Here is a 55,373-nt window from a genome sequence, read left to right as displayed (position 1 = left end):
CGGCGGCAGCGCCGGAGGGGCCCTGACCATCGGCACCACCGACAAGATCACGACGCTCGACCCCGCGGGCTCCTACGACAACGGCTCGTTCGCCGTGATGAACCAGGTGTTCCCGTTCCTGATGAACACCCCCTACGGCAGCCCGGACGTCGAGCCCGACATCGCCGAGTCGGCGGAGTTCACCGCTCCCACGGAGTACACCGTGAAGCTGAAGGAGGGACTGAAGTGGGCCAACGGCCACGACCTCACCTCCTCCGACGTGAAGTTCTCCTTCGACCGCCAGGTCGGCATCGCGGCCGAGAACGGCCCGTCCTCGCTCCTGGCGAACCTCGACAGCGTCGCGGCTCCGGACGACACGACCGTGGTCTTCACGCTGAAGTCCGAGAACGACCAGACCTTCCCGCAGATCCTCTCGAGCCCCGCCGGCCCGATCGTGGACGAGGAGGTCTTCTCGGCCGACGAGCTGACCGCGGACGCCGACATCGTCTCGGGCGACGCCTTCGCCGGCCAGTACACGATCGCGAACTACGACGTGAACAACCTCATCCAGTACAAGGCCTACCCGGACTACCAGGGCGTTCTCGGCGAGGCGAAGACGGACACCGTCAACGTCAAGTACTACGCGGACTCGTCCAACCTCAAGCTGGACATCCAGGAGGGGAACATCGACGTCGCGTTCCGCAGCCTCTCGGCGACGGACATCGACGACCTCCGCGGCAACGACACGGTCAAGGTCGTGGACGGCCCCGGCGGCGAGATCCGCTACATCGTCTTCAACTTCGACACCCAGCCCTTCGGCGCGACCACCGGCGAGGCCGACAGCGCCAAGGCCCTCGCCGTGCGCCAGGCCGTCGCCGACCTGATCGACCGCGACGAGATCGCCGACCAGGTCTACAAGGGCACCTACACCCCCCTCTACTCCTACGTCCCCGCCGGCCTGACCGGCGCGGTCGAGCCGCTCAAGTCGCTCTACGGCGACGGCAACGGCGCGCCCGACGCGGACAAGGCGAAGGCGACCCTCGAGGCCGCCGGCGTCACCGCTCCGGTCACCCTGAACCTGCAGTACTCGAACGACCACTACGGTCCGTCCTCGGGCGACGAGTACGCGCTGATCAAGGACCAGCTGGAGTCGACCGGCCTCTTCACCGTGAACCTGCAGACCACGGAGTGGGTGCAGTACTCGAAGGACCGCTCGAGCGACGTCTACCCGGCGTACCAGCTCGGCTGGTTCCCCGACTACTCCGATGCCGACAACTACCTCTCGCCGTTCTTCATCAAGGAGAACTTCCTCGCGAACCACTTCGACGACGCCGAGGTGCAGAGCCTGATCGCGCAGCAGGTCTCGACCACCGACGCCGACGCGCGCACCGCGCTGATCGAGCAGATCCAGGAGAAGGTCGCGGCGCAGCTCTCGACCGTCCCCTACCTGCAGGGCTCGCAGGTCGCGGTCGTCGGCAGCACCGTGAGCGGAGCCGAGGACACCCTCGACGCCTCGTTCAAGTTCCGCTACGCGGCACTCAGCAAGGGCTGATCCACCCCCCCTCGCGGCCGGCGCCTCCCCGATAGGAGGCGCCGGCCGTTCTCCACGAAAGGCATCACGTGACGACAGCCACGACGGCTGCGGCGACGGCGCCCACCCGGCGACCGCGCGGCTCCGGGGGCGGACTCGGGCGCTACCTGCTCGTCCGCTTCCTGCTCATCATCCCCACCGTCTTCATCCTCGTGACGCTGGTGTTCCTCCTCATGCGCTCCACGGGCGACCCGATCACGGCGGCCCTCGGCGGCCGCCTGACCGCGGACCAGCTCGCCGAGCGCGTAGCCGCCGCCGGCTACGACCGGCCGCTGATCGTGCAGTACCTCGAGTACCTCGGCAAGCTGCTGACCGGCGACTTCGGCACCACCCTGAGCGACAACCGCCCCGTCACCGAGGTGCTCCTCACCTACGGCGCCGCGACGGTCGAGCTCGCCTTCTACGCCCTGATCGTGGCGTTCCTGGTCGGCATCCCGCTCGGGATGCTCGCCGCCTACCACCGCGACCGCACGCCCGACGCGGTGCTGCGCATCTTCGCGATCCTCTGCTACGCGACCCCGGTGTTCTTCGCGGGCCTGCTGCTGAAGCTGGTGTTCTCCGTCTGGCTGAAGTGGTTCCCCGTCGCTGGGCGCGCCTCGACGAGCACCGAGCTCTCGCTCCAGTTCCTCGAGAACAAGACCGGCATCTACCTGATCGACGCGATCCAGACCGGCGACCCGGCCGCGATCTCGGACGTGCTCTCTCACGCGGTGCTCCCCGCCGTCGCACTGGGCCTGCTCACCGCGGGCATCTTCCTGCGCCTGGTGCGCACGAACGTGATCGGCACGCTCGGAACCGATTACGTGGACGCGGCGCGCTCGCGCGGCGTCAGCGAGTTCCGGCTCGTCCGCACCCACGCCTACCGGCCGGCGCTCATCCCGATCATCACTGTGATCGGCCTGCAGATCGCCCTGCTGCTCGGCGGCGCCGTCCTCACCGAGACCACCTTCGAGTGGAAGGGCCTCGGCTTCCAGCTCGCCGAGTACCTCCAGGCCCGCGACTTCGTGGCCGTGCAGGGCATCGTCGCCCTGCTCGCCGTCATCGTGGCGCTGACCAACTTCATCGTCGACGTCATCGCGGCGCTCATCGACCCGCGAGTGAGGTACTGAGCATGAGCACCACCTCCCCGGCGCGTCCGCGCCGCCGTCTCGTCGACCGTCTGCCGGTCGTCCACCAGCTCCGGCAGAGTGTCGGCCTCCAGCGGGGGATGCTCGTCACCGGCCTGATCATCACCGGCGCGTTCCTGCTGGTGGCCCTGTTCGCGCCCCTCATCGCGCCCTACGGCTACTCGCAGCTGCGCTCGGGCGGCGAGTCGTTCGGCGCGCAGGAGCCGCCGAGCGCGGAGCATCTGCTCGGCACCACCGTGGGCGGCTACGACGTCCTCTCGCGAGTGATCTGGGGAGCGCAGACCGCGTTCCTCGTGATCGTCGTCGCCGTGGTCCTGTCGATCTTCCTCGGCGTCTTCCTCGGCCTCGTCTCCGGCTACCTCGGCGGCTGGCTCGACCGCGTGCTCGTCGTGATCTGCGACGCGATCTACGCGTTCCCGACCCTGCTGCTGGCGATCGTGATGTCGATCGTCATCTCCGGCGGGCAGTCGAACCTCTGGGCCGGCATCTTCGCCGCGGCGGTCTCGATCACCGTGGTCTACATCCCGCAGTACTTCCGCGTGATCCGGGCCGAGACAGTGCGGATCAAGGGCGACGCCTTCGTCGAGTCGGCGAAGGTCATCGGAGCGTCGACGCCGCGGATCATGTTCCGCCACGTCCTGCGGAACGCGACGCGCACGCTGCCGCTGATCTTCACGCTGAACTCCTCCGAGGCGATCCTGACCCTCGCGGGCCTGGGCTTCCTCGGCTTCGGCATCGAGCCGACGTCGGCCGCGGAGTGGGGCTACGACCTCAACAAGGCGCTGTCGGACGTCACGAGCGGCATCTGGTGGACCTCGGTCTTCCCGGGCCTGGCGATCGTGCTCGTGGTGCTGGGCATCACCCTCGTGGGCGAGAGCCTGAACGACCTCGCCGACCCGCGCCTGCGCGGTCGGCGCGCGGTGGCCGCCGGTGCCGGCGACGTCGCCGCGACGTCCGTCGTGCCGGGCGGCGTCCTCGCCGCCGACGGCCTGGAGACGCCGGGGCACGACCCCGTCGCCGGAGTGGAGGAGACGCGATGAGCGACCAGCGCATCGTCCGGGACGCCTCAGCGCGTCCGATCGTGGACATCACCGACCTCGAGGTCGCCTTCGCGAGCGACCGCGGCGCCGTCCGCGCCGTCGCCGGGGTGAGCCTGCGCGTCGAGCGCGGCGAGGTCCTGGCGATCGTCGGAGAGTCCGGCAGCGGCAAGACCGTGACCGCGAAGACCATCCTCGGCCTCCTGCCCGAGACGGCCACCGCCTCCGGAGTGGTCCTGCTCTCGAAGAAGGACGGCAGCGCGGCGACCGACGTCGTCTCCGTGCCGAAGGCCCGCCTCCGGGAGCTGCGCGGCACCGACGTCGCCATGGTCTTCCAGGAGCCGGGAACCGCCCTCAACCCGGTCTTCACGGTGGGCTGGCAGATCGCGGAGGGACTGCGCGCCCACGGCTCCGTCTCGAAGAAGGAGGCGCGCAAGCGCGCGATCGACGTCCTCCGCACCGTCGGCATCCCGGAGCCGGAGAAGCGGGTCGACTACTACCCGCACCAGTTCTCGGGCGGCCAGAAGCAGCGCGTCGTCATCGCGATGGCCCTGGTCCTGGATCCCGGCCTGATCGTCGCGGACGAGCCGACCACGGCTCTCGACGTGACCGTGCAGGCCGAGATCCTCGACCTGCTCCGCCGGTGCCGCGACGAGTTCGGCACCTCGATCGTGCTGATCACCCACAACATGGGCGTCGTCGCCGATCTGGCCGACCGCGTCGCCGTGATGTACCAGGGCGAGCTGCTCGAGGAGGCGACGGTCTCCGAGCTGTTCTCGGCGCCGAAGGCCGAGTACACGAGGAAGCTGCTCGCCGCCGTCCCGCACGTGGGCCAGGGCGTCGAGCGCGCCCGCGTCCGCGCCGTCGAGCGCGCCGAGGCCCCCGAGGCCGAGACGCTCGTCGCCGCCGAGGGCCTGCGGATCCAGTACCCCGGCCGGCTCGGCCGTCCCGGCTTCGTCGCGGTCGACGGCGTCTCGCTGCGCATCCGCGCGGGCGAGGTGCTCGGCCTCGTCGGCGAGAGCGGCTCGGGCAAGACCACCATCGGGCGCGCCATCGCGGGCCTGACGCCGGTGACCGGCGGGTCGCTGAAGGTCCTCGGCAAGGAGATGCGCGGCATCCGCGAGCGCGCCTTCCGGCCGGTTCGCGGCGACATCGGCTTCGTGTTCCAGGACCCGGCGTCGAGCTTCAACCCGCTGCTCACCATCGCGGAGTGCGTGGCCGAGCCGCTGATCGTGCACGGGCGGGCCGGCGCCGCCGCCGGGGCGCGCTCGCGCGTCGACGAGCTCCTGGAGGCGGTGCAGCTGCCGCGCTCCTACGGCGACCGCTACCCGCACGAGCTCTCCGGCGGCCAGCGCCAGCGCGCCAGCCTCGCCCGGGCCCTCGCCCTCGAGCCGAAGCTGCTGATCGCCGACGAGCCCACCTCGGCGCTCGACGTGTCGGTGCAGGCCCGCGTGCTCGAGCTGTTCGCCGAGCTGCAGCGCGAGTTCGGCTTCGCCTCCCTGTTCATCAGCCACGACCTCGCCGTGGTCGACCTGCTCGCCGACCGCATCGCGGTGCTCTACCGCGGCGAGCTGGTCGAGGAGGGGACGGGGGCCGAGGTGCTCGCCGCGCCGAAGCACCCCTACACGCAGCGCCTGCTCGCCTCCCTGCCCGTGCCGGACCCGGTCGAGCAGGCCTCGAGGCGCGAGCTCCTGCGCAGCATCGTCGAGGCGGAGCGCCGGGCGTGAGCCGGACCGCCGAGGATCCGGCCCCCATCGTCGTCGACGACCTCAGCGTCGAGTACCCGCCGCGCGGCATCAGCCGCCGGTGGACGGCGCTGCGGGGAGTGAGCCTCCGCGTGGAGCCGGGGGAGGTGCTCGGGATCCTCGGCGGCAGCGGCTCGGGCAAGTCCACGCTCGCGCGCGTGCTCGGCGGCGACGGCCTGGGGCACGACGGCGGCCGCACGCGTCCGGTGATCATCGGAGGGGACGCGACGGTCGCGGGGCACCGCCTCCGCTCGCTCCCCGCCCGCGACCTCAAGCGCTTCACCGTCGACGTCGCGCATCTCGCGCAGGACGCGGGAGCGACCCTCCGCCCCGAGCTGACCGTCTCGGAGCTGATCGCCGAGCCGATCTTCCTCCGCGACCGCCACTACGACCCGAAGGCCGCGGCGGTGCGGGTGGCGACGCTGCTCGACTCCGTGCACCTGCCGCTGTTCCTGCTCGACCGCTACCCCTACGAGCTCTCCAGCGGCCAGCGCCAGCGCGTGGCCGTGGCCCGCTCGCTCGTGCTCGGGCCGAAGGTGCTGATCGCCGACGAGCCGACCTCGGGCATCGACGCGACGGTGCGCGAGTCGATCGTCGACCTCCTCGCCGACCTGCGGCGCCGGGAGGGATTCGCGGCCGTCGTGGTCAGCCACGACATCGACGTGCTGAGCCGGGCGACCGACCGGATCGCCGTGCTCGTCGGCGGCGAGGTCGTCGCGTACGGGCCGCTGCTGGACGTGCTGATCGAGGCCCGGCACCCCTACGTGCGCGAGCTCGGAGCGGCCTTCGCCGAGTACGAGCGCTTCGACGCCTCCCGAGCGCAGCGCGTCGAGGCGGCCGACCAGTGACCGTCCCGCGCGTCGCGGTGCTCCCGCGGCCGAAGCCGGTGTTCGCCGAGGCGGTCGAGTCGGGCGGGGGAGTGGTCGTCGGACTCGACGGGAGTCCGGATGCGCTGCTCTGGCTGTCCTACGGCCGCACGGACGAGCTGGCCGCTGTGCTGAAGGAGCACCCGTCGATCCGCTGGGTGCAGCTGCCCTGGGCCGGCGTCGACGTCTTCGCGCCCGTGCTCGCCGCGTCTCGCGCGGACGTGGTCTGGACCAGCGCCAAGGGCGCCTACGCGGAGCCGGTGGCGGAGCACGCGCTCGCGCTGGTGCTCGCCCTCCTGCGCTCGCTGCCGGAGCGGGCGCGCGCCGCGTCGTGGGGGCCGAAGAAGGCGGTCACGCTGCACCGCGCCTCCGTGGTGATCGTCGGAGCAGGAGGGATCGCTCGCGAGCTCCTGCGGCTGCTCGCCGTCTTCGACTGCCGGGTGACGATCGTCCGCCGCGGAGACGAGCCGGTGGAGGGCGCGGCCCGCACCCTGCCGGCGTCGCGGCTCGCCGAGGCCGCGGCGGACGCCGACGTGCTGGTCCTGGCCGCCGCCGCCACCGCGGGCACGGAGCGGATGGTCGACGCGGGTCTGCTCGCGCGGCTGCCCGCCCACGCCGTGCTCGTCAACGTCGCCCGGGGGAGCCTCGTCGACACGGACGCGCTCGTCGCGGCCCTCTCCCAAGGCCGTCTCGCGGGCGCCGCGCTCGACGTGACGGACCCCGAGCCGCTGCCGGACGGGCATCCGCTCTGGAGCGAGCCCCGGTGCCTGATCACGCCCCACAGCGCGGACACCCCCGAGATCACCGCGCCGCTCCTGGCCGAGCGCGTGCGCGCCAACGTGGCCGCCTGTGCCGCCGGCGGGCCGTTCGTCGGCCGCGTCGACCCGGGCTCCGGCTACTGAGTGCGCGCCCGATTTTGCGTTCGCGGAGAGTTTGCTAAAGTAGTACCGCGCTGATCGCCTCCGGGTGATCGGATGATCCTCGATAGCTCAATTGGCAGAGCAATCGGCTGTTAACCGGTAGGTTCTTGGTTCGAGTCCAAGTCGGGGAGCGAAGGGTCCGGGACTCCACTCTCGGGCCCTTTTTTCGTGCCCGCGAGCGGTCGCCCTCGAGGGCCCACCCGCTCGGACCGACGATCGGAGGCGCGATGCGCGAGGACGTGCTCGCTCTCCTGCGCCGCCGCCCCGACGTCGAGGCGCCGGATCTCGTCGCCGTCGACGCCAGCGACCGCCTGCTGCTCGACCTCGCCGCCGATCGCGGCCGCCTCGCCGTGATCGGGGACGCCTACGGGGCGCTGAGCCTCGGCCTCGCCGCCGACGGACGTGCCGTGCGCGTCGTGCAGGACTCGATCACCGCCGAGCGCGCTCTCGCGCAGAACCTCGAGACGGTGCGGGGGTCGGGCGTCGATCTCGCGCCGATCGAGATCGTCGACTCCGTCGCGGAGGCCGTCCGCGACGCCGACGCGGTGCTCCTGCGCCTGCCGCGCTCACTCGACGCCCTGGCCGCCGTCGCGGCCGGGACTGCACTCGCGAACCCGGCGGCGACCCTGATCGGCGCCGGCCGCATCAAGCACATGACCCGCACGATGAACGACGTGCTCGCCGTGCGCTACGAGCGGATCGACGTCTCCCTCGCCCGGCAGAAGTCGCGCGCCCTGCTCGCGAGCGGCGCGCTCCCCGACCAGCCGCCCGCGCCCGGGCCCGAGCGGCGCCGTCTGGACGAGCTCGACCTCGAGGTCGTCGCACTGCCGGGAGCCTTCGCCGGGGCGCGACTGGACCTCGGCACCCGCGCCCTCCTCGCCGCCCTCGATGTCGACTCCCTTCCCGCGGGCACCGCACTCGATCTCGGCTGCGGAACCGGCGTCCTCGCCGCCGTGGTGGCCCGGGCCCGCCCCGACCTCGCCGTGACCGCGACGGACACCTCGCGTGCCGCGGTCGAGTCCGCCCGGGCGACCGCGGCGGCCAATGGGCTCGCCGTCCGCGTCCTCCGCGACGACAACGCCTCGACGCTGGAGGCGTCCTCCGTCGACGTCGTGCTCTGCAATCCGCCGTTCCACTCCGACGGAGCCGTCACCGACCTCGTCGCCCGGCGCATGCTGCGCGCGGCCGGCCGCGTGCTGCGCCCCGGAGGCGTGCTGTGGACGGTCTTCAACTCCCACCTCGCGCATCCGGCCGAGCTGCGCCGTGCGGTCGGGCCGACCACGGTGGTGGCGCGCGACCGCCGCTTCACCGTCACCCGCTCCGTGCGCTCCGACGGCTGAGTACGGCTCCGCAACCCCCTCCGCGGCCTCAGGTCCGCTGTCCGCGGCGCGGGTACGATCTCTCTCCGGCGCTCCTGTGCCGAACCCGTCCCGTCCCCCCGGAGGCCGTCGTGCTCGAAGTCGTCCTCGTCCTCGCCCTGATCGCCCTGGTCGCGGTCGTCGTGCTGTGGCGCCGCGCCGTCGGCGCCGAGCGCCGTGCCGCCGAGAGCCGTGCGGAGGAGGCGGCGCGCGTCGTCCGCCTCGAGCTGGCGGTCGGCGAGCAGGAGGCGAGGCTCCGCATCGTCGGCGAGCTCGAGCAGCTCGCGGTCCGCAGCGCCGCGCACGTCGTCGAGGAGGCCGAGAGCGTCCGTCTCACGATCGACCGCGACCCCGCCGCAGCCGCGCGGTCGGCGCAGCGTGCCGTGCGGGCGGCCGAGGCCTCGCTGGCGCAGCTGCGCCGCATCGCGACCGTCGCCTCCGTCGATCCGGGGGAGCTGCCGCGCACCGGCGGCTCCGTCCCCCTGATCGAGGGCGCCCGCGAGCGAGGCCTGAGCGTCCGCGAGGAGTCGTTCGGCGAGCCGTTCCCGCTGCAGGACGGCGCCGAGGTGGCTGTGCTCCGGGTGCTCGAGTACGCCTTCGACTCGGCGCTGGAGACCGGCGGCGCGGGGACCGAGGTCCGCATCAGCTCCCGATGGACGACCACGGGCCTCCGGGTGGAGGTCGACGACGACCGCGAGCAGCACGGCGCGGCGGAGCAGGAAGCCAGCGCTCTCGAGGCGGATCTGCGCTCGCTCACCGAGCGCATCGACAGCCCCGCGCTCGCCGAGCTGCGCGAGCGGGCCGCCCTCTTCGGCGGCGACGTGACCGAGAAGCGAACGCCCGGCGTCGGCCGGAGCGTCACCGCCTCGTTCCCCGCGATCCGCCACCACAAAGGCGTGCACGGGGTCGACCTGGCCTGAGTCAGTCCTCGAGGTGCTCCACGCCGGGCAGCCACGAGACGCCGGGGCCGCCCCAGCCGCGCTTGCGGGTGATCTTCGCGACCGGCTTGTGGTAGTCGTGCTCGAGGCGGTCGATGTAGAGCACGCCGTCGAGGTGGTCGAACTCGTGCTGGAACACGCGGGCGAACCAGCCGTCCGCGACGATCTCGAACGGCTCCTGCTCGAGGTCGACCGCACGGAGGATCGCGCGCTCGGAGCGGCGGAGCGGGAAGCGCTCGCCGGGGAAGGAGAGGCACCCCTCCGACTCCGTGTCCTCGTCCGCCTCGCCGAGCGGGGTCGGCGTGACGAACAGCTCGGGGTTGATCGCGACGCCGCGGCGGGGGGTGCCGTCGTCGTCGGCGTAGTCGTAGACGAACAGTCGCAGCGGGACGCCGACCTGCGGGCCGGCGAGGCCGACTCCGGGGGCTATGTCCATCGTCTCGAACATGTCGGCGACGAGGGTGCGCAGCGCATCGTCGAACTCGGTGACGGGGGCGGCGGGGGAGTGGAGGACGGGGTCGCCGGCGATGCGGATGGGGAGGACGGCCATGGGGGACAGGGTACCGCGGGGCCGCCGACCGGGTCCGCGAGGATCATCCGCTGGGCTCAGCCCCTCACCCGTGCGTCGGAGGACTCGCGGAGGCGTTCTGGGTAGGGTCGACCCCATGCCCGCCGATCTCGCCGAACTCCTCAACGACCCGGCGAAGTTCATCGGCATCCCGATCGCTCTCGTGGGCGCGGTGTTCCTCTCCCTCGGCGCGCAGTTCCAGCACCGGGGAGTGGCGAAGGTGGAGCGGTTCTCGAAGCGCTCCGGCTCCTCCGGGCTCAGCGGCGGCCAGCTGGTCGCGCTGCTCTCGCGCCCCTCGTGGGTGATCGGCACCCTGCTCCTGGGTCTCGCGATCGTCTTCCAGCTGACGAGCCTCGGCTTCTCCCCGCTCATCGTGGTGCAGCCGCTCGGAGCGGTGGCGCTCGTGATCACCGCGGTCGTCAACGCGCGGGTCAGCCGGGTGCGCTTGAACGCGGCGTCGATCCGGGCGATCGTGCTCTGCGTCGGAGGCGTCGGCACGTTCGTCCTCGTGGCGGCGTTCAACGCGGTCGACAAGTCCATCCAGACGCCCGAGCTCATCACGATCCTCGTGATCCTCGCCGTGGTGCTCACGGTCTTCGTCGTCGCCTTCCGCGTCTTCCGCCGCGGAGCGAAGGCGATCTTCTACATCGTGGGCGCCGGAGTGGTCTACGGCTTCGTCGCGACTCTCGCGAAGGTCGTGCTCAACCGCATCAAGTACGGCGAGTTCGACCCGCTGACGGTGGTCTGCATCGTGGCGCTCCTGGCCGCGACCGCGCTCGGCGGGTACTTCGTGCAGAACGCCTACTCCTCCGGCCCGCCGGACCTCGTCGTCGCGGGCCTCACCGTCATCGACCCGCTGGTCGCCGTCGCGATCGGCATCGTCGTGCTCGGGGAGGCGCAGTACGCGGCCCCGTGGGCGATCCCGCTCTTCATCGCGGCCGGTGCCGTCGCCATCTACGGCGTCTTCCTCCTCGCCAAGCACCACCCGCAGGCGCGCTGACGGCGCGGGATCCCGAGTGGTGAGGACTCCTCTGCCTACAATGGGTCCGCGCCGAGAGCCACGAAACCGACCGACCTCCGCCGATCGCTCCCTTCTCTCCCCGAGCGGCACGACACCGATAGGACCTCCCGTGTCAGATCCCCGCGACGCGTCCCGACCGGGATCGCCCGACTCCCGACCGCTGACGGTCGTGATCGGCTGCGACACCTTCGCTCCCGACGTGAACGGAGCCGCGAAGTTCGCCGAGCGCCTCGCCGCCGGTCTCGCGCAGCGCGGCCACGAGGTCCACGTCGTCGCCCCCTCGGCCGACGGCTGGAGCGGCACCCGGGTCGAGACGCACGAGGGCCAGCGGATCATCGTGCACCGGCTCTACAGCTGGCGCTGGTATCCGCACGACTGGCTGCGCTTCGCGATGCCGTGGCGCATCCGGCAGAACAGCGCGCGCATCCTCGACGAGGTGAAGCCCGACGTCGTGCACTTCCAGTCGCACATCATCGTCGGCCGCGGCCTCGGGATCGAGGCGGCCAAGCGCGGCATCCGCATCGTCGGCACGAACCACTTCATGCCCGAGAACATGCTCGAGTTCACCCTCCTGCCGAAGGCCGTGCAGGCCAAGGCCGTGGCGATGGCGTGGCGGGCCGCGCGCCGCACCTTCGGCCGGGCGGAGGCGGTCACCACGCCGACCCGCAAGGCCGCGCAGTTCCTCGAGAAGTACACGGGCCTCCGGGGCGTCCACGCCATCTCCTGCGGCATCGACGCCGACAACTACACGCCCGACTTCGCGGCGCGCGCCGGCGACTCGATCCTCTTCGTCGGCCGCGTGACCGGCGAGAAGCACATCGACGTCCTGCTCCGCGCCGTCGCCCTGCTCGATCCGGCGCTCGACGCGAAGCTCGAGATCGTCGGCGGCGGCGACCAGATGCGCAACCTCCAGCAGCTCGCCGCGACCCTCGGCATCGCCGACCGCGTCCGCTTCACCGGCTACGTCTCGGACGCCGAGCTCAAGGAGGCGTACACCCGCGCCACCGTGTTCGCCATGCCGTCCATCGCCGAGCTGCAGAGCATCGCGACGATGGAGGCGATGGCCTCGGCCCTCCCCGTCGTCGCCGCCGACGCGATGGCCCTCCCGCATCTCGTCCACGACGGCGAGAACGGCTACCTCTTCGCGCCGGGCAGCGCCGAGGCCCTCGCCGACCGCCTCACCGCCGTGCTCACGGCCGACCAGGAGGACCTCGAGGCGATGAAGCGCGCCTCCCTCCAAATCGTCGCCGCGCACGACATCAACCGCACGATCAGCACCTTCGAGAGCCTGTATCGTGGGGAGCCGGTGGCCGATCCGGCCTCCGACGCAGCGTCCGCACCCGCCGCCACCTGACGGCCGCTCGGACGGGCGCCGCGGGGCGTTAGCTCAGCCGGTCAGAGCAGCGGACTCATAATCCGTCGGTCACGGGTTCAAGTCCCGTACGCCCTACTCCGCTCCACCCGCGGTGGTTCCTCCTCTCCAGCGCCGGGTCGGGCCTCCACCTGATGTCGTTCTCGTCGGAGCGGACGGTCCGGCCCCTTCAGGCCGACGGGCCGTGCCTCAGGACGCCGCCGACGCGGTCCTCGCCGGCACGCCGACCGCGGACGAGTCGGAGGCGACGTCGCGGACGACGACGGCGCCGGCTCCGACCCGCACACGGTCGCCGACGGTCACGTCCCCGACGATCGTCGCGCGGGCGCCGATGTAGACGTCGTCGCCGATCACGGGCGTCCGACCCTTCGACTCGCCGATGGTGACGCCGTGGTAGATGAACGCGTTCCTCCCGATGACCGTGCGCGGGTGCAGGATCACGCCGCGGCCCCAGTGGGGGAGCCGCAGGCCTGGCCCGACCTGAGCGGTCGGCGGCAGCTCGGCTCCGACGATCATGCGGGTCCAGACGAGATCGACGAGGCGGTAGACGAGGTGGAGGGGGAGCCGGGTCCTCCGAGAGCTCGAGTACTGCCCGAGTCGGAGGACGAGGACGGTGAGCCGGTCGGAGGCGTGGCCCTTGGCGGCCAGGTCCGCGCGGACGACGGCGCGGAGGTCAGCGAGATCCATGCTCCCAGTCTGAGTGGGAGCCTCGCGGGTGAGTCCGGGCCGTCGGAGATCGTCCGGGGCGTGGCGAGCATCCGCGAGCGGACGACACGGTGGCTCGATGCGCTAGCACGTCCCGACGCGCCGCGCCCGTACTGGCCGGTCTCCGCTCGACGTGATTGCCTGAACCCGTGCCTGATCTTCCGATGTTCCCGCTCGGCTCCGTGCTCCTGCCGCACATGCCGCTCCCGCTCCGGCTGTTCGAGCCGCGGTACCTGCGGATGCTCGGCGACGTCCTCGAGGACGAGACCCTCGCGTTCGGCGTCGTGCTCATCGAGCGCGGCCAGGAGGTGGGCGGCGGCGACCAGCGGTTCGCGGTCGGCGCCCGCGCGCGCATCCTGAACATCGACGGGGCGGAGTCGTTCGTCACGCTCGACTCCGTGGGCGAGGAGCGCTTCGAGGTCGTCCGCTGGTACGAGGACGACCCGTACCCGCGCGCCGAGGTCCGCCTGCTGCCCGATCTGGAGTGGGACGAGAAGCACGCCCCCGCGCTGGCTGCGGCGGAGTCGGCGGTCCGCACGGCACTGGCGGTCGCGAGCGAGTTCGTCGAGCAGCGCTACGGCGCGGTCGTCGAGCTCGCCGAGGATCCGGCCGCGCACGCCTGGCAGCTCGCCGGCGTCGCACCGGTCACCGAGCTCGACCGCCTCGCGTTCCTCCGCAGCTCCACCATGGAGGAGCTGCTGGAGTCGGTCCGGGAGCGCTCCGCCGAGGCGACCGAGTCGTTCCGCGCCGGCTGGGCCTGAGCCCGGTCCCGGCGTCCCCCGACGAGCCCGTCAGTCCTCGAGACTGACGCCGCGCTCCTCCGCCAGCTTGACCAGGTCGTCGACGACCACGAGCGCCATCCGCACCGAGCGGTCGCGGCGGTACTCCTCGTCGTCCGGGTCGATCCGCGAGGTGCGGTCGAGGGTCTCCTCGATCGACTGCGCGAGCTCGCGCCACGCGTCCTGACGGGCGTCGTCGACGAGCGTCGCGAGGTACTCCTCGTCCTGCGCCCGCCTGTGGAGGGAGTCGGCGACCAGGAGCGAGAGCCGCTCGCGGTGGTCGAGGTTGTCGACGTCGGCCGAGCGGTAGTCGTGCACGTGGTCGGAGCGGCCGCCCACCGAGGTCACGTCGGCGGCGATGCCGCGCAGGCGCTCAGCGGCTGCCTCGGACTCGCGCGCCAGCTTCTCGAGCTCCTCCGCGGCGACGACGGAGTAGCGGCCCGAGTCGAAGGGGACGTCAGCACCGAGGCCGTCCATCAGCACACGGTTCTTCACGGCCATCCGGCTCGCGTACTGCGCGAGCATCAGGCCCTCCTCGGCGGCCTCCTCGACGGAGGCGGGCTCGCGCGACGGGTTCTCATCGGGGTCGTACGGCTCCATCTTGAACCTGCGTCGACGCCGGAACCACACGTGCGTCACCTACATCCCGGAGCAGGCGCCCCGCCCGCCGGAGCACCTCTTCGAGAGTACCCGGCGGGCGGGCGCCGTGGTCGGCGGCTCAGGCCTCGCGCCAGTCGTCCTGCCGGAGGTGGGAGCCGGCCTGCGGCCCCATCTGCAGCATCCCGCCGTCCACGACGTACGAGGATCCGGTGATGGAGGAGGCGGCGGGAGAGGCCAGGAAGGCGACCACCGCCGCGATCTCGCGGGCGTCGCCGGGGCGGCCGAGGGGGATGCCGGGGCGGTCGATCGTGACGGGGTCCACGTTTTCGGCGTCGTTCATCGGCGTGGCGATCTCTCCGGGGGCGACGGCGTTGACGGTGATGCCGAGGGAGCCGAGCTCGAGTGCGGCGACCTTCAGCAGGCCGCCCAGCCCGTGCTTGGCGGCGGTGTAGGCGACGGAGCCGACCCGCGGCTGGTGCTCGTGGACGCTGGTGACCGCGATGATCCTGCCGCCCGTGCCCTGGGCCGCCATGCGCCGCGCGGCGCGCTGGAGGCAGACGAACGCTCCGTCGAAGTTCAGGGCGACGGTCGAGCGCCAGCTGTCGAGGCTCTGCTCGAGGAAGGGCTCGCCTCCGCCTCCGCCCGCATTGCTGACGGCGACGTCGAGCCCGCCCAGTCGATCCGCGAGGTCGTCGATCACGTCGCCCGCGCCCTCCAGATCCGTCGTGTCGAGGCGCGCGATCTCGGCGCGCCGACCGAGGGAGTGCACCTCCTCCGCCGTGCCCTGCGCGCCCTCCTCGTCGCTGTGCCAGGTGATGCCGACGTCCATGCCCGCCTCGGCCAGTGCCACCGCGGTCGCCCGGCCGATGCCGGAGTCCGAGGCGGTCACCAGTGCACGGGTGGGCCGGAAGTCTCGAGGTCCCTGGGTCATGTCGTCTCCTGTCTCGATCGGGCCGCCGATCCGGCGGACACGGGTCGATCCCATCAGCGGATCCGGCGCGCTCGGGAGCCGGTTGACAGGTCCGGGCTCGCGCGAGCCGCGTGGCGGTGTCCCCGCTGAGCGCCCCGATCGCGTTGACTGGGCGGATGGATCACCGGCGCATCTCGGTCGTCGTCCCCGTGAAGGACGACGCCCGCCACCTCGAGCAGCTGCTCGAGCTCCTCCGCGAGCAGACGCTCGCTCCGTTCGAGATCGTCGTCGTCGACGACGGGAGCACCGACGACAGCGCCGCCGTCGCGCGAGCGGCGGGCGCGCGGGTGGTGCGGCACGACGGAGCCGGGATCCCGGCGAGCACGGCGCACGGCTTCGACGAGGCGCACGGCGACGTCCTCGCACGGCTCGACGCCGACTCCCGCCCGGGACCCGACTGGCTGGCGCGCCTGGCCAGCCACTTCGCCGACCCCGAGGTCGGAGCGGTGACCGGTCCCGGACGCTTCGACGAGCTCGGCCCGATCGCCCGGGTGATCGCGCGGGTCGCCTACATGGACGCCTACTTCGTGCTGATGGGGTCGGCGCTGGCCAACTGGCCGCTCTTCGGCTCCAACTGCGCCGTCCGCCGGTCGGCGTGGGAGGAGATCGCGGAGGAGATGCACCGGCACGACGCCTACGTGCACGACGACGTCGAGATCAGCGTGCACCTGGGACTCCGGCACCGGATCGTGCTCGACCGCCACCTCGAGGTCGGCATCTCGGCCCGCCCCTTCGGCGCCTTCGCGGACATGCTCCGCCGGTTCGACCGCGCTCTCCACACGCTGGCGCGGCACCCCGGGATGGGGTCGTCCCTGCAGCGCTGGACGCACCGGGTGCGCCGCACCCACCGCGACCGACTGCGAGCGACGGCCGCGGCGCGCCGCTCCGGCTGACGACGAGAACCGGCGGCGCCGCCTGACGGCTAGGGCTGGGCCGCGTCCGGCCGGGCCGCGTCGGGCTCGGCCTCCGCCGCCCGATCCTCTCCGGGCGCGGTGCGCCCCTCCTTCGGCATCGCCCAGACCGCGGCGAGCATGCCCACGGCGAGGACCGTGAGCGCGATGCAGACGAAGCGGGTGCCCTCGGCGAGGTCCGCCGGTGCGGGGACGCCGCCGCCCGCCTTCGCGTTCACGATCGCGCCGAACACGGCCACGGCGACGGCGCTGCCGATGTTGCGGGCGAAGAAGTTGGTCGAGGAGACCACTCCGCGCTCGTTCCAGTCGACGCTCGACTGCGCCCGGATCAGCGTCGGAGTCGCCACGAGCCCCATGCCGGCGCCGATCAGCACGCAGAAGCCGGCGATCTCCCACAGCGTCGAGGAGGAGCCGAGCAGGACGGTCAGCGCCGTGCCGATCACGACGAGCCCCGCTCCGAGGAAGCCCGTGTTGCGGAAGCCGATGCGCAGGTAGAGCCGGCCCGACAGGCTCGCCGCGACCGGCCAGCCGAGCGTCATCGCCGCGACGGCGAAGCCCGCGCCGAGGGCGGAGCTGCCGAGCACGCCCTGCGCGAAGGTCGGGAAGTACGAGGTGACGCCGAGCGTGATCGCGCCGACGGTCACCGAGACCAGGCTGGTCGAGATCAGCACGCGCCGCGTGAGGACCCAGAGGGGGAGCACCGGGGCGGCCGCGCGCCGCTCGATCGCGACGAAGCCGGCGAACGCGAGGGCCGAGACGACGAACACGCCGACTCCGGCGGGGGAGAGCCACGGCCAGGCGCTGCCGCCCTCGAGCAGCCCGAGGATGAGCAGCGCGGTGCCCACGGCGAGCACGGAGGCGCCCGCCACGTCGATCCGCTGCTTCTCGCGCCGCGTGGTCTCGCGGAAGCTGCGGATCAGGAGGAACGCCGCCAGGAGGCACAGGGGGATGTTGACGAGGAAGATGCCGCGCCAGGCGCCCAGGTCCGAGAGCACGCCGCCGAGGATCGGCCCGACGACCGAGGAGATGCCCCAGACGCTCGCGAGGTAGCCCTGGGTCTTCGCACGCTCGGCGACCGTGTAGATGTCGCCGGCGATGGTGATGCCCATCGGCTGGATCGCTCCGGCCCCCAGGCCCTGCAGGGCTCGGAACGCGATCAGCGCGGGCATGCTCCAGGCGAGGCCGCACAGGAGCGAGCCGACCAGGAACAGGGCGATGCCGATCAGCATGATGGGCTTGCGCCCGATCACGTCGGCGAGCTTGCCGTAGAGGGGGACCGAGACGGCCTGGGCCAGCAGGTAGATCGAGAACAGCCAGGGGAACTGCTCGAAGCCCCCCAGGTCGGCGACGATGGACGGCACGGCCGTCGAGAGGATCGTGGCGTCGAGGGCGACCAGAGCGGTCGAGATCATCAGGGACAGCAGGATCGGGCCGCGCTCCGAGCGCAGTCCGACACTCGCGCGGGTGGGGGCGTCGGTCACTCTGCCCAGGCTATTCCATAGCCGGGGGATGGAAGCGGGGAGGAGAGGATCCGCTCCGGGGCTCGATAGACTGGTGGCATGGAACTCGTTCTCTGGCTCGTCGTGTCCGCCATCGCCGGTGTCGGCCTCGTCTCCGGAGTCGCGGCTCTCATCGCCATGACGCGGGCGCCCTGGTCGGCCGACAAGTAGCCGCCCGACCGGCCTCGCGCCGGCACTACTCGTAGATCCGCACCACGCTCCACTGCGGCTCCGTCGACGCGACCACGTCGAGCACGAACGCTCCGCCGGTCGCGACGTCTGTCGCCTGGAAGCGCCAGCCGCCGATGCTCACCGGTGTGCGCCCGAACGTCGGCGGGAACCCCTCGAGGGGCGCCCACCACTCGCTCGTGCAGGTCCACACCGTCGGCCGGTCGGTCACCCGGTAGCTCCCGCCCCGCCACTCGAGCGCGATCGGCACTCCCTCGCCGTCGGTCGAGACCAGCGCCGTCTCGTCGATCACCGCCATCGTCGTGCTCCCGTTCACTCGCCGGACCCGGTTGGCCGTTCGAACATGTGTTCGATAGTCTGCGAGTGTACGCCGCGGCGCTCGTGCTCGCCACGGCCGCGGATCGACCGGTGGGAGGCGCGATGATCGAGTGGAGTCCGCTCCAGATGCTGCGCAGCAGCGGGCAGGACGAGTGGGTGATGGTCGACGCCCTGCGCACCGGCCGGATCGGCCTGGTGCGCCGCATCGAGACCGGCCCGTACCGCGAGACCTGGTTCCGCGCGGTGACCTGGGCGGCGGAGCCGGAGAGGCGGACGCTCGTGGGCTACTCCCGCTCGATGGACACCATCGCGGCCGCCCTGTGGGCCCATCAGCCGCCGACGGCGCAGGAGAAGCCCTTCCCCGGCTACCCGCCCTCGCGGCCGTCGCCGTGACTCCTTCAGCGAGAGGGGGCCCGGCCGTCCCCGCGACGGCGGCCTCCGTGTCCGCCACGGGGGAGAATGGCCCGATGCTCCTCGCACTCGTCGGCGGCCCCACGGGGGCGTGGCGGGCGGTCGACCCCGTCGGCGGCGCCGAGGCCGGGAGCGGCAGGGGCCCGGCCGAGCTGGCGGCGTTCGTCCGGGAGCGGGAGCCGGAGCGCCCGCGCTGGGTCTGGGACGACACCGCGCGCTGGTACCCCGCACTGCTGTCGGCCGGCGTGGTCGTCGCCCGGTGCCACGACCTCCGGCTGGCCCGCGCGATCCTCCGCCGCTCGGTCTCCGCCGCCGCATCGGCTCTCGCGCGCTCGCCCCTCGACCCGTGGGACGCGGGAGCCGCGGCCCCCGCCGCGCAGGACACGCTGATCGGGTTCGAGGAGGCGGCGGGCGGCTCCGACGAGCTCGACCCCGTCCTCGAGCTGGCCCGGCAGGAGGAGGCGCTCTCCGGCGTCGCCGAGGCCGGCCGGCTCCGCCTGCTGCTCGCCGCCGAGTCCGTCGGCGCCCTGATCGCTCGCGAGATCGCCCACGCGGGGCTGCCGTGGCGCGCCGATGTGCACGACCGGGTGCTCACCGGGATGCTCGGCCCCCGCCCGCTCTTCGGCGGCCGCCCGGCCCTGCTGGAGGCGCTGGCCGTCCGTCTGCGCGACGAGCTCGGCGCGCCCGAGCTCAATCCCGACTCGCCGGCCGAGCTCCTCAAGGCGCTGCGGCGCGCGGGGCTGCCGGTCGAGTCGACGCGCTCCTGGGAGCTGCAGTCCCTCGAGCACCCCGCGGTGCCGCCCCTCCTGGAGTACAAGAAGCTCTCCCGGCTGCTCACCGCCAACGGCTGGGCGTGGCTCGACGCGTGGGTGCGCGACGGCCGGTTCCGGCCGGAGTACGTGGTGGGCGGCGTCGTCACCGGCCGCTGGGCGACCTCGGGCGGAGGGGCGCTGCAGCTGCCGCGGCAGATCCGCGCCGCGGTCACCGCGGATCCGGGCTGGAGCCTCGTGGTCGCGGATGCCGCGCAGCTCGAGCCGCGCATCCTCGCCGCGCTGTCGGGCGACTCGGCCATGGCCGCCGCCGGGCGGGGCCGCGACCTCTACCAGGGCATCGTCGACGCCGGCGTGGTCCCCGACCGGCCGAGGGCGAAGGTCGCGATGCTGGGGGCGATGTACGGGGCGACGAGCGGCGAGGCCGGGCGGCTGCTCCCGAGGCTCGCCCGTGCCTACCCGCGCTCGGTCGCGCACGTCGAGGCGGCGGCTCGAGCGGGCGAGCGCGGCGAGAGCGTCTCGACGTGGCTCGGGCGCAGCTCGCCTCCGGGCCCCGAGGGGCTCTCGGCCGATGCGGCCCGGGCACGCGAGTGGGGACGCTTCACCCGCAACTTCGTGGTGCAGGGGACCGCGGCCGAGTGGGCGCTCTGCTGGATGGGCGAGCTGCGGGCGCGACTGCGCGCCGAGGGCGGCGCGGTCGGCCGGGCGCACCTCGTCTACTTCCTGCACGACGAGGTGATCCTGCACGCTCCCGCCGACGTCGGCGAGCGGGTCGCCGCGATCGTCCGCGAGGCGGCGGTGCGCGCCGGACGCTCGCTCTTCGGAGAGGGCGAGGTCGACTTCCCGGTCACCGTCGCCGTCGTCGACTCCTACGACCAGGCGAAGTGAGACGCGGGATCAGTACCAGTGCGGCGAGCGGTTGTTCCAGCTCGACCACGCGTTGCAGGGCGAGCCGTAGGCGCTCTTGATGTACGAGAGCCCCCAGTCGACCTGCGTCGCCGCGTTCGTCTGGTAGTCGGCTCCCGAGTTGGCCATCTTGCTCGCCGGGAGGGCCTGCGGGATGCCGTAGGCGCCGGAGGAGCGGTTCAGCGCGTTCCAGCGCCACCCCGACTCGCCGTTCCACAGCGGGATGAGGCACCGGTCGACCTGGTCGGCGCCCCAGCCGAAGCGGCCGACGGCGGTCCGGGCATAGGCCTGGGCCTGCGCGGGGGAGAGGCCGTCCGTGCGTCCGGCGTAGGTGCCGAGGGCGGCGATGGTCTTGGCGGAGCTGTTGCGCGCGCCGGTCGGGTCGTCGTCGCCGAGTTCGACCGGGCCGCCTCCGCCACCTCCGCTGTTGGAGGGCGCTGCCGGAGCAGCGGCCGCGGCGGGAGCCGACGCGGCGCGCTGGCGGGCGGCCTCGGCCTCGGCGGCGAGGCGGGAGAGGCGCTGCTGCTCCTCGAAGGCCGACTTCGCGTCCTGGCCGTCGGCGTACTCCCGCTCGATCTCGGCGGTGGTGTTCTTGAGCGAGGCGAGCTGGGTGTAGAGCTCCTGGCTGTACTTCTCCTGGTCGGCGACCTTGGCGTCGGCCTCGGCCTGCGCGGAGCGGGCGGCCGAGAGCGCGTCGGCCGCGGCGGTGGCGAGGGAGACGCGCTCGCCCCGGGCCTGCTCGGCCTGCGCGGCGAGGGAGACGGCCTGGTTCTCGGTCGACTGCGCCGCGGTCTGGAGCCGGCTGGTCTGCTGGGTGAGCTGCGTCATGGTGCCGAGGCGGTAGAGCAGCTCGCTCGACTCGTCGCCGCCGATGAGGAGGTTGAGCGTCGCATCGGTCCCGCCGTTGCGGTAGAGCTGCGCGGCGAGACGGCCGGCCTGCTCCTTCGCTGCGTCGGCGTCCGAGCGGGCGGCGGAGGCGCGCTCCTCCAGGGCGCTCACGCGCTGGGTCGCCTCGTCGAGAGCGCTCTGCGCGGCGTCCGCCTCGGCGGCCCGGCTGATGGCGGCGTCGGTGAGGGCGGCGGCCTGGTCGCGCAGGTCGGCGAGGAAGGCGGTGATGCGGTCGACCTCGGCGGCGGTGGCGCTCTCGCTCGACTTCGCGGCCTCGACATCGGACCACGAGGGGTAGTCGGACGGGTCGTAGGCGGCGGACGCGGAGAGCGGGGCGGCGAGGGCGGCGCACAGGACGAGGACCGTGCCCGCTCCGGCGGCGACGAGGCGCCGGCGCGCCCGGGAGGGGACGCGGAGACCGAGGGGGGTGCGGGACATGCGAACCACCCTAGGCGACGGCACCCGCGCCTGTCTCGTCCTAGCTCGAGGCTCGACGGCCCCGGCGGGGACGCTCGAGAGCGTATCCGCGGACGCCCCGTCCCGGCCCGTCGCCCGTGAGCTCGTCGCGGGCCGCCTCGAGGAGGCGCCGCAGGGCCTCCTCCCGCACGCGGGCGGCGATCGCGGCGAGGCGGCGCTGCGGGTGCGCGTCCTCCTCCTCCGCCTGCTCGTCGGCGGTGGCGGGCAGCGAGCTCTCGTACGCGTCGAGGACGGCGGCGAGGTCGGCGCCGGACATGCTCGAGGCCAGCAGCACCCGGTCGAGGACGTCGTCCCAGTCCTCCTCCGGGGACGCTCCGTCACCCGTCAGCCAGGCGGCCGCCTCCGCGCGGCCATCGTCGGTGAGCGCGTGCAGGGGGAGGCCGTCGTCGGTGGACCCGGCCGAGACGACGAGGCCCCGCTCGCGCAGGCGCTCGAGCGTCGAGTAGATCTGGCCGACGTTGACCCGGGGCCGGTGCGCGGCACGGTCGAGGAGCTCGGCGTGCAGCTGGAGGCCGTAGGCGGGGCCGAGCGTGAGCAGGGCGAGCAGGCCGTCGCGGACGGACACGGTGCTCCTCCCGGCGGGCGTCTGGCGGTGTGCGGCGTCCGGCGGCGCGGACGACCCGAGTATAGGCAGGAGCCGCCCACGGCCGGTCGAGCAGGCGCGGCGAGCCGCCTTGACGGAGGTCCGCCGCTCCTGCATGATCGGGCGTGGTGGCACGTCCACCGTCATAATCGAAGAAGGCGCACCGCAGAGTGTTCCGTGGTCCGGGTCGTTGGGGAAGACGCACCGGGACGAACGGAGGACACCATGGTGGCGCAGCAGACTCGGGGTGTGCTCTTCGTGCACTCCGCCCCCCGCGCGCTCTGCCCCCACCTCGAGTGGGGGACAGGTCGCGCCCTTGGTCGTGCCGTGAACTTCGCCTGGATCGAGCAGCCCGTGCTCCGCAGCACACTGCGCGCCGAGTTCGCCTGGGAGGGCCCGGTCGGAACCGGTGCCGTCATCGCGTCCGCTCTCCGCGGCTGGGCCGACGTCCGCTACGAGGTCACCGAGGAGCCCTCTCCCGGCGTCGACGGCGGCCGCTGGATGCACACGCCCGAGCTCGGCATCTTCTACGCCCAGACCGACAGCGCGGGCAACACCGTCGTGCCCGAGGACCGCATCCGCTCCGCCATGGAGCTCGCCGGCGCCGATCCCATCGAGCTGCACCGCGAGCTGCGCCTCGCCCTCGGCCAGGCCTGGGAGGACGAGCTCGAGCCCTTCCGCTACGGCGGCGACTTCGCCCCCGTCGTCTGGATGCACGGGGTCGGCTGAGCTCATTCGACGCCGCTCCTCGCGCGGCGTCGCGCAGTCGGCTCGGTCGGGTGGTCGGGTTCCGTGGAGCGGCCGGCGTCCGGCGACGCCGATCCGCTGGCACGCGGATCGGCGGATACGCCTCGCGGGGACCGCTCGCTCCCGCCTCCCTGAACCAGGCGGCCAGCGGACCCCCCGTTCCGGCAGAGGTCCGCCTCGAAGCCGCGTCGTCACCTCGCGGTTGCCGCTCGCTGGCACGTCGACCAGACGGTCGGCGGAGCACCGCGTTCCGGCGGAGGGCGTCGGAAGACTCGTGCAGCCGCCCGCACCTCTGTTGCGCACGACGCCGACGGCCCGAGTAATGGCGAGTCGCACGCTCCCCACGAGCGCAGCCGCCCTGATCCGAGCATCCGACCCGAGTCGCGGCGAAGCCCGCGCTCCCCTCGAGCACAGCTGCTTGAACCGAAGCTTTCGACCCGAGTCGCGGCGAAGCCCGCGCTCCCACCCGGACAGCTTCCGCGATCGGAGTATCCGACGCGAGTCGCGGCGAAGCCCGCGCTCCCACCCGGACAGCTTCGTTGATCCGAGCATCCGACCCGAGCCGCGGCGAAGCCCGCGCTCCCCACCAGCACGGCGTGCTCACCAGCCCGCACCAGACGGCGGCGCAGCTCCCTCGCGGCACGAGGCGTATCCGGGGATCCGCGTTCCAGCGGATCACCGTCGCCGCACCGCACCGGCCCTCGGGAACCCCGCCCTCCTCCCCAGCGGACGCGCCTGCGCCGCGCAAGGAGCGGCGCAGCCCGCTTTCCGCACGGTGGAGCGGGGCTATGCCCCGCTACACCGTCCGGAAAGCGGCAACAGCATTGTGCCCCCCGAACCCGAACGAGTTCGAGATGGCGACCAGCGGTCCGTCGCCGAGGGCGCGGGGGCTGGTGACGACGTCGAGGGGGATCTGGGGGTCCTGCTCGAAGAGGTTGATGGTGGGGGGTGCGGTGCGCTCGTGCAGGGCGAGCACGGTGAAGATGGCCTCGAGCGCGCCGGTGCCGCCGAGGAGGTGGCCGGTGGACGCCTTGGTCGCGGAGACGGCGATGTTCGGGAGGTGATCGCCGAAGACGCGCAGCAGGGCGCGGTACTCGGCGATGTCGCCGACCGGGGTGCTCGTCGCGTGGGCGTTGACGTGGGTGACGTCGGTGAGCGCGGCTCCGGCCTGCTCGAGGGCGCCGATCATGGCGCGGGCGGCGGCGGAGCCCTCGGGGTCCGGCGCCGTGATGTGGTACGAGTCGCTGGTGACGGCGCCGCCGGCGAGCTCCGCGTAGATGCGGGCTCCGCGGGCGAGGGCGTGCTCCTCGGTCTCGAGGATGAGCGTCGCGGCGCCTTCTCCGAGGACGAAGCCGTCGCGGGAGACGTCGTAGGGGCGCGAGGCGGTCGCCGGGTCGTCGTTGCGGCGCGAGAGGGCCTGCATCGACGCGAAGGCGGCGATCGGGAGCGGGTGGACGACCGACTCCGTGCCGCCGGCGACGACCACGTCGGCGAGGCCGAGCTGCATGTGCTCGTAGGCGTTCGCGAGGGCCTCGGTGCTGGAGGCGCAGGCCGACACGTCGGTGCGGGCGTAGGCGCGGGAGGGGATGGCCATGCTGATCGCGGCGGCGGCCGCGTTGGGCATGAGCATCGGGATGGTCATCGGGAGGACCCGGCGGGGTCCGCGCTCGCGGAGGGTGTCCCACGCGTCGACGAGGGTCCAGAGGCCGCCGATGCCGGTCGAGTAGTCGACGCCCACGCGGAGCGGGTCGACGTCGGTGATGCCGGAGTCGGCCCAGGCCTCGCGGGCCGAGATGAGCGCGAACTGGCTGGAGGGGTCGAGGCGCTTCGCCTCCGGGCGGGAGAGCACCTCCTCCGGGCGGACCTTGGCCTGGGCGGCGAAGGTGACCGGGATGTCGTACTGGGCGACCCAGTCCTGCTCGAGGGAGCGGACGCCTGATTCGCCGGCGAGGAGTGCGTTCCAGGACTCCCGGGCGGTCCCGCCGAGGGGAGTGCTGGCACCGATTCCGGTGACGACGATCTTCTTGGTCATGACGAGCTTCTCTGTTCCGTGTGGGTGGGTGCCGGGCTCACCCCGGCCGACGATCGCCGGCCGGGGTGTCCGCCACGAGGACGGGGTGCGCGGGCGACGACTACTCGGACGCCTTGACGATGAAGCGGACCGCGTCGCCGACCGTCTTGAGGTTCTTGACCTCGTCGTCGGGGATCTTCACGTCGAACTTCTCCTCGGCGTTGACGACGATGGTCATCATCGAGATGGAGTCGATGTCGAGGTCGTCGGTGAACGACTTGTCCATCTCGACGGAGTCGGTGGCGATGCCCGTCTCGTCGTTGACAAGCTCGGCCAGGCCGGCGAGGACTTCTTCGTTGGACAGTGCCATGGTTCTCTCCTTGGGGGTTCTTCGGGTGTTCGTCAGTGACCGTAGGTCAGTTTAGGGGTGGGGTCGCGCCGGTCACGGGAGCACCACGACCTGCGCGCCGAACACCAGTCCGGCGCCGAAGCCGATCTGCAGCGCGAGTCCGCCGTGCAGCTCCGGGTGCTCCTCGAGCAGGCGGTGGGTGGCGAGCGGGATCGACGCGGCGGAGGTGTTGCCGGTGGTCTCGATGTCGCGGCCGATAGCAACGGTCTCGGGCAGCTTCAGCTGCTTCGCGAGCTCGTCGATGATGCGCATGTTCGCCTGGTGAGGGATGAACGCGGCGAGGTCCTCGGGCTGGACGCCCGCCTCCGCGAGCGCCTGCTTGGCGACCTTGGCCATCTCCCAGACCGCCCAGCGGAAGACCGACGGGCCGTCCTGGCGGAGGGTGGGCCATTCGGCGGTGCCGTCGCGGTAGGCCGCGAGCGGGTTGTCCATGCCGACGGTGTCCCACTTGGAGCCGTCGGATCCCCAGACGGTCTTCGAGATGCCGGCGGTGTCGCTGGGGCCGACGACCGCGGCGCCCGCGCCGTCGCCCAGGAGGAAGGAGATGCTGCGATCGGTCGACTTGACCAGCTCGGACAGCTTCTCGGCCCCGACGACGAGCACGTACTCGGCCAGGCCGGAGCGGATGAAGGAGTCGGCCTGGGCGATGCCGTAGGTGTAGCCGGCGCAGGCGGCCGAGATGTCGTACGCCGGGGCGGGGTTCGCGCCGATGCGGTCGGCGAGGAGCGCAGCCAGCGACGGGGTCTGCACGGTGTTGCTGATCGTGGAGACGAGCACGACGCCGATCTGGTCCGGGCGGATGCCCGCCTTCTCGATCGCCTCGAGGGAGGCGGTGGTCGCGAGGTCGACCGCGTGGATGTCGGCGGAGGCGCGGCGGCGCTCGATGATGCCGGTGCGCTGGCGGATCCACTCGTCGGAGGAGTTGATCGGCTCGATCAGGTCGTCGTTCGGGACGACGAGGTCGCCGCGTGCCGCGCCGATGCCGAGGATCCGGGTGTACGCGCTGCCGCTGGACTGGGTGAGGGAAGGGGTCGTCATGGGGTCTCTCCTGCTAGGCGGCGTGCTCGTCGAGGAAGGCGCGGGCGGCGTCCACGTCGTCGGGGGTCGTGATGGCGATGCTCGGCACGCCCTTGAGGCCGCGCTTGGCGAGGCCGACCAGCGCGCCGGCGGGTGCCAGCTCGATGATCCCGGTGACGCCCGCGTCGGCGAAGGCCGCCATGCAGAGGTCCCAGCGGACGGGGGAGGCGACCTGGCCGACGAGCAGCTCGAGGAACGCGGCACCGGAGTCGACGACCGACCCGTCGCGGTTCGTCCAGAGCCGGAGCGTCGGGTCGGAGGGGGTCAGCCCGGCGGCGACGCCGGCGAGGGAGTCGCGGGCGGGCGCCATGTAGCGGGTGTGGAAGGCGCCGGCCACCTGCAGGGGGATCACGCGTGTCCCGCGGAGCGGCTCCGCCTTGAGGGCCTCGAGCGCGTCGACCGCGCCGGCGACGACGATCTGACCGCCGCCGTTGTAGTTGGCCGGCTCGAGGCCGAGTTCGTCGAGACGGGCGATCAGGGCCTGCTCGTCGCCGCCGAGGACCGCGCTCATCGCGGTCGGCTCGGCGGCGGCCGCAGCGGCCATGGCACGGGCGCGCTCGCGGACGAACACCAGCGCGTCGGCCTCGGTGAGGACCCCGGCTCCGGCAGCCGCGGTGATCTCGCCGACGGAGTGTCCGGCGATGCCCGCGATGCGCTCGCGCCGTCCGCCCTCGAGGAGGGCGGCGAGGCTCACGAGTCCCGCGGAGACGATCAGGGGCTGGGCGACCGCGGTGTCGCGGATGGTGTCCGCGTCCGAGACGGTGCCGTGCGCGGCGAGGTCGATGCCGACCGCCTCCGAGTGCGCGGCGACCTGCTCGGCCACAGAGGGGATCTCGAGCCAGGGGGCGAGGAATCCGGGGGTCTGGGAGCCCTGACCCGGGGCGACGACGACGATCACGGTATCCAGTCTTCCGATCTGCGCTCGCACGTGCGGCGCGTGGAGCCACTGACAAAGCACAAAGAGCTTGTCGCGGGTCTACAAGTGTTCGGGGGCGGGAGGGGTTCGGCGAGCGGAGGGCCTCAGCGTCGGGACGGCTTCCGGCGGACGGCGCCGTCCGGGTCGCTCATGGAGCCGAGGATGAGGGCGGACTGGAGGATGAGCGCCTCGCGGGCGCCCGTCGCGTCCCAGCCGATCACCTCGGCGACCCGCTTGAGGCGGTACCGCACCGTGTTCGGGTGCACGAACAGCTCGCGGGCGGTCGCCTCGAGGGAGCGGCCGTTGTCGAGGTAGGCCCACAGCGTGGTCAGAAGCTCGGTCGAGTGCTTCTGCAGGGGCCGGTAGATCTGCGTGATGAGGCTCTGCCGGGCGAGCGGGTCGCCGGCGAGGGCGCGCTCGGGAAGGAGGTCGTCGGCGTTGACCGGTCGCGGCGCGTTCCGCCAGGAGCGGGCGACCGCGAACCCGGCGAGGGCCGCGCGGGCGCTGCGGGACGCCTCGACCAGGGTCGGCACCTCGTGGCCGAGGACGAGGTGGCCCGTCCCGAAGCCGGGCTCGAGCGCCTCCGCGATCTCGAGGAACGCGACCGGCGGACCGGTCTCCTCCGTGGCGTTCTCGCTCGGCTCGGCGCGGCCGATGACCAGGACGAGCCGGCTGCCCTGCACGCCGATCAGCACGTCGGCGTCCATGTGCCGGGCCGTGCGGCGCAGCTGGTCGACGTCGAGCATCTTGGGGGCGGTGCCCACCAGGACGGCGACCTCGCCGTGGCCGTGCCAGCCGAGGGCGGCGATCCGGCTGGGCAGCTCGTCGTCGGCCTCGCCCGTGAGGATCGAGTCGACGACCAGCGCCTCCAGGCGCGCGTCCCAGAGTCCTCGGGCCTCGGCGGCGCGCGCGTAGACGTCGGCCGCGGCGAAGGCGATCTCGCGCGAGTAGAGGAGGATCGCCTCGCGGAGGTCCTCCCCGCCGTTCTTGATCCGGTCCTCGACGACCTCGACCGTCACCTTGATCAGCTGCAGCGTCTGCGTCAGCGAGACGGAGCGCAGCAGCTCGCGGGGAGCGGCTCCGAACACGTCCGCCGCGATCCACGGCGTGGCCGACGGGTCGTCGAACCACGAGATGAACGAGGTGATGCCGGCCTGGGCGACGAGGCCGACCGCCGAGCGCCGACCGGGGGGCATGCTGCCGTACCAGGGCAGCGTGTCCTCGAGTCGCTTGATCGTCTGCGTCGAGAGCTCGCCGGCGAGGGTGCGCAGCCAGGCGAGGGTCTGCTCCTTCGTGCGGGGAGCGCCCGGCCGGGTGGCCGGACGCTCCGCCGCAGGAGCAGGACCCCGCGCACTCGACGGTGCGGGTTCCTGCGAGAGCACGGACTCGTCCGTCAGCTCTCGCCGCCCGCGTTGCCGGTGGTGCCGGCGTTGACGTCGAGGAGGCGGTACTTCTCGATCGCCTGGACGGCGAGCGAGGGGTCGACCTCGCCGCGCTTGGCGAGCAGCTGCAGCGTCCGCACGACGACCGAGGGGCCGTCGATCTGGAAGTAGCGCCGCGCCGCCGCACGGGTGTCCGAGAAGCCGAAGTCGTCCGCGCCGAGCGTCGCGAAGTCGCCCGGGATGAACTGGCGCAGCTGGTCGGGGACCTGGTGCGAGAAGTCCGAGACGGCGACGAAGGGGCCCTTCGCGTCGGCCAGCTTCTGCGTCACGTACGGCACCTGCTCGGCGTCCTCGGGGTGGAGGAAGTTGTGCTGCTCGGCCTTGATGCCGTCGCGGCGCAGCTCGTTCCACGAGGTGACCGACCAGACGTCCGCCGAGACGCCCCAGTCCTCGGCGAGGAGCTTCTGCGCCTCGATCGCCCACGGCACCGCGACGCCCGAGGCGAGGAGCTGGGCCTTCGGCCCGTCCCACTGGCCCCAGGAGATGCGGTGGATGCCGCGGACGATGCCCTCGACGTCGACGTCCTCCGGCTCCTTCGGCTGCACGATCGGCTCGTTGTAGACCGTGATGTAGTACATGACGTTCGGGTCGGTGTGCTTCCCGCCGTACATGCGCTCGAGTCCGGACTGCACGATGTGCGCGATCTCGTACCCGTAGGCCGGGTCGTAGCTCACGACGGCGGGGTTGGTCGCCGCGAGGATCGGGGAGTGCCCGTCCGCGTGCTGGAGGCCCTCGCCGGTCAGCGTGGTGCGTCCCGCGGTGGCGCCGATCATGAAGCCGCGCGACATCATGTCGCCGGCCGCCCAGATCGCGTCGCCCGTGCGCTGGAACCCGAACATCGAGTAGAAGACGTAGACCGGGATGAGCGGCTCGCCCTGCGTCGAGTACGAGGTGCCGATCGCGGTGAACGCCGCGAGGGCGCCCGCCTCGTTGATGCCGACGTGGAGGATCTGGCCCTGCGGGCTCTCCTTGTAGGCCAGGAGGAGCTCGCGGTCGACCGACGTGTAGTGCTGGCCGCGCGGGTTGTAGATCTTCGCGTTCGGGAAGAACGCGTCCATGCCGAAGGTGCGCGCCTCGTCCGGGATGATCGGGACGACGCGGTTGCCGAAGTCCTTCGACCGGAGGATGTCCTTGAGGATGCGGACGAACGCCATGGTGGTGGCGATCTCCTGAGTCCCGGAGCCCTTCTTGCCGACCGCGTAGGCCGAGTCCTCGGGAAGGTTCAGCTGCGTGTACTTCGAGCGGCGCTCGGGGAGGTAGCCGCCGAGCGCGCGGCGGCGCTCCTGCAGGTACTCGATCGCCTCGTCGTTCTGACCGGGGTGGTAGTACGGCGGGAGGTAGGGGTTCTCCTCGAGCTGCGCGTCCGTGATGGGGATGCGCATGGTGTCGCGGAACGACTTGAGGTTGTCCAGCGTCATCTTCTTCATCTGGTGGGTCGCGTTGCGGCCCTCGAAGCTGCGGCCGAGACCGTAGCCCTTGATGGTGTGGGCGAGGATGACGGTGGGCTGGCCCTTGTGCTCCGTCGCGGCCTTCATGGCCGCGTAGATCTTGCGGTAGTCGTGGCCGCCGCGGCGCAGGCCCCAGATCTGCTCGTCGGAGTAGCCCTCGACGAGCTTCTTGGCGCGCGGGTCGCGACCGAAGAAGTTCTCGCGGACGTAGGCGCCGTCCTCCGTCTTGTAGGTCTGGAAGTCGCCGTCGGGCGTCTTGTTCATCAGGTCGAGCAGCGCGCCCTCGGTGTCGCGGGCGAGCAGGTCGTCCCACTCGCGGCCCCAGATGAGCTTGATGACGTTCCAGCCCGCGCCGCGGAAGTACGACTCGAGCTCCTGCACGATCTTGCCGTTGCCGCGGACGGGTCCGTCGAGGCGCTGGAGGTTGCAGTTGACGATGAAGTTCAGGTTGTCGAGGCCGTCGTTCGCGGCGACCTGGAGCTGACCACGCGACTCGACCTCGTCCATCTCGCCGTCGCCGAGGAACGCCCAGACCTGCTGGTCGGAGGCGTCCTTGATGCCGCGGTTGGTGAGGTACTTGTTCGCCTGCGCCTGGTAGATGGCGTTGATCGGGCCGAGGCCCATCGACACGGTCGGGAACTGCCAGAACTCCGGCATGAGCCGCGGGTGCGGGTAGCTGGAGAGCCCGCCGCCCCGGTGCGACTTCTCCTGGCGGAATCCGTCGAGCTGGTGCTCGCTCAGGCGTCCCTCGAGGAAGGCGCGCGCGTACGGGCCGGGGGAGGCGTGGCCCTGGATGAAGATCTGGTCGCCGCCGCCCGGGTGGTCCTGGCCGCGGAAGAAGTGGTTGAAGCCGACCTCGTACAACGAGGCGCTCGACGCGTACGTCGAGATGTGGCCGCCGACCCCGATGCCGGGACGCTGCGCGCGGTGCACGAGGATGGCCGCGTTCCAGCGGATCCACGCGCGGTAGCGGCGCTCGACGTCCTCGTCGCCCGGGAAGTCGGGCTCGTTCTCGGGCGCGATGGTGTTGATGTAGTCCGTGGTGGGCACCATCGGCACGCCGAGGTGGAGCTCCTTGGAGCGCTTGAGGAGGCTGAGCATGACGTCGCGCCCGCGACCCCGGCCCCGCTCCTCGACGAGCGCATCGAGCGACTCGTTCCACTCCGACGTTTCCTCGGGGTCCGAGTCCACGTGACCGACGGAATACGGGTCCTGATCGTTAACAGTCACCCTCGACCTCTCTCTGGGGGCAGATCGTGCCCGAGACATCACTCTCATGAAGCGGTGCGGATCCGCGGATCCGGGGCTCGGATGACGAGCCGCGCGCGGGCACCTCCGTCAGCCTAGCGATTCCCGTGCCCCGAACCTGGAATCGCACTGTGGTGATCCACGAGGGATGTGCGCCGACGACTGTAGGAGAGCGCCAGACGGGACGCGTCGACCGGCCCGTGATCGGGGGAGACGGGCCGTTCCTTGGAGTCTGCGCGGAGCGGGTCTAGGATTGCCCCTCGTGCTCGCGCGACTCTCGTGCGCACGGAAGGACATCGGACCGATGGCTCTCGAGAAGCTGACCCTGGCTCCCGACTTCGAACTCGCGAACCAGTACGGCGAGCGCATCCAGCTGGGCGACTTCCACGGGCGGCGCAACGTCGCCCTGGTGTTCTTCCCCCTCGCCTTCTCCGGCACCTGCACGGGCGAGTTCTGCGCGCTGCGCGAGAACCTCTCCCTCTTCGAGCACGCCGACGTGGAGCTGATCGGCATCTCTGTCGACTCCAAGCACACGCTGCGCGCCTGGGGCGAGAAGCAGGGCTACGACTTCACGCTCCTCTCCGACTTCTGGCCGCACGGCGACGTCGCCAAGCAGTACGGCGTGTTCACCGAGGCGAAGGGCTACGCGACCCGCGCGACCTTCCTGATCGACAAGGCCGGCGTCATCCGGGACACGTTCATGACCGCCCCGGGCGAGGCGCGCTCGATCGACGCCTACCGCGCCGCGATCGACGCGCTCGTCCCCGCGCACGTCTGACCCTCCGGAGGCGGACCGCCCCGGTCGTCAGCTGAGGATGTTGACGGCCCGCGAGATCACGAGGGCCAGCAGGACGAATCCGGTGAACGCCTCGGCGATCATCAGGAGCTTCATCCGGCTCGACAGCGGCATCGTGTCGGTCGGGCTGAACGCCATGGTGTTCGTCGTCGAGACCGAGAGGTAGTCGACGAATCCGGGCCGCCAGTCGGCGCGCTCGGAGGAGGTCGCGGCGACCTCGGGCGCGGTGTCGCGGTAGGTGTCCTGCGGGAAGGCGAAGTCGGCCGCCGGCAGCTCGGTGCGGGGGAGCGTTCCGCGAGCGACCGGACCGCCGCGGTCGAGCTCCCAGAACAGCAGCGCGTACGCGACGACGTTGGTGACCCAGACCTGGAGCGCGGTGAGCAGCAGCGGCGGGCCGTCGGCCGTCCCGTCGACGAGGTCGATCACCACGGCGACCACGTTCACCTGGTTCGCCACGGCGAGCACGACCGCCAGGGCGATGGAGACCCCGCGCGACCAGCGCGTCTCGCTGTCGAGCCGGTGGGGGTTGACGACGAACAGCGGCACGAGCAGCGCGAGAGTGATGCCGGCGGCGATGAGGCGGACCACCGAGGTGTCGGCGCTGTGGCCGGCCACGTTCAGGGCGACGGCCACCAGGATCGCGGCGGAGGCGGGCCAGCGGCTCTCGGCGCGCCGCCTCGCCCGGGAGTCGCTGTCGGCGGTCATGTGCCGAGGCTAGTGCCCGCAGGGGGCCGCTCCGCCTGCCGTAGGATCGAGTCGATCGTCCGCGGGTGCGCCCGCGGCGGGGGCCTTTAGCTCAGTTGGTAGAGCGCCACGTTTACACCGTGGATGTCATCGGTTCGAGCCCGGTAGGGCCCACCACCTCCGGCGATCGGACACTGCGCGTCAGCGGGACTGCCGGCGCTTGTAGGGCTTCGGCTGGCCCTTGACGATCGGGGCGCGCCCGGTCCCCTTGGAGGCCTTGGCCTTGCCTCCCGACTTCGGGGCCGCCTCCGGCTCGTCGCCGAGCGCGGCGAGCTCCTCGCGGGCGGAGGCGAGGCGCTGCCGCCCGGCCGCGGTGAGGGTCGTGGCGGCGGCACCGGGCTCGAAGAGCGGCTCGCCGAGGTCGAGCTCGACGGCGGCGACGGAGGAGTCGAGCTTCTGCCGCGAGATGCCGAGGCGCTCGGCGGCGCGCACGAAGTGCAGCTCCTCGGCGACCGCCACGAAGTGGCGCAGCTGGCTGATCTTCATCCCGAACCCTTCACGGCCGCTCCCTGCGGCACGACCACGGTACGCGGTCCGGGAGGGGGCGCCGACCGCCGGGAGCGCCACCAGGAGCAGCGGCGACCCGTCGATCCGCGCCAGAGGACCCGGCGGACATTGCCGGACGGAGGCGGGAGGCCTACGGTCGCGCCCGTGGGCGGTCCCGAAGCCGGCCACGGAGAGAGGCCGACGTGGGCGCGCTCATCTACAGCTCGATCGCGTCGCTCGACGGCTACGTGAACGACGCGGACGGCGGATTCGCCTGGGCGGAGCCGCGACCCGCCGTGCACCGCTTCATCACGGAGCGCGAGGGGCGGGTGCGCACGTACCTGTACGGGCGGCGCATGTACGAGGTCATGCGCGCGTGGGAGCAGACCTGGGCCCTCGCGGAGGAGTTCGCGTTCATCCGCGACTTCCAGGAGATGTGGCGCGCGGCCGACAAGGTCGTGTACTCGACGACACTGGAGTCGGCCGAGACCCGCCGCACCCGCGTCGAGGGCGGGTTCGACCCGGTCGTCGTCGCCGCGCAGGTAAGGGCCGCCGACCACGACGTCTCGATCGGCGGGCCGACCCTCGCCCGGCACGCGCTGCTCGCCGGGATCGTCGACGAGGTGCAGGTCTACACGGTGCCGGTGGCGGTGGGCGGCGGGACCCACTTCCTCCCGTGCGGGTTCCACGCGCGCCTCGACCTGCGCGAGGAGCACCGCTTCGCCGACGGCACGGTCTTCACGCGCTACAGCGTGCGGCGCTGAGACCGGCTACTCGGCGCCGACCAGCGCGGCGATCCGCGAGGCGAGCCGGGCGCCCTGAGCACGTCCGGCGCGGGCGGAGGCGGCGCGGACGGCCGGGTCGAGCGAGTTCGGGCCGAAGGCGCGCACCGACTCCTCGTCGGCGTAGAGCACCTCGACCCGCGAGTCCGCGAGGGCGTCGAGCTCGCCGGTCGGGATCAGGCCCGCGCCGGGCGTGCCGACTCCCGGCAGCGGAGTGACGATCAGGACCCAATCGGCTCCCGCGGCGAGGTCGGCGTTGCTGCCGGAGCGCACGCCGCCGTCCATGTAGCGGACGCCGTCGATGCTGACGGGAGGCCAGACCCCGGGGACGGCGCAGCTGGCGGAGATCGCGTCGACGAGGCCGACACCACTCTCGCGGTCGAACACGCGCAGCTCACCGGTGGCCGTGTCGACCGCGGTGATGAGCAGACGCTGCTCGGGCCAGTCGGCGTCGCCCACGCGGGCCGAGATGACGGCCCGGCGCGTGTCCTCGGGGAGCGTCTCGGCCTCGAGCGCGAGGGTGCCGATGCGGCGCCGCGCGTCCTGGGGCGAGGTCGCGCCCTCGACGGCCGCGGCGAAGAGGGCCTGGAGGCGCTCACCGTCGACGTCCGCTCCGATCTCGGCGGACTCCTCCTGGAGCTGGGCCTCGTACGACTCGTCGAGGCCGGTGCCGGTGCTCAGCTGCGCGGCGACCGCGGAGCCCGCGGAGGTGCCGATGAAGGTCGTCGACGGATCGAGCAGGAGGCGGGCCGCCTCGGGGGAGGCGTCGGCGAGGCCGCGGAGGACGCCGAGCTCCCAGGCGATTCCGGCGAGGCCGCCGCCGGCGAGGACGAGTGCACCAGGCATGGGGGAGGTCCTTTCGATCAGGATCAGGAGGGGGCGGGCGCTGCGGAGCGCCGCAGCACCAACGCTGTCACATCGTCGTGCGCGTCGTCTGCGAGAGCATGCAGACGCTCGAAGAGAGCGGGGTCGTCGTTGCTCCGCACCAGCTCGGCGAGACGGTCGAGCGCGTCGAGGCGCCCGCCGAAGACGTCGAGCAGGCCGTCGCTGCAGGAGAAGAGAGCGTCGCCGGGGGCGAGCACGCGCTGCTCCTCCTCCCAGGAGACGTCGGCGGCGATGCCGAGCGGGACGCCGGTGGAGGCGAGCCGCTCCGTGGTGCCGTCGGCGCGCAGCAGGACCGTGAGGCCGTGGCCGCTGTCCACGAACGCGACGGCGCCGCTCGCGAGGTCGACCCGGGCGATCAGCGCGGTCGCGAACATCCCGGTCGCGGTCAGGTCGGGCAGGAGCTGGCGGTTGACAGCCTCGACGGCTGCCGCGGGAGGGAGCTCCGGCCGCGCCTGGAACGCGGAGCGGATCGCGGAGGCGACGATCGCCGCCGAGACCCCCTTGCCCATCACGTCGACCAGCTCGAGGGAGAGGTCGTCCCCGCTGCGGCGCCACGCCGTGTAGTCGCCGGCGACGTCGTGCAGCGGCGTGGTCAGCGAGTCGAGGCTCCACTCGCCGAGGTCGAGGCGCTGGGGCCGGAGCCGCTCCTGCGTCTCGCTCGCGCGTCCGGAGAAGGCGATCTCGCGCAGCTCCCGCTCGGCCCACCGGCCGAGGTCCTCGAGGATCTCGCGCTCCTCCTCCGAGAAGCCGCGCACCTCGCTGTCGATGATGCAGATCGTGCCGACGCGGAGGCCGTCCCCGACGACGAGCGGGCGGCCCGCGTAGAAGCGCACGTGAGGGGATCCGGTGACGACTCCGCGGTCGGCGAACCGCGGATCGGCGGTGGCGTCCTCGACGACGAGGATGTCGCCCTGCTGGACCGTGACGTCGCACATCGAGTCGGCGCGCAGCATCCTGCTCGCCCGCGCCGAGCGCTGGGGCGACTTCGTGAACTGCGTCGACTCCTCGAGGATGTTGATCTCGGCGAGGGGGACGCGCAGGAGCCGGCGGGCGATGCGGGTGATCCTGTCGAAGCGCTCCTGGGGGGTGCTCAGGCCGATCCCGAGCTCGGCGATCGCGGCGAGGCGGGCGCGCTCGGTCGGCTCGCTCACGTGCGGGTCCGGGCGAGTGCCCAGAGGTTCTGCCCGTCGACACGGCGGTAGGAGAACTCGGTGACGAGGGCGTGGATGAACGGGATCCCGCGGCCTGCCTCGTCCCATTCGTCCGGCATGTCGCGGGGGTCGGCGACCTCGGCGGGCGCCTCCTCGGCGGAGTCGTTGAGCGAGGCGCGCAGCTCGGTCGCGTCGACGCGGATCTCGACCAGGCAGATGATGTGCCGGTACGACCGGGCGTGCTGGACGATGTTCGAGGTCAGCTCGACCAGCGCGGTCTCGAACGACATCCGGTCGACCGGCGCGACGCCCGGCTCCTCGAGCCACAGCTCCTCGAGCGCCTCGTGGACGGCGGTGACGCCGTCCTCGGGCGGCGTGCGCACGACGAAGGAGCGCTCAGGCACGGTAGGCCTCCTCGACGGTCTCGGCACTCCCGAGCAGGCGGTCGAGGTTGGACAGGCCGAGCACCATGGCGGGCTGCTCGCCGGCGGCGGCCACGCGCAGCTCGCCGCCCGCCTTACGCGCCTCCTTGAGTCCGGCGACGAGGACGCCGAGCCCGGACGAGTCGAGGAACTCGACGGCCGCCAGGTCGACGACCACGCGGACCTCTCCCGCCTCGAGCGCGCGCTGGAGGACCGCTTCGAGCTCCCACGCCGTGGACAGGTCGAGCCGGCCGACGGGGCGGATCACCACGATGTCGGGCTCGATCCGCTCGGTGCTGATCCTCGAGCTGGGCTCCATGGTTTCCTCCTGACGGGACGGCACGCGGTTCCGCAGGGCTCGGAGACGTGGTGAGGACGCGGTCGGGGGCGCGACCGAGGGATTCCGGGTCCGGTGCGGGGGTGAATCGGAGAGTTCGTCCGCCTCCGACCGTACAAGGGAACGGGGCGCCCCGTGGGAGGCGTGACCGCATCCGCGCTGCGACACGCGGTCCGCGGCCCCGGGAGGAGGCTCCGCTCAGCCCCTCGCGGCGGCGAGAGCGTCGGCGGCGAGCCGCACGGAGGCGTCCCGGCCGGTCAGCCAGAGCGGCACGGAGCGGGCGCGGAGCCCCGCCGACTCGAGCGCCGGGACCGCGTCCGCGTCCTCCTCGCCGACGAGCCAGGCGTCGAGGAGGCCGCCCCCGCTCCGGGCTCCGTAGTGCCGGCCGACGGCCTCGGCGGAGGTCTCGACGCCGATCGCGGCGAGGCAGGCGTCGGCCATGCCGCGCACCACCGCGCCTCCGATGACGGGGGAGACGCCCACGACGGGTGCGGAGGTCCGGCGGAGGGCGTCCGCGATCCCGGGCACTCCGAGGATCGTGCCGATCGAGACGACGGGATTGGAGGGCGCGACGAGCACCGCGTCGGTGTCGGCGATCGCCTCCAGCACGCCCGGGGCGGGGCGGGCGCTCTCCACCCCCTGCTGGACGAAGCGGCGCGCGGGCGCTGACGCCCGAAGCCGCACCCACCACTCCTCGAAGTGGAGGAGCCGCACGCCCTCGCCGGGAAGGTCGACCTCGACGTGGGTCTCGACGTCCTGGTCCGACATCGGCAGCAGGCGGACCCCCAGCGGCCAGCGGGCGGTGATCCGCGCGGTCGCCTCCGAGAGGGTGAGGCCGTCGCGCAGCATCGAGCTGCGGGCGATGTGGGTGCCGAGGTCGAGGTCGCCCAGGGTGAACCACGGCCAGCCGACGCCGAAGGCGGTGAGCTCGGCCGAGACCCGCTCGCTCTCGCCGGCCCGCCCCCAGCCGCGCTCCGTGTCGTTCACTCCGCCGAGCGCGTAGGTGATCGAGTCGAGGTCGGGGCAGACCTTGAGGCCGGTGAGCCACATGTCGTCGCCGGTGTTGACGACGACGGTGATCTCGCTCGCCTCGCCGCCGGCGGCCTCGAGATCGCGGAGGTGCTCGCGGACCGCCGAGGTGAAGCGGGCGCCGCCGACGCCTCCGGCCAGGATCGTGATGCGCATCCGCCCACGCTAGCGGCACCGACGGATTCCTCCCCCGGCGAGCCTTAATGCTGCGGATCCGCGCCGGAAACACCGGGGAAACGTCGAACCCCGACGATGAAGCCCTGTCCCCGGAGCCGGACGGTCCGTCATTGCCTTCGGGCCCGGCGGGGACCACAGTGGGTCCACGTCCCCGGCTCCGCACCGCCCGGCGGAGCACACCGGAGCCGGACAGGGACGCCCGAGCATGGAGGTACCGATGACCATCGTCCGCGCAGCGATCACCCAGACGACCTGGACCGGCGACAAGGAGTCGATGCTCGACAAGCACGAGCGGATGGCCCGGGACGCCGCAGCCGACGGCGCGCAGATCGTCTGCTTCCAGGAGCTGTTCTACGGCCCGTACTTCGGCATCACCCAGGACAAGAAGTACTACCGCTACGCCGAGCCCGCCGACGGGCCGATCGTGCAGCGCTTCGCGGCCCTCGCGAAGGAGCTGGGCGTGGTGATGATCCTCCCGATCTACGAGGAGGAGCAGACCGGCGTCTACTACAACACCGCGGTCGTGGTCGACGCCGACGGGACGATCCTCGGCAAGTACCGCAAGCACCACATCCCGCACCTGGACCGCTTCTGGGAGAAGTTCTACTTCCGGCCCGGGAACCTCGGCTACCCGGTCTTCGACACCGCCGTCGGCAAGGTCGGCGTCCACATCTGCTACGACCGCCACTTCCCGGAGGGCTGGCGGGAGCTGGGCCTGAACGGCGCCCACCTCGTCTTCAACCCCAACGCCACCAAGCCCGGCCTGTCGAACCGCCTCTGGGAGGTCGAGGGCCCGGCGGCCGCGGTGGCGAACGGCTACTTCGTGCTGCAGCCCAACCGCGTCGGCCGGGAGGACAACGAGTACGGCGACCTCGCGGTCGACTTCTACGGCACAAGCCAGATCATCGATCCGCGCGGGGAGTTCGTCGGCGAGCGGGGCTCGGGCGAGGCCGAGGAGATCCTGATCCGCGACCTCGAGATGGACATGGTGCAGGAGATGCGCGACGACTGGCAGTTCTACCGGGACCGCCGGCCGGAGTCGTACACCAGCATCCCGAAGCCGTGACCGCAGACCGAGACGGGGAAGACCGATGAAGACCCTCATCACCGGCGGGACGGTCGTCAACGCGACCGGCACCGGAGCCGCTGACGTCCTGATCGACGGCGAGACCATCGCCGCCGTCCTCGCCCCCGGCTCCACGCTGCTGGGCTTCGACCTGGCGGCCCACGTCGACCGGGTGATCGACGCGAGCGGCAAGTACGTGATCCCGGGCGGGATCGACGCGCACACGCACATGGAGATGCCGTTCGGCGGCACCTCCGCCTCGGACACCTTCGAGACCGGCACGCGCGCCGCGGCCTGGGGCGGCACGACGTCGATCGTCGACTTCGTGGTGCAGTACCCGGGCGAGAGCGTCGTCGACCGGTTCCAGGCGTGGCAGGAGAAGGCGGCCGGCAACTGCGCGATCGACTACGGCTTCCACCAGATCCTCTCGGACGTGCAGGACTCCTCGCTCGTCGCGATGGACGAGCTGATGCGCGAGGGGGTGACCAGCTTCAAGCTGTTCATGGCCTACAAGGGCGTGTTCCTCTCGGACGACGGGCAGATCCTCCGGGCGTTCCAGAAGGGCGCGGAGAACGGCGCGATGATGATGATGCACGCCGAGAACGGCGCCCTCATCGACGAACTGGTGAAGCAGACCCTCGCCGCCGGGAACACCGCGCCGTACTTCCACGGCACCTCTCGACCCTGGCAGGCGGAGGAGGAGGCGACGCACCGGGCGATCATGATCGCCGACCTCACCGGCGCGCCGCTGTACGTGGTCCATGTCTCCGCGAAGCAGGCGGTGGAGCAGATCGCGCAGGCCCGCGACCGCGGCATGAACGTCTTCGGCGAGACCTGCCCGCAGTACCTCTACCTCTCGCTCGAGGAGCAGCTCGGCGCGCCGGGCTTCGAGGGCGCGAAGTGGGTGTGCTCCACGCCGCTGCGCTCGAAGGCGGAGGGGCATCAGCACCACATGTGGCAGTCGCTGCGCACCAACGACATCCAGATGGTCTCGACCGACCACTGCCCCTTCTGCATGAAGGGCCAGAAGGACATGGGGATCGGCGACTTCTCGAAGATCCCCAACGGCATCGGCTCGGTGGAGCACCGGATGGACCTGATGTACCAGGGCGTGGTGTCGGGGCAGATCTCCCTGCCGCGCTGGGTCGAGCTCACCTCGACCACCCCGGCGCGGATGTTCGGGATGTACGGGAGGAAGGGCGTCATCCAGCCCGGGGCCGACGGCGACGTCGTCGTCTACGACCCGAGCGGGCACACCTCGATCGGGATCGGCGAGGGCCGCAGCCACCACATGAACATGGACTACTCGGCCTGGGAGGGCTTCGAGATCGACGGCCACGTCGACACGGTGATCTCCCGCGGCAGGGTCGTCGTCGACGACGGCTCCTACGTCGGCACGAAGGGCGACGGGGCGTACATCCCGCGCGGTCTGAGCCAGTACCTGATCTGAGCCGGCACCCGATCCGAGCCAGCACCTGATCGAGCAGAAGGAACCCCATGGACTTCGGAGTCGTCCTCCAGACCAACCCGCCCGCCTCGCGCACCGTCGCGCTCGCCGTCCTCGCGGAGACGCACGGCTTCGACTACGCGTGGACCTTCGACTCGCACCTGCTCTGGCAGGAGCCCTACGTGATCTACTCGCAGATCCTCGAGAGGACGCACCGGATCACGGTCGGCCCGATGGTCACCAACCCCGCCACGCGTGACTGGACGGTCATCGCCTCGCTGCACGCGACGCTCAACGAGATGTACGGGAACCGCACGGTGTGCGGGATCGGCCGCGGCGACTCCGCGGTGAGAGTGACCGGAGGAGCTCCGACGACGCTCAAGACGCTGCGGGAGTCGATCCACGTCATCCGCGAGCTCGCCAACAGCCGTCCGGTCGAGTACAACGGCCAGACGCTGCAGTTCCCGTGGAGCCGGGGCTCGTCCCTGGAGATGTGGGTGGCCGCCTACGGCCCGCTCGCCCTGAAGCTCGCGGGCGAGGTCGGCGACGGCTTCATCCTGCAGCTGGCCGACGTGGACATCGCGCGCTGGATGATCGGCGCCGTCAAGGAGGCGGCGGCGAACGCCGGCCGGGATCCCGGGTCGCTGCAGTTCTGCGTCGCGGCGCCGATGTACATCGGCACCGACCGGGAGCACATGCGCGACCAGTGCCGCTGGTTCGGCGGGATGGTCGGCAACCACGTGGCCGACATCGTGAGCCGCTACGGCGCCTCCGGAGCGGTGCCGCAGGCGCTGACGGACTACATCGCCGGGCGCGAGGGCTACGACTACAACGAGCACGGCCGCGCGGGCAACAGCCACACCGCCTTCGTGCCGGACGAGATCGTGGAGCGCTTCTGCGTGCTGGGCACGGCGGACGAGCACATCGAGAAGCTCCGGGCGCTCGCCGACATCGGCGTGACGCAGTTCGCGGGCTACCTCCAGCACGACAACAAGGAGGAGACGCTGCGCGTGTACGGCGAGCGAGTCATCCCGGAGCTGCGCGAGCACATCGTGGCCCGCGCATGAGACCGGCCCTCGCGCGCGGGCTCGTGCTCGGCGCCGGCGGGCTCCTCCTGCTCGCGCTCGTGTGGGAGGGCTGGAAGGCGCTCGGGCCCGAGGCCGGGGTGGTCGTCGGAGGAGTCACGGTGCTCCCGCGCACGAGCGCCATCGCGATGCCCCACCTCTGGGAGATCGCGGCCCGGCTCGGCGAGCCGGTCACCGGAGCGCGGAACGCCCCGGCGCTCTGGTCGGCCGTCCTGGGGGCGAGTGCCTTCTCGCTCGGGATCGCCGCGGTCGGCTGGGTCGTCGGCACCGTCGTGGGGCTGCTCCTGGCTCTCCTGATGCAGCGGTTCCGCACGGCGGAGTCGGCGGTGCTGCCCTGGATCGTGCTGAGCCAGACGGTGCCCCTGATCGCGATCGCCCCACTGGTGCGGCGCTGGGGGTCGCAGCTCGAGCTCGGACCGGTGACCTGGGAGAACTGGATGTCGGTGTCACTGATCGCCTCCTACCTCGCGTTCTTCCCCGTCTCGATCGGGGCGCTCCGCGGGCTCGGCTCGCCGACGGCCCACCAGGTCGAGCTGATGCACGTGTACGGCGTCGGCTGGTGGAAGACGCTGGTGCGCCTGAGGCTCCCGGCGAGCGTGCCCTACCTGCTGCCGGCCCTCCGGCTCGGAGCGGTCAGCGCCGTCGTCGGCACGATCGTCGCCGAGGTCTCGATCGGCCTGCGCGGCGGGATCGGCCGCATGATCATCGAGTTCGCCTCCGCTGCCGGAGGCGACCCCGCCAAGCCCTGGGCGCCGATCCTCGGGGCTGTGCTGGTGGGCCTCGCGGCCGCCGGCGCCGTCGCCCTGCTCGGCACCCTCCTCCGTCCGTACCGCCGAGGGGAGCAGCCCGCATGAGCACTGCAGGATCCGCGGTCGTCGTCGACTCGGTCACGAGGACCTTCACCACCGCTCGCGCCGCGAGCGTCACGGCGCTCCAGGACGTCTCGCTCGAGGTGGCCGCGGGGGAGTTCGTCTCGCTGATCGGCCCGTCCGGCTGCGGCAAGTCGACGCTGCTGCGGCTGATCGCCGACCTCGACGAGCCGGACTCCGGCTCGATCGCCGTGTTCGGCAAGACGGCCCGGCAGGCGAGGCTCGACCAGGACTACGGGATCGCGTTCCAGCAGGCGGGCCTCCTGCCGTGGCGCACGATCCGGGCGAACATCGCCCTGCCGCTGGAGCTGCACGGCGTCGCCGCGACCGCCCGGCGCTCGCGCGTCGACGAGCTGCTGGCGCTGGTCGGGCTCGGCGACTTCGCCGACTCCTACCCGGACCAGCTCTCCGGCGGGATGCAGCAGCGCGTCGCCATCGCGCGGGCGCTCGCCGAGAGCCCGCGCCTGCTCCTCATGGACGAGCCGTTCGGGGCGCTCGACGAGATGACCCGCGAGCGGATGCAGACGGAGCTGCTGCGGATCCGGCGCGAGACCGGCGCCGCCGTCGTCTTCGTCACCCACTCGATCCCGGAGGCGGTGTTCCTCTCGGACCGCGTCGTGGTGATGTCGCCGCGGCCGGGCAGGATCCGCGACGTCCTCCCGGTCGGACTCCCCGGAGCATCCGAGCGCGACGCGGCGGTCAGGGAGGACACGGCGTTCTTCCGCGACGTGAGCGCCGTGCGCGAGCTGCTGCACGGCGATCCCGCCGCCGTGCCGCGCGGAGTGGAGAACCGGTGAGCACGACGGCGCTGGCGCGCAGCGTGCTCGCGCCGCTCGTGCTCGGGATCGCCGCGGTCCTGCTCTGGCAGGCCGGGGTCACCGCTCTGGCGATCCAGCCGTTCGTGCTCCCGTCGCCGCTGGCGATCGGACGGGAGTTCGCCGCGAACCTCGGCTCCGTCGCCGAGGGCAGCGCGGTGACCGGCCGCAACGCGCTGGTCGGCCTGCTGGTCGGCGCGGTGCTGGCGGTCGTGGTCGCCGGGCTCTCGGCGCTCGCGCGGGTCTTCGACGGACTGGTCGCGCCGATCGTGGCCGCGGCCGCCGTCGTGCCGATCGTCGCCCTCGCTCCGGTGCTCTACACGATGTTCGGAGCGAACGCCGAGACCGCGAGGCAGCTCGTCGCGGCGCTCGCCGTGTTCGTGCCGGTGTACGTGACGACGCTGCGCGGGCTGCGGCAGGCCGCTCCGGTGCACCGCGACCTGCTGAAGGCCTACGCGGCGACCCCCTGGCAGACCGCCCGCACGATCACGCTGCCGGGAGCGGTGCCCTACGTCTTCACGGGGCTCCGCATCGCCTCTTCGCTCGCGGTGATCTCGGCGCTGGTCGCCGAGTACTTCGGCGGACCCGTGGGCGGGCTCGGCAAGTCGATCACGACGGCGGCCTCGGGCAGCGACTACGCGCTCGCCTACGCCTACGTCCTGGGCGCCGTGCTCGTCGGCCTCGCGTTCTACTGCGTGACGGCCGCGCTCGAGGCGTTCGCGCTGCGCCGCAGCCGGCTGCGCTGAGCGCGGCGCCGCGCGTCCCCGCACCCTCCTCGATCCTCCCGATTCCCGACTCCCGATTCCCGACTCCACCCGACGCACCATCCGCACCGCCCGCATCATCAGCGCCACCTGCACCACAGCACCACCTGCACCGCCGCACCACGGGGCGCGCCGCACCGGCGACCCCGCAGACCGCACCAGGAGGACCCGTGACCAGACGCACCCGCATCACCCTGACGACGACCGCCGCCTTCGCGGCCGTGGGCCTCGCGCTCACCGGCTGCAGCGCCTCCGGCGGCTCCGACCCGGGGTCGGACTCCGGCTCCGGCGGCCTCACGCCGGTCACCCTGCAGCTGCAGTGGGTGGCCCAGGCGCAGTTCGCCGGGTACTACGCCGCGCTCGACCAGGGCTACTACGAGGACGAGGGCCTCGACGTGACGATCGCCGAGGGAGGCGGCGACATCGTCCCCCAGGACGTGCTCGCCTCGGGCGACGCGGACTACGCGATCTCCTGGGTGCCCAAGGTCCTCGGCTCGATCGAGCAGGGGGCCGGGATCACCGACGTCGCGCAGATCTTCGAGCGCAGCGCCACCACGCAGATCTCCTTCAAGGACAAGGGGATCACCTCGCCGGCCGACCTGGCCGGGAAGAGCGTGGGCAGCTGGGGCTACGGCAACGAGTGGGAGCTGTTCGCCGGCATGCAGAAGGACGGCGTCTCTCTCGACGACATCTCGCTGGTGCAGCAGCAGTTCGACATGAACGGCTTCCTCGCAGGCGACATCGACGCGGCCCAGGCGATGACCTACAACGAGTACGCCCAGGTCCTCGAGACCGTGAACCCCGCCACAGGCGAGCTGTACCGGCCGGACGACCTGAACGTCATCAGCTGGAACGACATCGGGACCGCGATGCTCCAGGACGCGATCTGGGCGGACGCGGGCAGGCTCGCCGACGACGACGCGTACGCCGAGCAGACGGTCGCCTTCATCAAGGCCTCGATCAAGGGCTGGATCTTCGCGAAGGACGACCCGCAGGCGGCGGCCGACATCGTCACCGCGGCCGGATCCACGCTCGGCACCAGCCACCAGCTCTGGATGACCAACGAGGTCAACAAGCTGATCTGGCCCTCGACGAGCGGCGTCGGGATGATCGACGAGGCCGCGTGGCAGCAGACGGTCGACATCGCGAAGGAGACGGAGAACGAGACGGGCGCGACGATCATCAACGCGGACCCGCCCGCCACCGCCTACTCGAACGAGTACATCGAGAAGGCGCTCGCGGAGCTCGCCGACGAGGGAGTGGACACGAGCGGTGCCGACTACGCGCCGATCGACGTGACGCTGGAGGCCGGCGGCGCCTGAGCCCGGACTCCGCCCCTCCCGGCTCCTCCCGGCCCCTCCCGCCCCGGAGGGGCCCGGGAGGGGTACGCTGGACCCTCGTGACTACTTTCAAGAAGACGCCGTTCACCGTGAACGTGCGCGACCTCGTGAGGCGGCCGGGCGAGATGCGCGAGCACCGCCTCGAGCTCGAGGCGCCGGAGCAGTTCGGCGAGGGGATCGTCGCGGTCCGCAAGGGATCGGCCGTCGATCTCGACGTCCGGCTCGAGTCCGTGCACGAGGGGATCCTGGCCAGTGTCGAGGTGTCGGCGAGGGCCGACGGCGAGTGCAGCCGGTGCCTGACCGACATCTCCCTGCCTGTCGATGTCGAGTTCCAGGAACTTTTCGCGTACTCTTCTGACGAAGCTTTCGACTATGAGGTTCACGACGACCACGTGGATCTTGAACCTCTGGTCAGGGATGCGGTGGTTCTGTCGCTGCCGTTCCAGCCGGTCTGCCGGCCGGACTGTCCGGGCCTCGACCCCGTCACGGGGGAGCGGCTGGCCGATTCCTCCACGCCCGAACCCGAGGCGCCGCGCGACTCCCGGTGGGCCGCGCTCGCAGGGTTGAGCGAGGGGGACGGCGGGGCCGCAGCGCCCGGAGCTTCCACCGACAGAGCTTCCGCAGACAGCGGTGAGGGCGCGACCGCCCGCACCGAATCCGACTAGAGGTAGAGAAGAGAGAATCATGGCTGTTCCCAAGAGGAAGAAGTCCCGCGCGAACACCCACGCCCGTCGTTCGCAGTGGAAGGCCGAGGTCCCCACCCTCGTCAAGACCATCGAGAACGGCAAGGTCGTCTACAGCCTTCCCCACCGCGCCAAGGTCGTCGAGGACTCCGCGGGCACCGCGCTGTTCCTCGAGTACAAGGGCCGCAAGGTCGCCGACGTCTGATCCCGCTCCTGGTCCGCACGGCGCGGGGCGCACCGCCCCTCGACGAACGGACCGCGGTCCATGGTGAACCAGACCTCCGCACGACCCTCCAGCGACGACCGGTCGCGTCTGGAGGCCACGCTCGGCGTGAGCCTCGACGGTGAGCTCTTCGAGCTCGCCCTGACGCACCGGTCGTTCGCTTTCGAGCACGGCGGCATCCCGCACAACGAGCGCCTCGAGTTCCTCGGCGACTCGATCCTCGGGCAGGCCGTGACCGTCATGCTCTACACCGAGTACCCCGCCCTCAGCGAGGGCGACCTGGCCAAGCGCCGGGCGAGCCTCGTCTCGACCGTCGCTCTCGCCGAGATCGCCCGCGGCATCGGCCTGGGCGAGTTCCTCCGCCTCGGACGCGGCGAGGAGCTGACCGGCGGCCGCGACAAGGCGTCGATCCTCGCCGACACCGTCGAGGCCATCATCGGCGCCGTCTACCTGGGCACCGGGCCCGACGCGGCCCGCGACCTGGTGCTGCGCCTGATCGCCCCCCTCCGGGCCGATCCGCTCCGCTTCGGCGTCTCGATGGACCCGAAGACGAGCCTCCAGGAGGCGGCCGCCGAGCGCGGTGCGCCGGCCCCGCGCTACGAGATCGCCGCCACCGGCCCCGACCACAACAAGGTGTTCGTCGCCACCGTGATCGTCGGCGGACTCGTCACCGCCCGCGGCGAGGGGACGAGCAAGAAGGCGGCCGAGATGGCCGCCGCGCTCGACGCGTGGACGCGTCTGGCGGCCCCCGGCGCACCCGTCGCTCCAACGGTCTCGGACTGACCGTGCCCGAGCTGCCCGAGGTCGAGGTGGTGCGGGCGGGTCTCGCTCCCGCGGTCACCGGCTCCCTGGTGACCGGCGTCGAGATCGTCGACGAGCGCTCGCTGAAGCGGCACGTGCATCCGCACGGGACCTTCGAGCGCCTGCTCGTCGGGCGCCGGCTCGAAGCGGCGGTGCGGCGCGGGAAGTTCCTCTGGCTGCCCGCGGGCTGCGACGAGGCGCTGCTGGTGCACCTCGGCATGAGCGGCCAGGTGCTGCTGCGCACGGCGGATGCGGCGCTGCCGCGCCTGGCGCGCATCCGGATCGGGATCGAGCACCCCGAGCACGGCGAGCTCGCCCTGCACTTCGTCGACCAGCGGATCTTCGGCTCGATGGCGGTCGACGCTCTGGTGCCGACCCCGGACGGAGCGCCGGGCGGCTACGCGGGCGAGGAGGTCCGCGGAGGCGGCTGGCTGCGCGCCGTGCCCTCGCAGGTCGCGCACATCGCCCGCGATCCGCTCGACCCCTCCTTCGACCTGGGCTCGGTCGTCGCATCGCTGGCGAGGAGGAGCAGCGGGATCAAGCGGGCGCTGCTCGACCAGACGCTCGTGAGCGGCATCGGGAACATCTACGCGGACGAGTCGCTGTGGGCGGCGGAGCTGCACCCGGAGCGGCCGAGCTCGTCGCTCGGCGAGGCGCGCATCCGCCGCCTCTTCGCCGAGGTGCGCTCGGTGCTCGAGCGGGCGCTGGCCGAGGGCGGCACCAGCTTCGATGCGCAGTACGTGAACGTGAACGGCGCCTCCGGCTACTTCTCGCACAGCCTGCACGCCTACGGGCAGACGGGGAAGCCGTGCGCCCGGTGCGGCGAGGCGATCGTGCGGGTGCCGTTCATGAACCGCTCCTCGCACCTCTGCCCGCACTGCCAGCAGCTGCCGCGCTGACGCGCCGGGAGGCGCCGCCTCAGGCGGCGGCGTCGGCGGGTGCCGGAGCGTACCGGGAGTGGACGACGAGCTCGCCCAGCAGCGTCGCGACGAGCGTGATGACGGCGGCGATCGCCAGGCCGAGCCAGAGTCCGACCAGCAGGGCGAGCGCGCCGACTCCGGCACCCGCGGCGATCAGGACGATCGCCGCCGCGCGGCGGAACCACGGCTGACCGGTACCACCCGCCAGGCGGGAGTCCGCAGCGAGGCCCGTGATCGTCGAGGTGACGACGACCGTCGTGACGTCCTTGACGGCGAGGTGGCGGGCGGTCGCGGCCTGGAGGCCCATCGCCCCGCCCAGCACGCCGGTGACGGTGAAGGCGAGCGGCTCGGGGTGCTCAGGCACGACCGCGAGCACGATCGCCAGGACGCCGAGCAGGATGCCGACCACCGCGAAGAGCCAGGTCGAGCGCGAGGTCCAGCCCTTCTTCACCGGGCGGAGCACCCGGCCGCCGATCACGGCGCCGATCATGAAGGCGCCCAGCGCGATCAGGGGCCCGACCACGGGCAGGTCGGCCGCGCCGGAGAGGGCCATGCCGAGGATGACGACGTTGCCGGTCATGTTGCCGGCGAAGACGCGGTCGAGCCCGAGGTACCCGACGGCGTCGATGATGCCGGTCGAGAAGGTGAGGGCGAGCATCAGGCCGAGGGTCGCGCCCTCGGAGCGGGTGCGCAGGCGTCGGATCACGGGAGTCCTGTCGTCGGGGGCGGGTCTGGAGAATCGTGGCACACGCGTGCACATGCTCGAAACACGGCGCGGTTAGGGTCGGACGGCGCGGACGGGCCGCGCGGGAGGCGGACGCGCATGCGGTGGACGGAGTGGGCGGTGCAGCCCGGTGAGGGAGTGCCGCCGGGGGTGGACTACCTGCCGGCCGAGCCGGGGTCGGTGCTGTGGGGGCGCCTGCCGTGCGCGGCGGACGCGCCCGTGCTCACCGTCGACTCGGGGGCCGAGGTCGTCATCGACACGCTCAGCCACGAGGGCGTGCTGGAGGATCAGGGCCGCGATCCGGTCGCCTTCTTCGGCCGCCACGGAGTCGCTCCGGAGGGGGTGCTGCGCGACGCGGTCGCGCTCGCCGCGGACGGGCCGTTCCGCGACGGCGAGACGGACGGGCCGCACGTGGTCACGGGGCCGATCGCCGTCCGGGGAGCGCTGCCGGGGGACCTGCTCCGGATGACCCTCCTCGAGGCCGAGCCGCGCGTGCCGTACGGAGTCGTCTCGAACCGGCACGGCCGCGGGGCGCTGCCGGGCGAGTACCCGCTGCAGGAGGGGCCGTTCAGCGTCTTCGCGCGCGTCGACGAGGACGCGCAGTGCGGTCTCCGCGGCGTCATCCCGCTGGTGCCGGGAGGGGAGCGGGCCGCCCGGTTCCCGCTCCGGCCGTTCCTCGGGATCATGGGCGTCGCCGTCGCAGGGGAGGAGCGCCCGCACTCCGTGCCGCCCGGTGCGCACGGGGGCAACATCGACATCGCACTGCTGACCGCCGGAACCAGCCTCTACCTTCCCGTGCAGGTCCCGGGCGCGCTCGCGTACGTCGGCGATCCCCACTTCGCGCAGGGCGACGGCGAGGTGGCGCTGACGGCGATGGAGGCGAGCCTGCGCGTCCGGGTGCGACTGGAGGTCGTCCCGCGCGCCGAGGCGCTCGCGGCGTTCGGGGAGCTGCTCGGGCCGATGGGGGAGACCGGCGAGTTCCTCGTGCCCACCGGGATGGACGAGGACCTGGACGTCGCCGTGCAGAAGTGCGTCCGCGCGGCCATCGCGCTGCTGGCGGCCCGCTACGGGATGGACCCGGCTCACGCCTACGCCTACCTCAGCGCGGCGACCGACTTCGACATCTCGCAGGTGGTCGACCTGGTGAAGGGCGTGCACGCCCGCGTCCGGACGGCCGACTTCGATGACTGACCCGCGGGTGACGACGCTCGAGGGCGACCTGCCGGACGGGCTGGTGGACGCGGTCCTGGCCTACGAGGCGGCGCTCGGGGCGGACGACGTCGCGGCGCTCGCCGACGCGTTCGTCGACGCGCCGACGACGCTCCGGGGCGACGCCTCCGGGCTGCTCGTCGGCCACGCGGTGATCACCGGCTTCCGGGGTCGTCGCGGCGGGGCGCCGGTGCGGGAGCTGATGGAGCTGCACGTCAGGGCGGTCGATGCGGGCACGGCGCTCGTGGTCAGCGTGAACGCTCCGGCCCGTGGCGGGCGCGGGCTCGTCACGCAGCTGTGGTCGCGGGAGGGCGGGACCTGGAGGGTGCGCGCCGCGCAGGTGCAGGCGCCCTCGCCCGCGCTGGACCCCCGTGTCTGGCGGGCCGTCGGCGCGCCGCTCGTGCCGGCCGCCGGCTCCGGGATCCTCGACGGACTGGACGTCGCGGTCAAGGACCTCTTCGCGATCGAGGGCCAGCGGATCGGCGCGGGAGTGCCGGCCCGCCTCGCTTCCGCGCCGATCGAGGCGGCGACCGCTCCGGCCGTCGCGCAGCTGCTCGCAGCGGGAGCGTCGGTGCGCGGGATCGCTCAGACCGATGAGTTCGCCTACAGCATCGCCGGCCGGAACTCCGGCTACGGGACGCCGCCCAATCCGGCCGTGCCCGGAGCGATCCCGGGCGGATCGTCGAGCGGACCGGCGACCGCCGTGTCGCTCGGGCAGGCCGCCGTCGGGCTGGCGACCGACACCGCGGGATCGATCCGGGTACCCGCCTCCTACCAGGGCCTGTGGGGGCTGAGGACGACCCACGGTGCAGTGCCCGTCGAGGGGCTGCTGCCGCTGGCGCCGAGCTTCGACACCGTCGGGTGGCTGACGCGGGACCTCGGCACGCTGAGGCGGGTGGCCGAGGTCTGCCTGCCGTCCGGCCCGCCGGTGCGGAGTCTCGCGGTGGCGCCGGCACTGCTGGGCGGGGTGGACGCGGCCGTCCGCGCGGCGTTCCGATCGGCCGTCGAGGGGCTGAGCGCCGACGAGGTGGCGCTGCCGGCCGTGGCGGAGATGCTCGAGGCGTTCCGGCTGGTGCAGGCCGCGGAGGCGTGGCGGTCGAGCGGCTCGTGGGTCGCGGCGCATCCGGGAGTGCTGGCGGCAGACGTGCAGGCGCGCTTCGACGCGGCCTCGCTCGTCGACGAGCAGGAGGAGACGGCCGCGCGGGCGCGGGTCGCGGGTTTCCGGCAGGCGCTCGACGGCGCGCTCGACGGGCGGGTGCTGCTCCTGCCGTCGGCGTCGTCGGTCGCGCCGACCCTCGACGCGTCGGTCGAGACGATCGACGCGGCACGGTCGGCGACGCTCGGCCTGACCTGCGTCGCGGGGATCGGCGGGTATCCGGCGCTGTCGGTGCCGCGGCTGAGCGTCGACGGTGCTCCGGTGGGGCTCTGCCTGGTCGGGCCACGCGGATCGGACCTCGCGCTCCTGGAGCTGGCCGGCGCGCTCTGAGGGCGCGCTCCGAGTGCGGGTGGGGGGCATCCCGCGCCCGCAGGAGCGCAGCATGTCCCGCGGTCAGAACGGCGGCGGCGCATCGCTGAAGCTCGGCCTGCGCGGTGGCCGCGGTGGCGCGGGCGGATCGGGGGGACGGGTGACCACGCGGCGGCCGGTGGGAGTGGTCCAGTCGGCCGAACCGTCGGGGTGGAGCGTGTAGGTCCAGCGGTCCCCGTGGCGGACGTGGTGGTGGCCGACGCAGAGCGACGCCAGGTTGTGGAGTGCGGTGTCGCCTCCGTGGCGCCACTCCAGCGTGTGGTCGGCCTCGGCCGTCGCCGCCGGCCGGGTGCAGCCGGGAAAGCGGCAGGTCCGGTCGCGCAGCTGGAGTGCGAGGCGCATCCGCGGGGGAGGGAGGCGGTGCGTCCTGCCGACCGAGACGACGGCACCCGACCCCGGGTGGATGAGCACCGGGGTGACGGCCGAGCAGGGTCCGAGGAGCTCGCGCGCGACGCCGGCCGGGACGAGGCCGTAGCCGTCCAGTTCTGCCGGCGTCTCGTCCTGCCCGGCCGCGGTGCTCGCGGCCACGGTCAGACGCACCTCGGCCCGGATGCCGCGAGCAGACGTCCGCGGCCTCTCGTCGCCTGGCGCCGTACCGGACACGTCGCCGTCGCAGAGCAGGTCGACGAGCGCGTCGGCCCGCAGCTGCGCGAGCGTGCGCTCCTGCGCCGGACCGCTCCCGCCGCCCGTCCTGTCGCCGTTCCCGTCGCGGAGGGTGCGGGCGATCCGGTCGAGCCGCGCGAGCGCGCCCATCGCGGCCGGAGCGGGGAGGGTCGCGCAGAGCGTGGCCATGCCGTCCTGCTCGGGTGAGACCCAGACGGCCCGGTCCTCCCGGGCGCGAGCGTGGCGATCGGCGAGGGGCACGTCGTGCAGTTCGTCGCGCAGTCGGACGAGGCGTCCCCGCAGCTGGGTCGGCGTCATCGAGGCGGCGAGTCCCGCAGCGCGCTCGTCGAACTCCCGGAGGGAGGCCGGCGGCAGGGTCGCGGCGACTCCGCAGATGATCTGCCCCGCCTCCCAGCGCAGCCGCGCCTCGGCCAGCGCGGCGCGCGTGCACGGGAGGTGCTCGACCAGCAGGCGGGCGTGCTCGAGCTCCCGGGCGGCCACGCGCTCGGACACGGCCAGCGCTACGGCGAGCTCGGCCCGCACCGAGCGCTCCACGAGGTCGCGCGACTCGCTGGGTGACCCGCCGCGAGCGAACGCCTCGGGGCGGCGGAGCGCAGCCCTGTACGCCTCGTGCAGCGCCTCGGCGGAGGCGAGGTGGAGCGGAGCCGCGGACCGGGCGAGCAGCGCCGCACGGTCGCCGAGGGCGCGGACCTCCTCGACTCCCTGCCGCATCCGATCCGCCATACCTGTATTGAATCAGCGACCACCGACACCCGGGCCGCAGAGGCGTCCGATCAGGAGAATCAGACCCTGAGCCGCCCCTGTGGAGGAGCGCTGCGCCGCCGGAGGGGTGCCGAGACCCCGACACGGCTCAGGAGGGTCCGTGGAGGACCGACGTCAGCGTGAGCAGGATCACGACGACGCCGACGACGACGAAGAGGGCGCCTCCCGCGGCCATCACGACGGGCGACTGCGTTCTCGGCCCGACCCTCTGCCCCCGCCTGCGCAGCTGGTCACGGGCCCGCGCGGAGATCCACTCGCGCCGGCCGATGAACACCGCTCCGAAGACGATCGCGATCGGCGCCCAGACGAGAGCGACGATCTGGTCCTCGGTCACCGGCCAGTGACCGTTCGGTGCGGCGCTGTCCTCATGCCGACCAGTGTCCCGCGGACCTCCCGGGTGACCCGCCGCACACCGCGAAACACCGGCGAAACGTCCGTCGCATAGGCTCTCCGGGTGAAACGACTGTTTCTCTCCCGCTCGTGAAGAGGTGGCCCATGACCGCGCCCGCACCGTTCCTCCCCGTCGATCCGCCGCCGCGCCTGCTGATGGGGCCGGGCCCGATCAACGCGGATCCGCGCGTCCTGCGTGCGATGTCGGCGCAGCTGGTCGGGCAGTACGACCCGTTCATGACGGCGACGATGACGGAGACGCAGGAGCTGTACCGGCAGGTGTTCCGCACCCGCAACGAGAAGACGATGCTCGTCGACGGCACGAGCCGTGCGGGCATCGAGGCGGCGCTGGTCTCGATGCTGGAGCCGGGCGACCGCGTGCTCGTGCCGGTCTTCGGGCGGTTCGGGCACCTCCTCCGGGAGATCGCGGAGCGCTGCGGCGCGGAGGTGCACGTGATCGAGGCCGAGTGGGGGCAGGTCTTCCCCGTCTCGGCGATCGCCGAGGCCCTGGCCCGGGTGAAGCCGAAGATGCTGGCCGTGGTCCACGGCGACACGTCGACCACCATGGCGCAGCCGCTGGAGGAGCTCGGCGCCCTCTGCGAGAAGCACGGCGCCCTCTTCTACACCGACGTCACCGCCTCCCTCGCGGGCAACGCCTTCGCGACCGACGAGCTCGGGCTCGACGCGGTCACCGCGGGGCTCCAGAAGTGCCTGGGTGGCCCGTCCGGATCGGCTCCCGTCACCTTCTCGGAGAAGGCCGTCGCGGTGATCGAGTCGCGCAGGAGCATCGAGGCGGGGATCCGCGACGAGGGCGACACTGTCAGCGCCCGCCGCGTCCGCTCCAACTACTTCGACCTCGGGATGATCTTCGACTACTGGGGGCCGCGCCGCCTCAACCACCACACCGAGGCGACCACGATGCTCTACGGCGCGCGCGAGTGCGCCCGCATCGTCGTCGAGGAGGGCCTGGACGAGACGGTCGCCCGCCACGCGCTGCACGGGTCGGCGATGCTCGCCGGAGTCCGCGGCCTCGATCTCGAGGTGTTCGGCGACGTCGGGCACAAGATGACGAACGTCGTCGCGGTGCGCATCCCGCAGGGCGTGAACGGTGATGCGGTGCGCGGGGAGATGCTCGCCGACTTCGGCATCGAGATCGGCACGTCCTTCGGGCCGCTGCACGGGAAGGTCTGGCGCATCGGCACGATGGGCTACAACGCCCGGACGGACGCGGTGCTGACCACCCTGGCGGCGCTGGAGGCGGTGCTGCGCCGCGCGGGCGCCTCCGTCCCGGTGGGCGGCGGAGTCGCGGGGGCCTACGAGGTCTACGGGGCGGCACGCGTATGACCGGCACCACCACGGACCCCGCCACCACGACCGCGCCCCCCGCCGCCACCGCGTCCCCGGTCGCGCGGATGCCCGCGCGCACGACGTCCTGCAGCCGAGAGGAGGCGACGACCGCGGGGGCCGAATGGGTCTCCTCCACCGTCAGCG

The 55,373-nt window shown here is 72.6% G+C and carries 55 protein-coding genes and 3 tRNA genes (1 of these 58 running past the window's edge); 34 read left to right on the top strand and 24 right to left on the bottom strand.

Translation table 11 applies throughout. From position 1 onward, the window contains the following. The 9 genes from C5C69_RS11235 to C5C69_RS11195 form a co-directional block, all read left to right on the top strand. Positions 1–1,531: the 3' portion of an ABC transporter substrate-binding protein gene (locus C5C69_RS11235; RefSeq protein ID WP_104257925.1), read on the top strand. It extends 107 nt beyond the left edge of the window; 1,531 of the gene's 1,638 nt are visible here — the last part of the coding sequence; its start codon lies off the left edge, out of view; its stop codon occupies positions 1,529–1,531. Between the two features lie 68 nt (positions 1,532–1,599). Beyond that, positions 1,600–2,679, top strand: a complete 1,080-nt coding sequence (locus C5C69_RS11230; protein ID WP_104223444.1) for an ABC transporter permease — start codon at positions 1,600–1,602, stop codon at positions 2,677–2,679. Between the two features lie 2 nt (positions 2,680–2,681). After that, positions 2,682–3,737, top strand: a complete 1,056-nt coding sequence (locus tag C5C69_RS11225; RefSeq protein WP_104226685.1) for an ABC transporter permease — start codon at positions 2,682–2,684, stop codon at positions 3,735–3,737. Then, entirely contained in the window at positions 3,734–5,461 is a 1,728-nt protein-coding gene (locus C5C69_RS11220; protein WP_104257924.1) for an ABC transporter ATP-binding protein, read from the top strand. The genes C5C69_RS11225 and C5C69_RS11220 overlap by 4 nt, the downstream gene beginning before the upstream one ends. Beyond that, the gene (locus C5C69_RS11215) at positions 5,458–6,327 is read left to right on the top strand and encodes an ATP-binding cassette domain-containing protein (RefSeq protein ID WP_104257923.1); all 870 of its coding nucleotides are present in this window, start codon (positions 5,458–5,460) and stop codon (positions 6,325–6,327) included. Before C5C69_RS11220 ends, C5C69_RS11215 begins: the two co-directional genes overlap by 4 nt. Further along, positions 6,324–7,247: an NAD(P)-dependent oxidoreductase gene (locus tag C5C69_RS11210; RefSeq protein ID WP_258067523.1), complete on the top strand. Its 924-nt coding sequence runs from the start codon at positions 6,324–6,326 to the stop codon at positions 7,245–7,247. The genes C5C69_RS11215 and C5C69_RS11210 overlap by 4 nt, the downstream gene beginning before the upstream one ends. 76 nt (positions 7,248–7,323) lie before the next feature. Further along, positions 7,324–7,396, top strand: a tRNA-Asn gene (locus tag C5C69_RS11205). A 96-nt stretch (positions 7,397–7,492) separates the two neighbouring features. Further along, the gene (locus tag C5C69_RS11200; protein WP_104250967.1) at positions 7,493–8,605 is read left to right on the top strand and encodes a class I SAM-dependent methyltransferase; all 1,113 of its coding nucleotides are present in this window, start codon (positions 7,493–7,495) and stop codon (positions 8,603–8,605) included. Between the two features lie 110 nt (positions 8,606–8,715). Then, complete coding sequence (locus tag C5C69_RS11195) at positions 8,716–9,543, top strand: hypothetical protein (RefSeq protein ID WP_104257922.1); 828 nt, start codon at positions 8,716–8,718, stop codon at positions 9,541–9,543. Between the two features lies 1 nt (position 9,544). Here C5C69_RS11195 and def read toward each other — a convergent pair whose 3' ends face one another. After that, entirely contained in the window at positions 9,545–10,111 is a 567-nt protein-coding gene (def, locus tag C5C69_RS11190) for a peptide deformylase (protein WP_104234187.1), read from the bottom strand. A gap of 115 nt (positions 10,112–10,226) precedes the next feature. Here def and C5C69_RS11185 point away from each other — a divergent pair, with 115 nt between their 5' ends. From C5C69_RS11185 to C5C69_RS11175, 3 genes are all read left to right on the top strand, one after another. Continuing rightward, the gene (locus C5C69_RS11185; RefSeq protein WP_104234188.1) at positions 10,227–11,129 is read left to right on the top strand and encodes a DMT family transporter; all 903 of its coding nucleotides are present in this window, start codon (positions 10,227–10,229) and stop codon (positions 11,127–11,129) included. Positions 11,130–11,259: 130 nt separating this feature from the next. Beyond that, positions 11,260–12,504: a glycosyltransferase gene (locus C5C69_RS11180; RefSeq protein ID WP_258065199.1), complete on the top strand. Its 1,245-nt coding sequence runs from the start codon at positions 11,260–11,262 to the stop codon at positions 12,502–12,504. Between the two features lie 22 nt (positions 12,505–12,526). After that, positions 12,527–12,600 (top strand) — tRNA-Ile (locus C5C69_RS11175). Between the two features lie 111 nt (positions 12,601–12,711). Here C5C69_RS11175 and C5C69_RS11170 read toward each other — a convergent pair. Next, positions 12,712–13,209, bottom strand: coding sequence for a DapH/DapD/GlmU-related protein (locus tag C5C69_RS11170; protein ID WP_104257921.1), 498 nt, complete (start codon positions 13,207–13,209; stop codon positions 12,712–12,714). Positions 13,210–13,376: 167 nt separating this feature from the next. Here C5C69_RS11170 and C5C69_RS11165 point away from each other — a divergent pair, with 167 nt between their 5' ends. Next, positions 13,377–13,988 carry an LON peptidase substrate-binding domain-containing protein gene (locus C5C69_RS11165; protein WP_244229436.1) on the top strand — a complete coding sequence of 204 codons (612 nt, stop codon included), beginning with the start codon at positions 13,377–13,379 and terminating at the stop codon, positions 13,986–13,988. Positions 13,989–14,018: 30 nt separating this feature from the next. On the opposite strand, the gene C5C69_RS11160 is transcribed toward C5C69_RS11165, so the two are convergent. Together C5C69_RS11160 and C5C69_RS11155 are read right to left on the bottom strand one after the other, a co-directional pair. Continuing rightward, a complete protein-coding gene (locus C5C69_RS11160) occupies positions 14,019–14,606 on the bottom strand; it encodes a hypothetical protein (RefSeq protein ID WP_104223455.1) in 588 nt (195 codons plus the stop codon). A gap of 118 nt (positions 14,607–14,724) precedes the next feature. Beyond that, complete coding sequence (locus C5C69_RS11155) at positions 14,725–15,537, bottom strand: SDR family oxidoreductase (RefSeq protein WP_104234215.1); 813 nt, start codon at positions 15,535–15,537, stop codon at positions 14,725–14,727. A gap of 155 nt (positions 15,538–15,692) precedes the next feature. Between C5C69_RS11155 and C5C69_RS11150 the strand changes: the two genes are divergently transcribed. After that, positions 15,693–16,469: a glycosyltransferase family 2 protein gene (locus C5C69_RS11150; RefSeq protein WP_104234192.1), complete on the top strand. Its 777-nt coding sequence runs from the start codon at positions 15,693–15,695 to the stop codon at positions 16,467–16,469. A gap of 29 nt (positions 16,470–16,498) precedes the next feature. Here C5C69_RS11150 and C5C69_RS11145 read toward each other — a convergent pair whose 3' ends face one another. Together C5C69_RS11145 and C5C69_RS11140 are read right to left on the bottom strand one after the other, a co-directional pair. Then, a complete protein-coding gene (locus C5C69_RS11145; RefSeq protein WP_104257940.1) occupies positions 16,499–17,899 on the bottom strand; it encodes an MDR family MFS transporter in 1,401 nt (466 codons plus the stop codon). Between the two features lie 283 nt (positions 17,900–18,182). Further along, entirely contained in the window at positions 18,183–18,491 is a 309-nt protein-coding gene (locus C5C69_RS11140; protein WP_146080951.1) for a hypothetical protein, read from the bottom strand. A gap of 104 nt (positions 18,492–18,595) precedes the next feature. On the opposite strand from C5C69_RS11140, the gene C5C69_RS11135 reads away from it, so the two are divergent. After that, complete coding sequence (locus tag C5C69_RS11135; RefSeq protein ID WP_146076962.1) at positions 18,596–18,886, top strand: hypothetical protein; 291 nt, start codon at positions 18,596–18,598, stop codon at positions 18,884–18,886. Positions 18,887–18,960: 74 nt separating this feature from the next. Further along, the gene (locus C5C69_RS11130) at positions 18,961–20,562 is read left to right on the top strand and encodes a bifunctional 3'-5' exonuclease/DNA polymerase (RefSeq protein ID WP_104234194.1); all 1,602 of its coding nucleotides are present in this window, start codon (positions 18,961–18,963) and stop codon (positions 20,560–20,562) included. A gap of 9 nt (positions 20,563–20,571) precedes the next feature. Here C5C69_RS11130 and C5C69_RS11125 read toward each other — a convergent pair whose 3' ends face one another. Beyond that, positions 20,572–21,906 (bottom strand): hypothetical protein, encoded by a 1,335-nt coding sequence (locus C5C69_RS11125; protein ID WP_104267569.1) that lies wholly within the window; start codon positions 21,904–21,906, stop codon positions 20,572–20,574. A 40-nt stretch (positions 21,907–21,946) separates the two neighbouring features. Next, positions 21,947–22,510 (bottom strand): PadR family transcriptional regulator, encoded by a 564-nt coding sequence (locus tag C5C69_RS11120; protein WP_181068395.1) that lies wholly within the window; start codon positions 22,508–22,510, stop codon positions 21,947–21,949. Positions 22,511–22,753: 243 nt separating this feature from the next. Between C5C69_RS11120 and C5C69_RS11115 the strand changes: the two genes are divergently transcribed. Then, the gene (locus C5C69_RS11115) at positions 22,754–23,257 is read left to right on the top strand and encodes a DUF3145 domain-containing protein (RefSeq protein ID WP_104226674.1); all 504 of its coding nucleotides are present in this window, start codon (positions 22,754–22,756) and stop codon (positions 23,255–23,257) included. Positions 23,258–24,071: 814 nt separating this feature from the next. Here the strand turns inward: C5C69_RS11115 and C5C69_RS11110 are convergent. The 6 genes from C5C69_RS11110 to aceE form a co-directional block, all read right to left on the bottom strand. Next, positions 24,072–25,307 (bottom strand): beta-ketoacyl synthase, encoded by a 1,236-nt coding sequence (locus C5C69_RS11110; protein ID WP_104226673.1) that lies wholly within the window; start codon positions 25,305–25,307, stop codon positions 24,072–24,074. 100 nt (positions 25,308–25,407) lie between these two features. Then, positions 25,408–25,656, bottom strand: a complete 249-nt coding sequence (locus C5C69_RS11105; protein WP_104223463.1) for an acyl carrier protein — start codon at positions 25,654–25,656, stop codon at positions 25,408–25,410. Positions 25,657–25,728: 72 nt separating this feature from the next. After that, positions 25,729–26,733 (bottom strand): beta-ketoacyl-ACP synthase III, encoded by a 1,005-nt coding sequence (locus C5C69_RS11100; RefSeq protein WP_104223464.1) that lies wholly within the window; start codon positions 26,731–26,733, stop codon positions 25,729–25,731. Positions 26,734–26,746: 13 nt separating this feature from the next. Next, the gene (locus C5C69_RS11095) at positions 26,747–27,670 is read right to left on the bottom strand and encodes an ACP S-malonyltransferase (protein WP_104226672.1); all 924 of its coding nucleotides are present in this window, start codon (positions 27,668–27,670) and stop codon (positions 26,747–26,749) included. A 122-nt stretch (positions 27,671–27,792) separates the two neighbouring features. Next, on the bottom strand, positions 27,793–28,959 hold the full coding sequence (locus tag C5C69_RS11090) for a CdaR family transcriptional regulator (RefSeq protein ID WP_181027189.1): 1,167 nt from the start codon (positions 28,957–28,959) through the stop codon (positions 27,793–27,795). A 122-nt stretch (positions 28,960–29,081) separates the two neighbouring features. Then, on the bottom strand, positions 29,082–31,808 hold the full coding sequence (gene aceE, locus C5C69_RS11085) for a pyruvate dehydrogenase (acetyl-transferring), homodimeric type (RefSeq protein WP_104223467.1): 2,727 nt from the start codon (positions 31,806–31,808) through the stop codon (positions 29,082–29,084). Positions 31,809–32,130: 322 nt separating this feature from the next. Between aceE and C5C69_RS11080 the strand changes: the two genes are divergently transcribed. After that, positions 32,131–32,604 carry a peroxiredoxin gene (locus C5C69_RS11080; RefSeq protein ID WP_104257939.1) on the top strand — a complete coding sequence of 158 codons (474 nt, stop codon included), beginning with the start codon at positions 32,131–32,133 and terminating at the stop codon, positions 32,602–32,604. A gap of 27 nt (positions 32,605–32,631) precedes the next feature. On the opposite strand, the gene C5C69_RS11075 is transcribed toward C5C69_RS11080, so the two are convergent. Next, positions 32,632–33,327, bottom strand: coding sequence for a hypothetical protein (locus tag C5C69_RS11075; RefSeq protein ID WP_104257919.1), 696 nt, complete (start codon positions 33,325–33,327; stop codon positions 32,632–32,634). 80 nt (positions 33,328–33,407) lie between these two features. Here C5C69_RS11075 and C5C69_RS11070 point away from each other — a divergent pair. Beyond that, positions 33,408–33,483 (top strand) — tRNA-Val (locus C5C69_RS11070). A 24-nt stretch (positions 33,484–33,507) separates the two neighbouring features. Here the strand turns inward: C5C69_RS11070 and C5C69_RS11065 are convergent. Continuing rightward, entirely contained in the window at positions 33,508–33,852 is a 345-nt protein-coding gene (locus tag C5C69_RS11065) for a LysR family transcriptional regulator (RefSeq protein ID WP_104257918.1), read from the bottom strand. 203 nt (positions 33,853–34,055) lie between these two features. Here C5C69_RS11065 and C5C69_RS11060 point away from each other — a divergent pair, with 203 nt between their 5' ends. Further along, positions 34,056–34,616 (top strand): dihydrofolate reductase family protein, encoded by a 561-nt coding sequence (locus tag C5C69_RS11060; protein ID WP_104257917.1) that lies wholly within the window; start codon positions 34,056–34,058, stop codon positions 34,614–34,616. A 6-nt stretch (positions 34,617–34,622) separates the two neighbouring features. Here C5C69_RS11060 and C5C69_RS11055 read toward each other — a convergent pair whose 3' ends face one another. The 5 genes from C5C69_RS11055 to cofD all read right to left on the bottom strand — a co-directional run bounded on the left by C5C69_RS11055 (position 34,623) and on the right by cofD (position 38,614). Next, on the bottom strand, positions 34,623–35,480 hold the full coding sequence (locus C5C69_RS11055) for a patatin-like phospholipase family protein (RefSeq protein WP_104238200.1): 858 nt from the start codon (positions 35,478–35,480) through the stop codon (positions 34,623–34,625). A 23-nt stretch (positions 35,481–35,503) separates the two neighbouring features. Then, on the bottom strand, positions 35,504–36,670 hold the full coding sequence (locus C5C69_RS11050) for a PP2C family protein-serine/threonine phosphatase (RefSeq protein ID WP_181127056.1): 1,167 nt from the start codon (positions 36,668–36,670) through the stop codon (positions 35,504–35,506). Next, on the bottom strand, positions 36,667–37,074 hold the full coding sequence (locus C5C69_RS11045; protein ID WP_104223473.1) for an ATP-binding protein: 408 nt from the start codon (positions 37,072–37,074) through the stop codon (positions 36,667–36,669). Before C5C69_RS11045 ends, C5C69_RS11050 begins: the two co-directional genes overlap by 4 nt. Then, the gene (locus C5C69_RS11040; RefSeq protein WP_104223474.1) at positions 37,067–37,411 is read right to left on the bottom strand and encodes an STAS domain-containing protein; all 345 of its coding nucleotides are present in this window, start codon (positions 37,409–37,411) and stop codon (positions 37,067–37,069) included. Before C5C69_RS11040 ends, C5C69_RS11045 begins: the two co-directional genes overlap by 8 nt. A 216-nt stretch (positions 37,412–37,627) precedes the next feature. Continuing rightward, a complete protein-coding gene (cofD, locus tag C5C69_RS11035; RefSeq protein WP_104234201.1) occupies positions 37,628–38,614 on the bottom strand; it encodes a 2-phospho-L-lactate transferase in 987 nt (328 codons plus the stop codon). Positions 38,615–38,852: 238 nt separating this feature from the next. On the opposite strand from cofD, the gene C5C69_RS11030 reads away from it, so the two are divergent. The 11 genes from C5C69_RS11030 (at position 38,853) to mutM (ending at position 48,627) form a co-directional block, all read left to right on the top strand. Then, complete coding sequence (locus C5C69_RS11030; protein ID WP_104238196.1) at positions 38,853–39,701, top strand: nitrilase-related carbon-nitrogen hydrolase; 849 nt, start codon at positions 38,853–38,855, stop codon at positions 39,699–39,701. A gap of 25 nt (positions 39,702–39,726) precedes the next feature. Beyond that, complete coding sequence (gene hydA / locus C5C69_RS11025) at positions 39,727–41,151, top strand: dihydropyrimidinase (protein WP_104234202.1); 1,425 nt, start codon at positions 39,727–39,729, stop codon at positions 41,149–41,151. A 47-nt stretch (positions 41,152–41,198) separates the two neighbouring features. Next, the gene (locus tag C5C69_RS11020) at positions 41,199–42,215 is read left to right on the top strand and encodes a TIGR03842 family LLM class F420-dependent oxidoreductase (RefSeq protein ID WP_104234203.1); all 1,017 of its coding nucleotides are present in this window, start codon (positions 41,199–41,201) and stop codon (positions 42,213–42,215) included. Continuing rightward, positions 42,212–43,087, top strand: a complete 876-nt coding sequence (locus C5C69_RS11015; RefSeq protein WP_104234204.1) for an ABC transporter permease — start codon at positions 42,212–42,214, stop codon at positions 43,085–43,087. Before C5C69_RS11020 ends, C5C69_RS11015 begins: the two co-directional genes overlap by 4 nt. Then, positions 43,084–43,899, top strand: a complete 816-nt coding sequence (locus C5C69_RS11010; protein ID WP_104234205.1) for an ABC transporter ATP-binding protein — start codon at positions 43,084–43,086, stop codon at positions 43,897–43,899. Before C5C69_RS11015 ends, C5C69_RS11010 begins: the two co-directional genes overlap by 4 nt. Next, complete coding sequence (locus tag C5C69_RS11005; protein WP_104234206.1) at positions 43,896–44,663, top strand: ABC transporter permease; 768 nt, start codon at positions 43,896–43,898, stop codon at positions 44,661–44,663. Before C5C69_RS11010 ends, C5C69_RS11005 begins: the two co-directional genes overlap by 4 nt. Positions 44,664–44,851: 188 nt before the next feature. Then, a complete protein-coding gene (locus C5C69_RS11000; RefSeq protein ID WP_258065137.1) occupies positions 44,852–46,003 on the top strand; it encodes an ABC transporter substrate-binding protein in 1,152 nt (383 codons plus the stop codon). Positions 46,004–46,146: 143 nt separating this feature from the next. Next, entirely contained in the window at positions 46,147–46,686 is a 540-nt protein-coding gene (locus tag C5C69_RS10995; RefSeq protein ID WP_104226701.1) for a DUF177 domain-containing protein, read from the top strand. Between the two features lie 19 nt (positions 46,687–46,705). Next, positions 46,706–46,909, top strand: coding sequence for a 50S ribosomal protein L32 (gene rpmF / locus C5C69_RS10990; RefSeq protein WP_104223482.1), 204 nt, complete (start codon positions 46,706–46,708; stop codon positions 46,907–46,909). A gap of 60 nt (positions 46,910–46,969) precedes the next feature. Then, positions 46,970–47,710 (top strand): ribonuclease III, encoded by a 741-nt coding sequence (gene rnc, locus C5C69_RS10985; RefSeq protein ID WP_104226659.1) that lies wholly within the window; start codon positions 46,970–46,972, stop codon positions 47,708–47,710. A gap of 2 nt (positions 47,711–47,712) precedes the next feature. Further along, on the top strand, positions 47,713–48,627 hold the full coding sequence (gene mutM, locus C5C69_RS10980) for a bifunctional DNA-formamidopyrimidine glycosylase/DNA-(apurinic or apyrimidinic site) lyase (RefSeq protein WP_104234207.1): 915 nt from the start codon (positions 47,713–47,715) through the stop codon (positions 48,625–48,627). A 19-nt stretch (positions 48,628–48,646) separates the two neighbouring features. On the opposite strand, the gene C5C69_RS10975 is transcribed toward mutM, so the two are convergent. Further along, a complete protein-coding gene (locus C5C69_RS10975; protein WP_308471106.1) occupies positions 48,647–49,354 on the bottom strand; it encodes a YoaK family protein in 708 nt (235 codons plus the stop codon). Between the two features lie 117 nt (positions 49,355–49,471). Here C5C69_RS10975 and C5C69_RS10970 point away from each other — a divergent pair, with 117 nt between their 5' ends. Then, complete coding sequence (locus C5C69_RS10970; RefSeq protein ID WP_104234209.1) at positions 49,472–50,563, top strand: acetamidase/formamidase family protein; 1,092 nt, start codon at positions 49,472–49,474, stop codon at positions 50,561–50,563. After that, on the top strand, positions 50,556–52,067 hold the full coding sequence (locus C5C69_RS10965; protein ID WP_104234210.1) for an AtzH-like domain-containing protein: 1,512 nt from the start codon (positions 50,556–50,558) through the stop codon (positions 52,065–52,067). The genes C5C69_RS10970 and C5C69_RS10965 overlap by 8 nt, the downstream gene beginning before the upstream one ends. Before the next feature lie 63 nt (positions 52,068–52,130). Here the strand turns inward: C5C69_RS10965 and C5C69_RS10960 are convergent, their stop codons facing one another. Beyond that, positions 52,131–53,453, bottom strand: coding sequence for an HNH endonuclease signature motif containing protein (locus C5C69_RS10960; RefSeq protein ID WP_104257914.1), 1,323 nt, complete (start codon positions 53,451–53,453; stop codon positions 52,131–52,133). 127 nt (positions 53,454–53,580) lie between these two features. Beyond that, positions 53,581–53,826, bottom strand: a complete 246-nt coding sequence (locus C5C69_RS10955) for a hypothetical protein (protein ID WP_104257913.1) — start codon at positions 53,824–53,826, stop codon at positions 53,581–53,583. 161 nt (positions 53,827–53,987) lie between these two features. On the opposite strand from C5C69_RS10955, the gene C5C69_RS10950 reads away from it, so the two are divergent. Beyond that, positions 53,988–55,226: an alanine--glyoxylate aminotransferase family protein gene (locus C5C69_RS10950; protein WP_258065136.1), complete on the top strand. Its 1,239-nt coding sequence runs from the start codon at positions 53,988–53,990 to the stop codon at positions 55,224–55,226. Positions 55,227–55,373: the final 147 nt, after the last annotated feature.

Source organism: Rathayibacter sp. AY1C7 (genome assembly GCF_002931865.1).
Classification (GTDB): Bacteria; Actinomycetota; Actinomycetes; order Actinomycetales; family Microbacteriaceae; genus Rathayibacter.
This window is presented reverse-complemented; position numbering and strand designations above follow the sequence as displayed.

Excerpts from the sequence above, each read along its gene's own strand:
- C5C69_RS11055 (WP_104238200.1), bottom strand. The coding sequence starts at position 35,480 with ATGCCTGGTGCACTCGTCCTCGCCGGCGGCGGCCTCGCCGGAATCGCC.
- C5C69_RS11115 (WP_104226674.1), top strand. The coding sequence starts at position 22,754 with ATGGTGGCGCAGCAGACTCGGGGTGTGCTCTTCGTGCACTCCGCCCCC.
- hydA (WP_104234202.1), top strand. The coding sequence starts at position 39,727 with ATGAAGACCCTCATCACCGGCGGGACGGTCGTCAACGCGACCGGCACC.
- C5C69_RS11170 (WP_104257921.1), bottom strand. The coding sequence starts at position 13,209 with ATGGATCTCGCTGACCTCCGCGCCGTCGTCCGCGCGGACCTGGCCGCC.
- C5C69_RS11020 (WP_104234203.1), top strand. The coding sequence starts at position 41,199 with ATGGACTTCGGAGTCGTCCTCCAGACCAACCCGCCCGCCTCGCGCACC.
- C5C69_RS11040 (WP_104223474.1), bottom strand. The coding sequence starts at position 37,411 with ATGGAGCCCAGCTCGAGGATCAGCACCGAGCGGATCGAGCCCGACATC.
- C5C69_RS11185 (WP_104234188.1), top strand. The coding sequence starts at position 10,227 with ATGCCCGCCGATCTCGCCGAACTCCTCAACGACCCGGCGAAGTTCATC.
- C5C69_RS11150 (WP_104234192.1), top strand. The coding sequence starts at position 15,693 with ATGGATCACCGGCGCATCTCGGTCGTCGTCCCCGTGAAGGACGACGCC.
- C5C69_RS10965 (WP_104234210.1), top strand. The coding sequence starts at position 50,556 with ATGACTGACCCGCGGGTGACGACGCTCGAGGGCGACCTGCCGGACGGG.
- C5C69_RS11225 (WP_104226685.1), top strand. The coding sequence starts at position 2,682 with ATGAGCACCACCTCCCCGGCGCGTCCGCGCCGCCGTCTCGTCGACCGT.
- C5C69_RS11135 (WP_146076962.1), top strand. The coding sequence starts at position 18,596 with ATGATCGAGTGGAGTCCGCTCCAGATGCTGCGCAGCAGCGGGCAGGAC.
- C5C69_RS11010 (WP_104234205.1), top strand. The coding sequence starts at position 43,084 with ATGAGCACTGCAGGATCCGCGGTCGTCGTCGACTCGGTCACGAGGACC.
- C5C69_RS11145 (WP_104257940.1), bottom strand. The coding sequence starts at position 17,899 with ATGATCTCGACCGCTCTGGTCGCCCTCGACGCCACGATCCTCTCGACG.
- C5C69_RS11125 (WP_104267569.1), bottom strand. The coding sequence starts at position 21,906 with ATGTCCCGCACCCCCCTCGGTCTCCGCGTCCCCTCCCGGGCGCGCCGG.
- cofD (WP_104234201.1), bottom strand. The coding sequence starts at position 38,614 with ATGCGCATCACGATCCTGGCCGGAGGCGTCGGCGGCGCCCGCTTCACC.
- def (WP_104234187.1), bottom strand. The coding sequence starts at position 10,111 with ATGGCCGTCCTCCCCATCCGCATCGCCGGCGACCCCGTCCTCCACTCC.
- C5C69_RS11200 (WP_104250967.1), top strand. The coding sequence starts at position 7,493 with ATGCGCGAGGACGTGCTCGCTCTCCTGCGCCGCCGCCCCGACGTCGAG.
- C5C69_RS10960 (WP_104257914.1), bottom strand. The coding sequence starts at position 53,453 with ATGGCGGATCGGATGCGGCAGGGAGTCGAGGAGGTCCGCGCCCTCGGC.
- C5C69_RS11155 (WP_104234215.1), bottom strand. The coding sequence starts at position 15,537 with ATGACCCAGGGACCTCGAGACTTCCGGCCCACCCGTGCACTGGTGACC.
- C5C69_RS11220 (WP_104257924.1), top strand. The coding sequence starts at position 3,734 with ATGAGCGACCAGCGCATCGTCCGGGACGCCTCAGCGCGTCCGATCGTG.
- C5C69_RS11065 (WP_104257918.1), bottom strand. The coding sequence starts at position 33,852 with ATGAAGATCAGCCAGCTGCGCCACTTCGTGGCGGTCGCCGAGGAGCTG.
- C5C69_RS10970 (WP_104234209.1), top strand. The coding sequence starts at position 49,472 with ATGCGGTGGACGGAGTGGGCGGTGCAGCCCGGTGAGGGAGTGCCGCCG.
- C5C69_RS10995 (WP_104226701.1), top strand. The coding sequence starts at position 46,147 with ATGCGCGAGCACCGCCTCGAGCTCGAGGCGCCGGAGCAGTTCGGCGAG.
- C5C69_RS11110 (WP_104226673.1), bottom strand. The coding sequence starts at position 25,307 with ATGACCAAGAAGATCGTCGTCACCGGAATCGGTGCCAGCACTCCCCTC.
- C5C69_RS11075 (WP_104257919.1), bottom strand. The coding sequence starts at position 33,327 with ATGACCGCCGACAGCGACTCCCGGGCGAGGCGGCGCGCCGAGAGCCGC.
- C5C69_RS11160 (WP_104223455.1), bottom strand. The coding sequence starts at position 14,606 with ATGGAGCCGTACGACCCCGATGAGAACCCGTCGCGCGAGCCCGCCTCC.
- C5C69_RS11105 (WP_104223463.1), bottom strand. The coding sequence starts at position 25,656 with ATGGCACTGTCCAACGAAGAAGTCCTCGCCGGCCTGGCCGAGCTTGTC.
- C5C69_RS10950 (WP_258065136.1), top strand. The coding sequence starts at position 53,988 with ATGACCGCGCCCGCACCGTTCCTCCCCGTCGATCCGCCGCCGCGCCTG.
- C5C69_RS11130 (WP_104234194.1), top strand. The coding sequence starts at position 18,961 with ATGCTCCTCGCACTCGTCGGCGGCCCCACGGGGGCGTGGCGGGCGGTC.
- C5C69_RS11015 (WP_104234204.1), top strand. The coding sequence starts at position 42,212 with ATGAGACCGGCCCTCGCGCGCGGGCTCGTGCTCGGCGCCGGCGGGCTC.
- C5C69_RS11100 (WP_104223464.1), bottom strand. The coding sequence starts at position 26,733 with ATGACGACCCCTTCCCTCACCCAGTCCAGCGGCAGCGCGTACACCCGG.
- rnc (WP_104226659.1), top strand. The coding sequence starts at position 46,970 with ATGGTGAACCAGACCTCCGCACGACCCTCCAGCGACGACCGGTCGCGT.
- rpmF (WP_104223482.1), top strand. The coding sequence starts at position 46,706 with ATGGCTGTTCCCAAGAGGAAGAAGTCCCGCGCGAACACCCACGCCCGT.
- C5C69_RS11030 (WP_104238196.1), top strand. The coding sequence starts at position 38,853 with ATGACCATCGTCCGCGCAGCGATCACCCAGACGACCTGGACCGGCGAC.
- C5C69_RS11080 (WP_104257939.1), top strand. The coding sequence starts at position 32,131 with ATGGCTCTCGAGAAGCTGACCCTGGCTCCCGACTTCGAACTCGCGAAC.